This window comes from Streptomyces sp. NPDC005266, assembly GCF_040607655.1.
Taxonomy (GTDB): domain Bacteria; phylum Actinomycetota; class Actinomycetes; order Streptomycetales; family Streptomycetaceae; genus Streptomyces.
Genome location: NZ_JBEXHC010000002.1, coordinates 1 through 56,739, shown reverse-complemented (window position 1 = coordinate 56,739; position 56,739 = coordinate 1). Strand labels below are relative to the sequence as shown.

Below are 56,739 nucleotides of genomic sequence, written 5' to 3'. Positions count from 1 at the left end.
GAGTGCGTCGGCGCTCGCCCGCGCCAGGGCCAGCTGGATGCGCGCCGCCTCCTCCTGGCCGAGCTTCACATAGTCGGCGGCCACATTGAGGTGCAGGGCGGGGTAGAACGCGCGCACCTCCAAGGCGCCGGTGAGCCCGTCGGCCGCCGCGAGGGCCAGCAGGTCCCACATCAGCTCGTCGGCCGGATCGTCCTGGGTGTCGGCCATGTAGTGGGCGAGGGCGCAGCGGTGATAGGGGTCGCCACCGTGCTCGATCTCCTGCCAGAGCACGGCGAACCGATTGCGCGCCTCCTCCCGGTCGCCGCCCCGGTGCAGCATGACCGCCTGCCCGATCCGGATCAGCACGGCGTCGCCGCCGTCCGGCGTCTCCCGCCGCACTCGCGCCATCGCGACCTCCCGCCCGCTGCTGCGCTTCTTCGCTTGGACGACGCTAACCGCTGGACCCGCCTCCCTCGGCGTGTCGGGGTTCAGCCGGGCGTGGCCGGCGGCCCGTACCGGTGCGCCAGTTCGGTCACCGCGCGGGCGACGGCCGCCCGCAGCTCGGGCGGCCCGACCACCTCGGCGTCCGTGCCCAGCCGGAGCATGTCGTGGACGGCGATGGACAGCGACTCCACGGGGAGCACCACGCGCACCCGTCCCTCGGCGTCGGGTGGGTCCGCCCCGGCCGCCGCCACCGCGCCGGCCGTGCCGAACTGCATCGGCAGCAGCTTCAGCCCGCGCGCGGAGAGCAGCAGCTCGGCCTCGCCCCGGTAGCGCGAGGACTCCAGCCGCCGGGACGACTCCTGCCAGTAGGCGGCGAGGTCGAATCCGGCCGGCCGCTCGAAGACCTCCTCCAGCAGCTCGGCGGCGAGGATCCGGGAGACCCGGTAGCTGCGCACGGTGTCCTCCGCACGCGCCACCAGATACCAGATGCCGCCCTTGAGGACGAGGCCCAGTGCGTGCAGCTCCCGCCGCACCTCACCGCGCCAGCGTCGGTAGTGCACCCGCAGGACCCTCCGCTGCCAGACGGCCTCGGCGGCCTGCGCGAGATGCGGCACCGGCTCGGCGTCCCGGAACCAGCCGGGCGCGTCGAGGTGGAAGCGCTTCTGGATGCGGCGCGACCGCTCGCCCAGCTCCGCCGGAAGCGCGGCCCGCAGCTTGAGCTGGGCCGTGGTGAGATCGGCGCCCAGCCCCAGCTGGGCGGCGAGACCCGGCATTCCGGCGAGGAAGAGGGAGTCGGCCTCGTCGCCGGTGAGCCCGGTGAGCCGGGTGCGGTAGCCGTCGAGCAGCCGGTAGCCGCCGGCCGGACCGCGGTCGGCGTACACGGGCACGCCGGACGCGCTCAGCGCCTCGACGTCGCGGTAGACGGTACGGACCGAGACCTCCAGCTCCGCGGCGATCTCCGGCGCGGTCATCCGGCCCCGGTTCTGGAGCAGTAGGAGCAGCGAGAGAAGGCGGTCTGCGCGCATGCGGTCCATTCTGGCCGCCGTACCTGACAAAGGATGTCAGGTACGGCGGCCAGAGTGCTCTCATCAGCGCTTGGCCCCCTAGACAAGGACGCACCATGACCACGCACACCACGGGCACCTTCACCTACGCCAACTGGGAGGAGACAGTCGTCGGGCAGGCCGGGGAGGGCCCGAAGCTGGCCCGCGCCACCGTCACCAACACCTTCTCCGGGGGCATCGAGGCGGCGGAGACCAGCTGTGAGTACGCCATCAGCTACCTCACCGAGAAGACCGGCGTCTGCTGCGGCTACGAGCTGCTGACCGGCACCCTCGACGGCCGAACCGGAAGCTTCGCCGTCGAGCAGCGCTGCACCTGGGGCGAGGACGGCACGGTCCGCTGTTCCTTCGAGGTGGTGCCCGGATCCGGCACCGGCGGGCTGGCCGGGCTCACCGGATCGGGCACCTTCGTCGCGGTGCGGGGCGAACAGGCCGTCCCCTACAGCTTCGGCTACGACCTGTAGCGGGATCGCGGTCAGGAGCCGAGGTTGGGGATCCGCCAGTCGATCGGGGTGTGCCCCTGGGCCTTGACCGCCTCGTCGATCTGGGTGAAGGGGCGCGAGCCGAAGAACTTCTTCGCCGACAGCGGGGAGGGGTGCGCCCCCTTCACCACCGCATGCCGCCCCTCGTCGATCAGCGGCAGCTTCTTCTGGGCGTAGTTGCCCCACAGCACGAAGACGGCCGGGTCGGGGCGCGAGGCGACGGCGCGGATCACCGCGTCGGTGAACTTCTCCCATCCCTTGCTCTTATGGGAGTTGGCCTCGCCGCCCCGGACCGTCAGCACCGCGTTGAGCAGCAGCACACCCTGCCGGGCCCAGGGCATCAGATAGCCGTTGTCGGGCACCGGATGGCCGAGCTCGGCGTGCATCTCCTTGTAGATGTTCCGCAGCGACGGTGGAGTCTTGACGCCCGGCCGCACGGAGAAGCACAGGCCGTGCCCCTGCCCTTCGCCGTGGTACGGGTCCTGCCCGAGGATCAACACCTTCACCTGGTCGTACGGGGTGGCCTCCAGGGCGGCGAAGACCTCCTCGTGCGGCGGGTGGACGGGACCCTTGGCCCGCTCCTCCTCGACGAACTCGGTGAGCTCCTTGAAATAGGGCTTCTCCAGCTCCTCGCCGAGGACCCCGCGCCAGGACTCGGGCAGCACGTAGGGCACGTCAACAACCTCCGGTAGGTGATCCGTCTACAGGCACAGAACCTACCGGCGCCCACCGACAACGGCGTATTCGCTCGGGTGGCCCCGATCCGGATCGGATCGGGGCCGCCCGAGGATCCCGGCCGTCGGAGCGCGCACGACGGCACCCCCGGAGGGGACCGGCTCGCTCAGGCGACCCCGGCGTTGAGGAAGATCCCGCCGTCGACCACCAGCGTCTGGCCGGTGATCCACGCCGCTTGGTCGGAGGTGAGGAAGGCCGCCGCGCCCCCGATGTCCTCCGGCATCCCGAGCCGCTTCAGCGGATACGCCGCGGCGGCCTCGGCCTCGCGTCCCTCGTACAGGGCGGTCGCGAACTTGGTCTTCACCACGGCAGGGGCGATGGCGTTGACCCGCACACCCGGCGCGAACTCATGGGCGAGCTGCGCGGTGAGGTTGATCATGGCCGCCTTGCTCACCCCGTACGCCGCTATGAAGGGTGAGGTCGAGAGCCCGGCGACCGAGGCGATGTTGAGAATCGCGCCGCCGTTCTCCTTCTGCCAGGCCTTCCAGGTCTGCTGGGCGAAGCCGAGCGCCGAGACGACATTGGTCTCGAACACCTTGCGGATCACGCCGAGGTCGAGGTCGGCGATGGGCCCGAAGACCGGGTTCGTGCCGGCGTTGTTGACGAGGTAGTCGACCCGCCCGAACGTCTCCATCGCGCGCTCGACGGCGACCGCCTGGTGCGCCTCGTCATGGGCCTTGCCCGGGACGCCGATCACCCGGTCGGCGCCGAGCCGCTCGACGGCCTCCTTGAGCGCTTCCTCGTTGCGCCCGGTGATGCACACCCGGTCGCCGCGCGCCACCAGCGCCTCGGCGATGCCGTATCCGATGCCGCGGCTCGCCCCGGTGACAAGCGCGGCCTTGCCGCTGTCCTGAATCCCTGCGGTCATGTGGTGTGTCGCTCCTGATCAGTTGAGCGGGCCGCCGGCCACATACATGACCTGGCCGGAAATGAACCCGGCGCCCTCGCCGGTGAAGAAGGCGATGGCGCCCGCGACGTCCTCGGGCTGTCCCACGCGCCGCACCGGGATCTGGCCCGCGGCCGCCTGCTGGAAGTCCTCGAAGCCCACGCCGACGCGCTCGGCGGTCGAGGCGGTCATGTCGGTCGCGATGAAGCCGGGAGCCACGGCGTTGGCGGTGATGCCGAACTTGCCGAGCTCGATGGCGAGGGTCTTGGTGAAGCCCTGCATACCGGCCTTGGCGGCGGAGTAGTTGACCTGGCCGCGGTTGCCGAGCGCGGAGCTGCTGGAGAGGTTGACGATACGGCCGAACTCCGCGTCCACCATGTGCTTCTGGCAGGCACGCGACATCAGGAACGCGCCCCGCAGATGCACGTTCATCACGGTGTCCCAGTCGGCCTCGCTCATCTTGAAGAGCAGGTTGTCGCGGAGCACGCCCGCGTTGTTGACCAGGATCGTCGGCGCGCCGAGCTCTTCGGCGACCCGTGCGACCGCGGCCTCGACCTGCTTGGCGTCGGACACATCGCAGCCCACGGCGATGGCCTTGCCGCCCGCCGCGGTGATCTTCTCCACGGTGCCCGCACAGGACCCCTCGTCGAGGTCGAGCACGGCGACGGCGCGTCCCTCCTCGGCCAGACGCACGGCGGTCGCCGCGCCGATGCCGCGGGCCGCGCCCGTCACGATGGCAACGCGCTGCTCGGTGGTGGACATGCGGGTTCTCCTCGCCTCGATAGCGGCTCACCACCCCGGTCCCGGTGGTGAGCAACCGCTTAGTCGCTTCTGCGACGAGACGCTATGAGGCCCGCCACCGCCTGTCAACGACCTGCTGTGATGCGGTTGCTCACCCTGCCCGTCAGCGCACCAGCAGCTCGAGCAACCGCTCGAGCTCCGCCTCCGCGTCAGACGTCAGCCCCGTGTGCACCGGACCCGGCTGGATGATCGTGGAGCGCGGCGCGACCAGCCAGCGGAAGCGCCGTCCCGCGTCGTCTCCCGCCGCCTGCCCGGCCCGCTCGCCCCCGCGGCAGACGCCCTCCACCGCGCGCAGCGCGGCCCGGACGCCCGCCACGTCCACCGAGGGGTCGAGCGCCAGCAGCCGGTGCTCGTCCAGATGGATCCGGGCCGCCACGAACGACTTCGCACGGCAGTAGACGACGACGCCCGCGTTGATCTGCTCACCGCGCTCCACCCGGGGCACCACCCGTACGACGGCGTACTCGAAGACATCCCGGTCCATGGTCGCCCCGCTCATTTCGCCGCCTTTCCGTCGACCCACACCCGCAGCCACTCCGGCGCCCGCGACGGCCCGTCCTTGGTGCGCTCGCCGACCGTAATACGGTCACCGACCGTCGCCGCGCGCTCCAGCAGCACCTCGACATAGGCGCGGCGCAGCGCGTCCGGGCTCTCGAAACCGGGCTCGTCGATCAGCCACTCGTCGGGGACGTCGGCCACGACCTCGGTCAGCAGCTCCTCGGTGATCCGCGGCGCCAGCTCCTCGGACGCCGCGGCGATGTCCGGCGCGAAGGTCGCCAGGACGTGGTCGGAGGCGTCGTACGGCTTGGCGGCGGCGGTTCCCACCCCGCTCCAGTTGTGGTGCCAGATCATCGTGGCGCCGTGGTCGATGAGCCACAGCCGTCCGTGCCAGACCAGCAGATTGGGGTTGCGCCAGGAGCGGTCCACATTGCCGATGAGCGCGTCGAACCACACCACGCGCCCGGCCTCCGCCGAGCCCACCTCGAAGGCGAGCGGGTCGAAGCCGAGCGAGCCGGGCAGATAGTCCATGCCCAGGTTGAGCCCGCCGCTGGCCTTGAGCAGCTCCTGCACCTCGTGGTCCGGCTCGCTCCGGCCGATCACCGGGTCCAGCTGCATCCGTACGAGATCAGGGATCCGCAGCCCCAGCCGGCGGCCCAGCCGGCCGCAGATGACCTCGGCGACCAGGGTCTTGCGGCCCTGCCCGGCGCCGGTGAACTTCATGACGTACGTACCGAGATCGTCGGCCTCGACGATGCCGGGGAGCGATCCGCCTTCACGCAGGGGCGTGACGTAGCGGGTCGCGGTGACCTCATTCAGCATATTCCCAGGCCACCCATCTCTTCAGCCTTGCAATCCACGGTCAACCCTGGAGGGGCGTAACAGCGGGAATCACCCGTCAACGGGCCTGGGGAGAATCTGGGGAGTTTCGGCTGGCATCCCGATCTCCCCGCTCCCCCAGCAGTCCGTCGATGGCGATGCGCCCCTTGCTTCCGGCCTCCGGCATGAAATGAGCATAGTAACCGAGGGTGATCGCGGGCGAGGAGTGCCCGAGCCACCGCGCCAAGGTCACGACGGACTCTCCAGCCTCCAGCATGAGCGAGGCATAGGTGTGCCGCAGCACATGGAAGCCGTCCTTCGGGGCCGCCGCCCACTGCCAGGGTTTCGCTCTCTCGGCGCGCGGTGGGATGATGCCGGCCTCTGCCAGCGCGGGCTTCCAGGTGTAGGTGTTCCACGTGTTCACCGCGATAGCGTTGCCGAATCGTGTGGTGAGCAGCAGCGAGAACTTCCTCGCCTGACCCTCCGGCTTCCCCCACGGAAGCTCCACTTCCACCGGTGGGAACGCTTCGACATGACGCTTCAACTCCTCGGTTACTGAGGTGGGCATGTCGACGGTACGTGTCTTCTTCCCTTTCGGCAGTGCAAAGTACAACCTTCCACGGATCACCTGGATTTGGCGGCGGACGTGCAGAACGCCTCGCGCGTAGTCGATGTCCTCCGGGCTCAGCCCAAACACCTCGCCCTGACGGAGCCCGCATCCCAGGCCGACTACGACGGCTATCCGGTTTCGTGGACTGATGACGTCGCGAACTCGCAGCGCCGTCTCCAATCGCCACGCGTCGCGTCGCTCTTGCGGCGCCTTCGGCCACCGCACGGACTTCGCGTGCATGGGGTTCCTGGCCAGCCGCTTGTCGTCAACAGCCGCTTCCAGAATGGAGGAGAGCTCGGACAGAATGCCGCGCTGGTAGTCGACCGAGGAGACGGTTGACTGCAACTTGGCTATGTAAGCGCGCAGATCCGCCGCCGTGATGTTCCTGAGGGGGAGTTGACCCAGGTGCGGAATGATGTGAAGGCGCGCTCTCCGCTCCTGGTTGTCTTGGGTCTTCGGAACTCCGCCCCTGCCCGGCGCCCAGTGCATCGCAATGTAGTCGGCAAGTGTTATGGATCCGTCGCGCGGGTCCACAAACTCGCCCCGCTCTTCGTCCGTGGCTGCTCGACGAAGCCACGCCTTGGCGTCCTCCAACGTGTCGAAGGAGCGATCCCGGACTCCGGGGATACCGGCGACCTTGTACCGCTTCCCCTTGCCGTAGCGAGCGGTTCTTTCCCTCTGCCCGGTTATCGGGTCCTTCTTCTTCTTGATCCAACGATCTTCGATGTAGCCGGCCAGGGTGATACTCCTTGTCGAGGGGGAAACGGCGCTCTGAGGCGTGGGAGCGTCAGGCGTTGGGGATTCGAATGGGCCGTTGCTGAGGAGTGGCGCTCAGCGGGCTCAGGACGGCGTTGGAGCGGGAGTCGGCCTGCTCCTGTTCACGGATCCAGGCGTCGACGGCTTCTCGGCGGTACATGACGCGACCGCGAGGACCCATGCGGAAGCTCGGCGGCCCCTGCCGCCGGTGCCGCCAGACGTAGAGCGTGTGCGGTGAAAGGCCGAGATACTCGGCGGCATCCTTGACGTTGAGGAATGCGGCGCCGGCGGCGCCAGCAGGAGCGGGTGCGGCAGATGGAGGGAGCAGCGATCGTGCAGGCATGGAGTAATGGTCACCACGATCAACGGTTTGGCTAACCGGCGATCGTGGCCTATGTTGCGCTCGCGCTCCGCAAGAGAGGCTTGTCCCGCGCTGCCAGTCACGCCCCCGAGTTTCCGCACCACGAAACGCTCAGAAACCCCGATGGCACGGGGCCACACGCCGAGTTGCAGCTCCGGGTGCACCGCAGCATGTGCGAGGACGGCCCTATCGCGGCGGTAGCCGCATTGCAGCAAGTCCTCGCCAAAGAGGCCGGCAGTGCGTACGCGCCCGGTGGAGACGGCACCATAGTCGCCCGCCGCCTGGCCATACCAGGCGTTCAGTGCGCCGAGGACAAAGAGAGCGGGTGACGTGAAGCGAGCGGATCGAATAGCGGGGTCAGACAGGCGAACCTCCCAAGTAGGGGCCATGCCAGCAAGGCAGTCACACGCTGTGCAGGATTCCGAGATATTTCGCAACCCGGGCCGCAGTGGAGTATCTACGCATCCTGGCCTGGTGTTTTCGGGGACGTTGTACGTTGACATGGTCCCGGCGGAGGTATCCAGTCCTGTCGTCCTATTTCTCGTCTGCCGTGAGCGAATGCCCGTCGGCGGCCCGCATGAAGTCCTCCTGTCGTGGACTTATGGAGGCGCAGGGAATGCGCCGACGCCTGCATCATGCAGCCGCACCACCTCGTTGATGAGTGGACCTGCCACTGCAGTGCCGAAGCGACGCGCAACCCCGATTGACACGCTGCCGTCTGACTGATCCACGTCGTGGTCGAGCCCAACTCACCTTCACGGCCGGCGACCGGCTTTCGGTGTGCCCTGGACGGCTGGGTAGGGTCGCGGTACCCGAGCTGGAGAGGTAGTTGCATGGCCAACGAGATTGTGATCGCGCAGACGACCAGCGACAACGAGGATCAGGCGAAGGCACTGGCCCGAGGCGCGGTCGAGAGCAAGCTGGCAGCGGGCGTTCACATCGATGCGCCGATCACCGCCTTCTACTGGTGGAAGGGGAAGGTCGAGGCGGCGCAGGAGTGGCGGATCTCGTACATGACTACGACGGACCGTCTACCGGCGCTGGAAGCGTGGCTGCACGAGAGGCACCCGTATGACGTCCCCCAATGGATCACACTGCGCGTGACCGGCGGGTCGGAGGCGTACCTGTCCTGGGTTGTCGAGGAGACGGCACAGGGCTGAGGAGCGACGGGCCGGACGTACGACAGCATTCGCGTCCCGGGGTTTGCCGCGTACCGCCGGAGGGGGCTCAGGATGCGCACTGCCGCAGATAGACGGCGAGTTCTCGCTCTCTGTCGGGGAGCGAAGCTGCGATAGTCTCTGCGCGCTCCTTGCCCATCGTGTTGGGCTTGGCCTGTGCCGCCGTAGCGAATTGGCGTGACACGTAGACGCCTTGGTCGACGTCGCCTCCACGCAGTAAGGCCGAAGCGAGATCGCCGAGAACCACCACGCCCCCGTCCGGTAGTTCGTCCCCTAGCCTCGCTATTTCACTTGGTGCGAGGCCGGGTTCTGTGCGGTAATGCGAAAGTGCCTTCTGAGCTGGGACGATGAACCTTGTCGAGGGGTTCTGTCGGTCCAGGCGGAAGGCACTTTCTGCGTGCAGGGTATCGGTTCGCGTCCCAAGCTTCATGTCTCTGCTGACGGTGCCGGGGTGGTCAGCCATGCGGGGTCCCGCCTGCTGGCGGATCTTGCCGATGCCACTGGGCTGACCAGCGCGTACTCCGCCGCGTTGGGGCCCCTTCGGCCACGCGGTACCGGCCACGACCCTGGCCGGATCGCCGCCGATCTCGCGGTGATGCTCGCTGATGGCGGCGAGGCCATCACGGATCTGGCCGTGCTGCGGGACCAGGGTGAAGTGTTCGGCCCGGTCGCCTCGACACCGACGGCCTGGCGGCTGCTCGCCGACATCGACGAGACTGGCCTCGCTCGGCTGCGAACGGCCCGCGCCCAGGCACGAGAGGTCGCCTGGCTGCAGGCCGCCGAGACCCGTTCCGGCATACCGGCGGTGAAGGCCGGCGGACGGGAACTTCCCGGCCTGGTCCTGGACATCGACGCCACACTGGTGGCCTGCCACTCCGATAAGGACCAAGCCGCACCCACCTACAAAGGCGGCTTCGGCTTCCACCCTCTGGTCTGTTTCCTGGCCAACACCGGCGAGGGCATGTCCGGGCAGCTGCGGCCCGGCAACGCCGGAGCCAACACCGCCGCCGATCACATCGCGGTGCTGGACGACGCGCTCACGCAGATCCCCGACGCCCACCGGCACGGCACCGACATCCTCGTCCGCACCGACAGCGCCGGATCAGCGAAAGCCTTCCTCGCCCACGTCCGAGACCTGCGCATACGAGGAATGCGCACCTTCTTCTCGGTCGGATACGCGGTCACCGAGCCGGTCCGCCGCGCAATCCGGGCCCTGCCCGATCGGGTCTGGCACCCCGCCCTGGACCAGGACGGGACACTGCGTGCCGGCGCCGAGGTCGCCGAGCTGACCGGCATGGTCGACCTGGCTGGCTATCCGGACGGCACCCGCATCATCGTGCGCCGCGAGCGCCCGCACCCCGGCGCCCAACTGTCCCTGTTCGACCAGGACGAGGGCCTGCGGCACCAGGTCTTCCTCACCGACACGCCGTTCGCCGGCGGGGGCTCCGCCCAGTTCCTGGAGGCCCGTCACCGCGGGCATGCCACCGTCGAGGACCACATCCGGTGCGGCAAGACCACCGGGTTCGGCCGCTTCCCCTCCCGCCATTTCCTGGTCAACGCCGCTTGGCTCGAACTCAGCCTCGCGGCGATCGACCTCCTCGCCTGGACCCGCGTCCTCCTGCTGGACGGCGACCTGGCCACCGCCGAACCCAAGAAACTGCGCTACCGAATCCTGCACGTCGCCGCCCGGATCACCCGCGGCGGCCGCCGCCTGCGCATGCGGATATCGGCGACCTGGCCCTGGAGAGATGAACTCACGGCCGCATTCCACCGCCTGGCCGCCCTACCTCGCCCCGCCAACTGAACGACCGCCCTCTGACCACCGCGACCCGAAGGACCTTGGAGGACCCGGCCCACCGCGCCGGGCCCTCACCATGCCCACCGACCGACACCGCTCCAAACGACCCCGCTCTGCCGCCCAGCACCCCCCAACTGAAACGGCGAGGCTAGACGGTCGACTGCGGTATCTGCTGTGGACGTGAGTTCGGGACGCCCCAATTGGCCGTAGACGGAGAGGGCCAACGAGTCCATGCGGTACGGGGTCACGAACCGGACCCACGCCTGCTCGCTGGTGTGATCCGCGAAGTCGTAGGCGAAGCGCGCTCGCTCCAAGGCCCGGAGTGCCCCCGTCTCGTCGCCGGCCGCCGCAGCTTCCTCCGCGTGCCTGCCGAGGACCCAGGCGGCAGCAGTAGCGTTGCCGTGGCCTCGCACGTCGCTGGCCGCTTGAGAAAGGAACTCCAACTTCGCCTTCGGCGTCGAGGCGCCGTAGCTGCTGTAGGTCAGGGCCAGGGCTCGGAGTGGAGGGTGCCCGGCGGTCGCCGCGCACTGCGACGCGACCTTGTAGTAGGCGTCGGCTTTGTCGTGCTCGCCCAGGTCCCAGGCCACCCAACCAGCCAGAGCGGCAGTTTCTCCGGCGGCGATAGTGAGAGCCCGTTCGTGTTCGCCAGCACGGGGCAGGGCCGCGGTGATCGCGTCAAGATGTGACTCGACCGTGCTTTGTAGTCGCCGGGCACTGAGATTGAGTTCCTGGACGTGCAGTTCAGCGGCCCGGTCGATGAGCGCGACGGCGGAGGGCGAATCGATCTTGGACCCCTTACTGAGGGCGAAGGCCAGGCGCCCCCAGGGCTCGGCAGCCGAGCTCACGCCGATGGCGGCACCACCCAGCAGCGTGCGACGCTTCACGGCGTCCTGATCCTCCCCTGCATTGGTATGCCCCTCTCTCTTCCGAGCGCGGGCAGCCTTAGCCTCCCGCTGTAGTTCCTCGAAGGGGACACCGCAGGCCGCCGCGATATGGCCGATTGTGTGATTGGTAGGAATGTTCTCAAAGTTCTCATAGCGGCTGATCTCTCGGCGGGTCATGGTGTCCCGGCCGGAGACAGCGTTGATCGCGTCTGCCTGCTCCTCCTGCGTCCGGCCCGCATCCTGCCGAAGCCGGAGGAGCAGGTCGGCGAACGGATCTGGCATGAGTGTGACCTCTATTGGTGGGCGGAATCCAATCATGGCCTCAATTCCCCCTCTGGTTTCCCCCCTTGACAGATTTTTCCCCCTCTGGATTCCCCTGGTCGACGGCGTCGCCGCGCGGTGCGATAGCCCCCATGACGAGGCTCCAAGAGGCGACCCCGCCCGGCGGGGGCATCCGTAGTTCTGCGGCCACAGCAGGCACGTCGTGTGTGAGGCCGACCCAGGAGGACCGACGCAGCACATCGGCATGGGCCGACATACCGGCGGCACCCCATGCCTGTCAGGCGGCCTTTCTCCCGGATCCCATGAAAGCTGGGGAGATGCGGCAGACGACCAGGGCGTTCCTGCGACGGTGCCGTGTTTCGCAGCCGGTGGCGGGGTTCGTCGTGCTGGCCGTTTCGGAGCTGGTCACCAACGCCGTGGTTCACGGTGAGGGCGAAGTCGTGCTCCGGATCACGGTGACCGTCGACGTGGTGCGGGTCTCGGTAACCGACCGCAATCCGGCCCCCGCTGTACTCAAGGAAGCCGGACCTGACGGTGAATCCGGTCGCGGGATCCGGCTTGTCCATGCGATCTCAGACGCGTGGGAGAGCAGCGGCGAGGAGACGTGGTGTGAGTTCCGGTACGCGAGGGCTGCGGCTTGAGTCAGACCTCCAGCTGGTCCCCGACCAGCCAAACGACGAGCAGCACAGCTCAGTCACTCCCGTTACGCAGGGCGCTCCGAGGGCCGTTCGCTTGCCTTCGCCCAGTAATTCGGTTCGAGCATCTCGCCAGGCCATGCGGGCTGATGGATCGGGCCCCGAGGCCCCATCTGTTCGAAGTACGGTGCCAGGTCGATCACGGGCGTTCCGTCTACGGCGTCGAGATCGGTGACCAGGAGGTCCCGGCCTTCGACCTTGAGCAACCGCGGGTAGCTGATCGCCAGTTGGTTGGGGCGCCGATGGTTGCGGTGGACGAACGTACCTGTCGGCGGCCAGTTCTGGTTTCCCCGTGGGCTGCGTGCGTGGAGCTCGACGTCTTCGGGTCGCGCCAGGTGGAAGCGCCACGTCACCGTCAGGTGGGAGAACTCTCCGATTCCCTGCAGCGTTTCGAGGGGGTACGCGTCGTCGAGCCGAATGATCGATTCGACCCCGCCCTGGTAGTCGTCCTGAACGCGGGTGTGGCCCCCGACGACTGTTGCGATCGACTCGACCTCGTACGTCGCCATCGGCGCTCGTTCCTCTCCCTCGGCGTAGCATGCACGGCGGCCCCCGGCCAGCGCCGCGAACCCGCTCTGTGGTCAGCCTATGGTGCGCAGCATGCCCCGTGCCCGGTGGTCCAGTTCGGTGACATGTCGGCCTCCGCGTTGCCGGACGGGCGAGAGGTCGCTCTGGATGCGGACGATGACGCCGCGGGCACGGCCGGACTGGACGCCGGCCATGGCGTCGAGTGCTTGGTTCCAGGTGGCGCATGCCTCGTCGAGGCGGCCTTGCTGGACCTGGACGGCGCCGAGGTAGCCGAGGGTCACGCTGTGCGTGCGGGCGTACTGCTGGCGGCGGCGGGTGGCCACGCTGCGCTTGAAGTGGATCTCCGCGTCCTGCGGCTGGCCCATGTCGCGCAGGGCGCAGGCTGTCTCGTGGGCCAGGGAGGCTTCCTGGAAGAAGCTCACGCGGCTCGGAGCCTCGCTGTTGTCGGCGCGGGAGAGATCCCGCTCCGCGCGGCTGATGGCCGCGAGAGTGCCGGCGCGGTCGCCGTCGGCTGCGAGGGCGCGTGCGTGAACGATCGCGAGCAGGGCTTTCTCACGGTGGCTAGCTTGGCCGTAGCGGTCGCGGTTCATGGAGGCGTCGGCCAGGACGAGGGCGCGGCGGGGGTGCCCAAGGTCCACGGCTTGGTGCGCGAGGGCGCGCAGGATGTGGCCGCCGAGCGGCCCGTCGCCCGCTTCGGCCGCTATGCGGGCGGCGAGAGTGAGGTAGCGCTGGGCGGTGCGGTGCTCGGAGGCGTCGAAAGCCATCCACCCCGACAAATAGGCCATCTCCGCCACGGCCGAGTAGGTGTCGCGACGAAGCTGCTCCGTGCGGAACCTGCTGCCGAGCAGGGGCACCGCTTCGTCGCGAAGATGGCCGGCGAGGGCCGATCGGCCAGAGGCGCCGCCTCGCTGCTGGTCACGCGCGGAGTAGAAGGTCGTCAGATCGCGGACGTCGTCGATGTCGGCCTGCGTCACCAGCCGGGAGGAGACTGCTGGGCGCTTCGCCGCCGCGGCAGGAGCGGCTGCCCACCACGAGGCGGTGGGCAAGGCCAGGCCGGCGGCCGAGTACGCGGCGGTCGCCAGCAGCTTACGTCGGTGCATATCGAGGTCGTCGCTTCCCAGCTCGGCCAGCACGGTCAGAGGATCGACGCTCCAGTCGGAACCGCTGTCGGTTTGGCCTGTGCCTTCACCTTCCAGCCCGAGGTCGGCCAGGGTGAGGCGGCGGCCGAGCCTGCGGGACAGCGTCTCGCGAAGGATATGAGGTGCCCGACCGCTCGGCTGCGTGCCCTGCACCCACATGGCGATGTGCGAGCGGGAGATGGCCCCCAGCTCACGCACCCCGCTCTCCGCGGCTACCCGGGCGACCGCTGCGGCTGCTTGCGGCTGAGACCAGCCCGCTTCGCGCAGAAGTGCGGCGAGGGCGACGTTTCGCACACGGGCCATGGGCTGCCCCTCGGTTCCGAAATGATCTTTGACGCCTTTGACGGCCTCGGCGGTCGCGCAGGCATACCCCCCAGCGGGGATTCACGGTTCGCTCAACGTAGCGACCGGATCACTCACTTTGCACGACGACCGCCGCCCCCGCACGGCGAACCCCAATCAACTTGGCCTGATCCGAACAGGAGTTGTGTCATGCGCCTCTCGCTGGCGCCCCGCCAGGACGCCTGTCAACACGTCACGTCCAACAGGAAGGGCCGCATGGCTGTCGAGCCGGTTTCGCCGCGCAATCAAGCGGTGGCCGCGGCCGAGACAGTGGCGCTCGTGCTGGACGAGGACTCGCCGCTGCCGGAGACCACCGCCGACGTTGAAGACCTCGCGAGGCGTCTGCGCGGTCACATCAATCGACTCGGCGTCATGGTGCCCAAGGAGGAGCCAGCGCTGCGCCGCGCGCAGCAGCTCGGCTCGGCGGGGGTCCCCGACGGCTACATGCCCAGCAGGGCGCATCTGGTCCAACTGGCCGAGGCGGCCCAGGAGCTCGTGGCGACCGTGGAGACCCACGGCACCGGCCGTGCGATGCGGCAGCGGGGACGGCGTTGGCGGACACCGCCGATCAACCTGCTGCGCGGCACAGTCTTCGCGATCGCCTTCGCCTGTCTCGTCCTGGCCGCGTCGGCGCCCCGGACATGACCGCCACCGGGGCGGTTCTGATCGTCCTGACCCTTGGTCCCACGACATGGCTGGTTCTCCGCGGTGATCGCGCAACCAGTTCCCCGTCAGCGGACGAAGAACCCGCACCGGCGCGGAGCGAGTCGCCGCCTCACCGGTGACTACCGGAGTCTCGCCTCACCGACAGTTCGCCGGCCGTTTCGACGGCCCTAAAGCCCTCCCCGGACTCGCGGGGCCTAACGGAGATCTACACGATGAAACGCCTTCCGCGTATCGAGCACTACGGCCTGATCGGCGACTTGCAGACCAGTGCCCACGTCTGCCACGACGGCTCGATCGACTGGCTGTGCCTGCCCCGCTTCGACTCGCCGGCCCCCTTCGCTGCGCTGCTTGGCACGCAGAAGCACGGAGCGTGGCGCATAGCCCCGGCCGCTGCGCACGAAGAGGGAGCCGGTGCGACGGCCGAGCGGCGCTATGTCGGCGAGTCCCTCGTGCTGGAGGCAGTCTGGACGACGTCCTCCGGCAGCGCGAAGGTCACCGACTTCATGCCGCCGCGCGACGGGGCACCGCAGGTCATCCGGATCGTGGAGGGAACGGCTGGCCAGATCGCCATGGCTTCCACGCTGCGCGCCCGCCCCGGCTACGGCCGGGTCAGCCCGTGGATCCATGAGCTGGGCGGACGCATGATCGCTGAGGGCGGCGGGGACGCCCTGTGGCTGGACACGTCCACCGGGCAGGTTGAGAAGGACGGCGCGATCGTCAGCTCCTTCACGGTCACCGTCGGCGAGAGCGTTGCCTTCGTACTGAGCTGGGGGCCCTCTCACGGTGTCGCGCCGGAGGTCCCGGATCCCGACGCGGCGCTCGCGGCGACCCTCGCCTTCTGGGAAGACTGGACGAGCCAATGCACCTACGGCGGCCCGCACTGGGAAGCAGTCGTCCGGTCGCTGATCGCCCTGAAGGCGATGACGTACGCCCCCAGCGGCGGCATCGTCGCAGCGCCGACCACGTCGCTGCCGGAAGAGATCGGTGGTCGCCGGAACTGGGACTACCGCTACACCTGGCTGCGCGACGCCTCCACCACCCTGGGCGCCCTGCTCGGTTCGGGGTACTGGCAGGAGGCCGAGGCGTGGCGGCGGTGGCTGCTGCGGGCCGTGGCCGGCGATCCGGAGAACCTGCAGATCATGTACGGGATCACCGGAGAACGGGATCTCCAGGAGCGGGAGCTGCGGTGGCTGCCCGGCTACGAGAACTCCGGCCCGGTACGGATCGGCAACGGGGCTGTAGACCAGTTGCAGCTCGACGTGTACGGCTACGTGATCGAGACCCTGTACCTCGCCCACCAAAGCGGGGTGACCCGCTGCGGCGACACCGCGGTCCTGCACCAACGGCTGGTCGAGCACCTCGCCGAGCGGTGGCAGACGCCCGACGAGGGAATCTGGGAGATCCGAGGTGAGCGCCGCCACTTCGTGCACTCCAAGGTCATGGCCTGGGCCGCGATCGACCGGACCATCCGCCTGGTCGAGGCCGCCGTCCTGGACGCCGACCTGTTCGCCCTGATGGAACTGCGCGAGGCCATCCACCAGGAGGTGTGCACGCGCGGATTCGATCCGGTCCGCAACACCTTCACCCAGTCCTACGGATCACAGGAGGTCGACGCCGCCCTCCTGCTGATCCCCCGGGTTGGATTCCTGCCTCCCGACGATCCCCGCGTGCTCGGGACGGTGGAGGCCGTTCGTCAGCAACTGTCCACCCCGGAGGGCCTCGTACGGCGCTACGCGACCGCCGGCGACCGCATCGGGCTCGACGGCCTGAACGGTGACGAGGGGACCTTCCTGCTCTGCTCGTTCTGGATGGTCGATGCGCTCGCCCTGACTGGCCGCCCGGACGAAGCCCACGCTCTCTTCGACCGGCTCCTGGCCCTGCGCACTGACCTCGGTCTGCTCGCCGAGGAGTACGACCCCGCCACCGGGCGACAACTGGGCAACTTCCCGCAGGCGTACAGCCACATCGGGGTGATCGGGTCCGCACTTCTGCTGCAGCAGCTCGGCTCAGGGGCTCCCGCATCCGAGGCCGACGTGCTCTTGGCGGTGGGTGTCTGATGAACACGACCGCCACCACCATGGTCATCGTGCTCGCCGCCGCGGCCATCGTCGCGGTGGCAGCGGCCCGGGTTAGCCACCGCCGATGGCAGAAGACGCGGCGGCGGGCACACCTCCTGGCCCGCGAACAACAGGCCACCGAGGGTGCCCTGCAGAAGCTGGTCCACGAGACGCTGCCCCAGATCCACCAGTCGGGCGGTCGGATCACGGTGCCGGCCCCCGCACCGGAACTGGCCGGCACCGCAGTCGGTGAGCACCTGACCAACGTGGTCAAGGCCACCGCCGGCGTCGTCCAGGCCGTGATCCGCGACATCCAGTACGCGGCGCACCAGGAGATCGAGCAGGCGAAGACGCTCGGGGCGGAGGAGTTGCGGCGTTCGCACACCGCCGCCCAGGAAGAGATCGCTCGGGTAAGTTCCACTGCCGTGCGGTCGACCGAGGCCGCAGTGCGCAGTGTGTCGTCGGCGCTCGTGGGCATGGCCGCTAAGACCAGCCGCAAGGTCAGCGAGGGCGTGCGCGAGCACGAGGACGACGCCGCGTTCGAGACGCTGACCGATATCGACCACACCGTGCAGCAGATGCTGCTGGTCGCTCAGGGCTGGACCATCCTGGCCGGCGGCAAGCTGACCCGGCACTGGCCCACGACCACGCTGACCGACGTGGTGCGGGCCGCGATGGGCTACGTCGAGGACTACCAGCGCGTACAGCCCCAGGAACTCACCGTCGCGGTGAAGACCCGCGTGGTCGGGCCCGTGGTGCACGCCCTCGCGCTCCTGCTGGACAACGCGCTTCGCTTCTCGCCACCACAGTCGAGAGTGCACGTGTCCTTCGAACAGGGCCACCACGGAGTCACCGTCTTCGTGGACGACAGCGGCCTGCAGATGACGCCGGAGCAGCTCGACAGCGCCCGGGACATCCTCACCGGGCAGCGCACGGACGACATCACGCAGCTCGGCGCCCGCCCGCAGACCGGGTTCCGAGTCGCCGCCGCCCTCGCGCGCGCCTACGGATTCCGGGTCGATGTCCAGGCGCCCAACTCCCTTCTGGGCACCCGCGCGCTCCTCACACTTCCCCAGGACCTCCTCACCACGGCGCCCCAGGCGCCACCGGCATCCTCGCAGCCGGTGCAGAAGGATCCGCCAGCTGCTCTCGCCTCTGCCGCGTCCGGCCGGCTCCCTGCTCTCGCCCCGGTTCCGGTAGCCACACAACCCGCGCTCACCCCCGTCCCGCCGACGGCCGGGGAATCCGACCAGGAGCGTTCCACTGCCCGCACGACCGCCAGCGGACTGACGGTGCGCAGCCGCCGCGCCGCACCCGCCTCCGCCCCCGTTCCCCGCCCTGCCAACGCCGAGCCGGGGCGAGCGAGCGTGATCGCCGCCTGGGCCCGTGGCACTCAGCGCGCCCGCGCCGAGCAGGGCACCCACGTCCCCACTGCCGACAACGACCAAGGACACGACGCATGACCGACAAGAACATCGGCTGGCTCCTCGAAAGCCTGGAGGAGACCGCCGGCGTGGAATACGCCGTGCTGGTCGCCGCGGACGGCATGAGCCCGGCCTACACCGATCGGCTGCCGCGCGAGCGCGCCGAGAAGATCTCGGCCATCGCCTCCACGCTGTGGGGAGCATCGCGGGCCTACGACCGGGAGACGAACGGCGGGGGCGTCCGCCAGTTCGTCATGGAGTCGGTCGACCACATCTCCCTGCTCATCCCGGCTGGCGACAACACCATGCTCGCCGTCCGCACCGACAGCCCTCACGCGGACATCGGGGTGATCAGCGAGGCCGCCCTGCGCTTGGCCTCGAGCGTGGGCGAACAGCTGGGTGTCCAGACACGCATCGCCGGCGGCACGGAAGCACCGCTGGCATGAGCAGGCCGCGGCAGGACCCGGATCTGGTCAGGCCCTACGTCCGCACGGGCGGACGTACCCGCCCCAGCAAGGACGTGCGCCTGGAGAGCCTGGTCTTCGCCGCGACCGGCACCCGTCCCGGCCTCAACCCGGACGCACGGCGCGTGCTCGCCCTGTTCGCACCCGCGCAAGGCGGAGGGCTGGCCGTCGCCGAGATCGCCTCCGCACTCGCCCTCCCGCCATCGACCACCCGGATTCTCGTCGCCGACCTCATCGGACACGGACTGATGACCCTCGCCCAGGGCCAGGACGACGACCGGCCCCCGGCCTCACTCATCGAAAGGGTTCTTCATGGACTCCGCGCTCACGCCTGACCGGTTCGTCGCGCGCACGGTGACGGCTACCGCGAAGATCGTGGTCGCCGGAGCCTTCGGCGTGGGCAAGACCACCTTCGTCGGCAGCGTCTCCGAGGTGCCTCCGGTCCACATGGAGGAAACCATCACCCGGGCGAGCGCCCTGGTCGACGACCTGGCCCGCACGCCTGCCAAGTCAACCACCACCGTCGGCGTGGACTTCGGACGCAAGCACCTCAGCGACGACCTCGTGCTCTACCTGTTCGGTACCCCCGGCCAGGCCCGATTCAGCTTCCTGTGGCAGGAGTTGATCATCGGCGCCCTCGGCGCCCTGGTCCTCGTCGACCCCCGCGACCTGGACGCCTCCCACGAAATCCTCGGCCTCCTCGAAGAGAACGGCGTCCCCTACGCGGTCGCGGTCAATCAGTTCGACGGCGCACCCCGCCACCCGCTCGAAGAAGTCCACGAGGCCCTCGCCCTGGAGGGACACACGCCGCTGACCGTGTGCGATGCCCGCGAGCGAGCGTCCTGCATGCAGGCCCTGATCCAGCTCACCGAATACCTCGCCCGTCTCGCGCACCGTCTGGAGCCCCGACCGTGAGCACCGCGACCCACCACATCCCCCTGTACGAACCGGACTTCGCCCAGAATCCGCACGCCGCCTACCAGCGCATGCGCGAGCAGTTCGGCCCTCTGGTCCCCGTGGACCTGGCCCCTGGCGTGCCCGCCACGCTGGTCGTCGGCTATGAGGAGGCTCGCCGCATCCTCGGCGACCCGCAACGTTTCCCCGCCGACCCGCGCCAGTGGCAGACCTCCGTCCCCGACACCTGCCCCATCCGGCCGATGATGGAGTGGCGCCCCAACGCCCTGCGCTCGGCCGGTGCCGAGCACGCCCGCTACCGGGCCGCGAACACGGAAGCCCTCGCGGCTGTCGACCAGCACGCGCTGCGAGCCCACGTCGAACTGGTTGCCGAGCAGACCATCAACGCCTTCAAGGGCAGCGGCAAGGCGGACCTGCTGTCCCAGTACGCCTGGCCTCTCGCGTTCCAGACGCTCAGCCACCTTCTCGGCTGCCCCGACGAGGTCGGCCACCGGATCGCGGACGGAATGGCGAAGATCTTCGACGGGGTCAACGCCTCCATCGGCAACCAGATCATGGCCCAGGCCGTGGCGGACCTCGTCGCCCTGCGCCGCCGAGAGCCGGGCGACGACGTGACCAGCAGGCTCCTCGTCCATGTCGCCCGGCTGGACGACACCGAGATGGGCCAGCAGCTCATCACCCTGTACGGGGCGGGCATCGAGCCCCTGACCAACCTGATCACGAACACCCTCCTGGAGATGCTCACCAACAGTGAGTTCTCCGGTGACCTGCACGCTGGCGACGCCTCCGTCCGCGAGGCCCTGGACAGCGTCCTCTATCGCGACCCGCCGCTCGCGAACTTCGCGATGTCTTACCCGCCCCGGCCAGCCGACATCGGCGGGTACCTGCTGCCCGCCGACCAGCCGGTGGTCGTCAGCTATGCCGCCTGCAACAACGACCCTGCCCTGGGAGCCCACCGGCCACTGGGCAACCGGGCCCACCTCGCCTGGGGCGCCGGCCCGCACGGCTGCCCGGCCAGCACACACGCCTACCTCATCGCCGAAACCGCCATCCTCCACGTCCTCGACGCCCTGCCCGAGATGGACCTCGACGGCCACCGCGACGACCTCGTCTGGCGCCCCGGCCCCTTCCACCGCTCGCTGGTCGCCCTCCCCGTCACCTTCCCCTCAAGCTGAAAGAGGCCCCAACGTGTCCGAACGGCAGATACTCGTCCTCGACCCCACCGGATCCGACCCGGACGCCGAACACCAGGCCCTGCGCGAGCGCGGCTCCGCCACTCTCGTGGACATCCTCGGCGTGCGCGCCTGGTCCGTCTCCGACCCGGCCCTCCTTAAGGAGCTTCTGACCAGCAGGGACGTCTCCAAGGACGGCCGCGCCCACTGGCCGGCCTTCGCCGAGACGGTCCCCACCTGGCCGCTAGCGCTGTGGGTGGCGGTGGAGAACATGTTCACCGCCTACGGCGGCAACCACAGCCGCCTGCGGCGCATGGTCGCCCCCGCCCTCTCGGCCCGCCGTACCGCCGCCCTCCAGGCGGACATCGAGATCCTCGTGAACGGCATCCTCGACGACCTCGACGCCCTCCCGGCCGATGAGGTAGCCGACCTACGCGAGCACCTCGCCTACCCGCTCCCGATCGCCGTCATCGGCAAGCTCATGGGCGTCCCCGCCGACCGGCGCACCGAGTTCCGCACCGTGGTGGACAACGTATTCGCCACCCACCTCTCCGCCGAGGAACAAGCCTCGAACACCGCCACCCTGTACGGCCTGCTGGACGCCCTGATCGAAATCAAGCGCACCGAGCCCGGCGAGGACATGACCTCGCTGCTGATCGCCGCCCGCGACGAGGAGGGCGACGGCTCCGCCCTCAGCGACGCCGAGCTGCGCGACACGCTCCTGCTGATGATCAGCGCCGGGTACGAGACCACCGTCAACGTCATCGACCAGGCCATCACCACCCTGCTCTCCGAGCCAGAGCAGCTGGCCCACGTCCGGGACGGCCGCTGCACCTGGGAGGGCGTAGTCGAGGAGACCCTGCGCCACCAGCCCGCGGTCAAGCACCTTCCCCTGCGCTATGCCCGCACCGACATCGCCCTCCCGGACGGGCAGACGATCAAGACCGGCGAGGCGATCCTCGCCTCCTACGCCGCCGCCAACCGGCACCCCGACTGGCACGAGGACGCCGACCGCTTCGACGCCACCCGCCCCAGCAAGGAGCACCTCGCCTTCGGACACGGCGTCCACTTCTGCCTCGGCGCCCCACTTGCCCGACTCGAAGTCGCCACCGCCCTGCGCCTGCTCTTCGAACGCTTCCCCGACGCCCAACTCGCCACGGACAGGCCCGATCTGAAGAGGCTCCCGAGCCTGATCAGCAACGGACACACCTCCGTCCCTGTGCGCCTGCGCCCGACGTCGAGCCGCTAACCGATACCGACGAGGAAGACCACCATGACCGCCCCAGCCCCGACCACACCGCTCACCCCGGCCGAACGGCGCATCGCCCAGCATGTGGTGAACGGCCTACCAACAGGCCAGATCGCCGACACCGAGACCCTGTCGCACCACACGGTCCACGCGCACATGGTCTCCCTGCGCAGGAAGCTGCACTGCCCCGAACGCTGCTCCCTTGCCGTAGTCACCCACCGTCTACTCAGCGCAAACGAGGCCACGGCCCCGACACCGGACACGCCAGCCCCCGACTTGAGCACCGAGCAGACGAACCTGCTGAAGGCCGTCGCCGAGCACACCAAGCCGCTCGACATCGCGCGCGGCGCCAACATGGCACCGGCGGACCTCTGCGCGGCGCTTCTCCAGTTGCTCGCTGATACCGGGGCACCGGACACCACCCGGCTGGTCGCCCGGGCCCACGGCTGGAACCTGCTGACCGCCCAGCAGACCAGCACGGTGCGGAGCGGAGCGAGCAAGTGACCACGTCACCCGTTCCCACGGCCTCCGAGCAGTCCTCCGCGCCCCTGCACCATCGCCCGAAACCGTCGGCACTCCAGCCTCCCGATGCTGAACGGGCACTCCTTCTTGACCTGGACGGTGTCCTACTGGACACGCGGCCGGTGATGCGCGAGGCGTGGAGGAAGGTCCAGGAAGACCACCGCCTCGCTATCCCGTTCGCCGCGTACGAAGCCCACCTGGGGCGGGAGTTCAGCGACATCATGGAGCGGCTCGGTGTCGTCGATGCTGACGGCGTCCACCGGACCTACGGAGCCGGCTCGACAGCCGCAGCGCATTTGGCCGAGGAGTTCATCGGGATCACGGACGTCCTGCACGCCTTCGTGGCAGCTGGCTGGCGGCTTGGAGTTGTGACATCCAAGCACGTCGATCGGGCCGCGCCCCTCCTGGCGCAGCTTGGTTGCCCCTTCGGCACCGTGCGGACACCCGCGGGTTCCGGGCGGTCGAAGCCGGCGCCGGACCCTCTCCTCCTCGCGTTGGTGGACCTCGGAGTCGACCCTGCGTCGGCCGTGTACATCGGGGACATGCCGGTGGACCGGGAGGCAGCAACTCGTGCCGGCGTCCCCTACATTCATGCCGCCTGGGGGTACGGCGAGCCCGGCTCTCCTGCTGTGGCGGTCGCCCAGTCCCCAACCGACCTGCTCGACCTCCTCCACCATGCCACGGCATGCACTCCCATTGTCGAAGGGAGCCTGGCGTGACCACCTCGGCATTCGGAGACTTGGGCCTTGTCCGAAGAGAAGACGGCCACCGGCCCGCCTGGGTCCTCGTCGGCGCCGGCCGCTTTGACGTCGCCGACTCCCTCCGCATCAGAACGGGAGATCTGGAGGCGCTGCCGCTGAACCAGCAGGACCTCCGCTCGTTGACCGAACGCGTCATGGCCGCCCTGCACGAGTACGGCGGCGGCCGAGCCCACACGCCCGGCGGAGCTGACTGGCTCCATGTCCAGCACGTACCGGTCCGCCGACTGGTCACGCAGGTCCTGCAGAAACTGCTGGCATTGAACCTCTGGGAGCCATTCGTCACCGCACCCGGGCCCATCACCCCGGTGCCGTACGAAGGTCTCGTCGGTGTGCGGCCGAGCAGCTCTCAGGAGTACCGCACCTACACGGTCACCTGGTCGGGCATTGCCTATCTGCTCGGCGGCACAGCGACACACAATCAGCCGCACACTGCCGAGTTGAGCACGCTCTTACCCGCCGACGTGGCTATCACCGAGCCGCACCCGCTCCCCACGGGCCTGCACCGGGGCGGAGTCGTGGCCCTTTCTTGGTCGTCCCGCCACGCCGAGACCCTGATGCCAGTTCTTCGGGAGTTGGCGCGCAAGGGGCACGACAGCGTGCTCATCGACCTCGCCACTGATCCCGGTCAGCGCTGCATGGCCGAGGGCAGCGAGAGCGTGCGGGTGTGTCCTGCACCGGTTGGGCTCTTCCAGCTGTCAGGCGAGGCGGACGGACTGCGTCCCGCGGATGACGACCGGACCGTCGAGGTCGGTCCGCACGCGATCCGCCTGTCCCGCCTCGTCCGGTTGTTGTCCACGCTGCTGGCGATGAGCGGCGGCTGCACGCAGCCATCCTGGCCTGCTCTGGTCCAGGCGGAGAACTGGCTGGGCCGCGTTCTGAGAGCCGTTCGTCCGCACTCCGTCGTCCTCAGCAACGACACAAGTCCGCTCGGGGCGTTGGCGGTTCACCTTGCTGATCGGCACGACTCCAACACGGTGCACGTCCAGCACGGCGCCTGGACGGAAGAGTCCGTCGCGTGGCCCGCCCTCCACAGCCGGGACGTGGTCGTGATGGGCGAGCGCGACCATCCGCTCGCCCTCGCCTGGGCCAAGCACCCGAAGAGTGAGGTGCACGTCCTGGGGCAGCCCCGCTTCGATGCCCTGGCCGCTTTGGGCCGTGGGGCACAGCGCCCGTACCTGGAAAAGCTGTTGTCGGTCGGCACACGGCGTACCCCGTCGAAGATCGCCGTGTGGGCCTGCCAGCCCTTCCGGCCCGAGCATCTCGCCCGCCAGGCCGAACTCCTCCTCGGCGGGCTGCGGTCGGCCGGCCCGGACTGGGGACTGGTCATCGCTCCGCATCCGGCTCAGCGCGACAGCGTGTTCGCCCCGCTTCTTGAGCAGGCGACCGGTCTTCCGGTGGCCGTCGCCGACACTCGGGTTGGAGCACGCGGGTGCCTGGCCGGCGCGGATGTGGTCGCGAGCGCCTACTCGACATGCGGCATCGAAGCCGCGCTGCTGGGCGTGCCCGTCCTTGAACTTGCCGCCCCGGGCGAACGGACCCTCGGCCTGGCCGACCACGGCATCGCGCAACGGTGTGGCTCCGCGGACGAAGTCGGCATCGCCCTCGCGGAGCTGCCCCGCTCTCGCCCACCGGCCGGAGCCGCCGATTCGGTGTGCCGGTGGCGCGGCGACAGCGCCGCCCAGGTCGCCCGCCTCATCGATCACCGCGCCACGCACCCCGAGCTGCCCTTTGACCCCCTTCACGACGATGCCCGCAGCACGCCACCCGTGCCTGAGCAGGGCAAAGGAGTCCCAGCCTCATGACCCATCTGACCGCCGACAACATCGCCGAGTTGTTCTCCGGAGCCGTCACGCTGACGAAGTCCGGCGACAAGGTCAGCCCGCGCGGCATGCCCACGCGGGAAGTCCGCGACATCCACTTGCTGCTCACGCAGCCGCGGGCCCGCCTGCTGTACGCGCCGCCGGCCAGGATCCTGAACCCGGCGTTCGCCGTGGCCGAGAGCGTCTGGCACCTGTCCGGCTCGGACGATCCGTGGATCTTCGACTACAACGCGCGGCTCCGGCAGTACGCCGATGACGGGGTGTTGCTCGGCGCGTACGGCCCCAGGATGCGGAACTGGGCCGGCAAGGTCGATCAGCTCAGCCGTGTCGTGGAGATCCTCAAGGAGGACCCCGACTCCCGCCGCGCCCTGATCCAGCTCTACGACCCGGTTCAGGACGCCGCCGGGCACAAGGACGTGCCCTGCACCCTCGGCTTCCGCTTCCATCTGCGTGCCGGCCGACTGCACATGGCGACCATGATGCGGGGCCAGGACGTGTGGATCGGCATGCCGTACGACGTCTTCTTCTACACCGTCCTGCACGAGCTTGTCGCCGGATGGCTCGACGCGGAGCTGGGCGAGTTCCACCTGCACGTGGGGTCGCTGCACATCTACGAGGAGCACCTCGACCAGTCCGAGCAGCTGGCCTCGCTCACGGCGAGCCCCGTCATGCCCGACCTGCGGACACGGTGGAACGGCTTCGCCGGTCTGCTCGATCAGGTCGCGGCCCGGGACGTGACCGGCCACCCCGGCTGGGACGCGATGGCCGGGACGCTGCGCAGCTACCGGCTGTGGAAGGACGGACAGCACCAGCAGGCGTGGCGCGTGGCCGACGGCATCGACGGCCCCCTCGGCCAGGCCCTCACTGCCTGGTATGGCGAGCTGAAACGACGCTCCCGCCAGCCCGCGGCTGCGACGACGGCCGGGGCGAGGTGACGGCCGCCATGAAGCGCACTCTCTCGGTCATCCTCGGCCTGTGCTCCTACACCCACGACTCGTCGGCAGCTCTCCTGGTCGACGGCGAACTCATAGGCTTCGTCGAGGAGGAGCGCCTCTCCGAGCAGAAGCACACCAAGCTCTACCCCGCTCACGCTGTGGACTGGCTGCTCGGCCGGGCCAAGCTCACCTCAGCCGACGTGGACACCGTCGCCTACAACTTCCAGCCCGCCCGCTACCTCGCCGAGTCGCCCGCCGCCCTGCGCATGGCGCTCTACCCGACAACTCGTGACCGGGCGTTCGCCCGAGCGCACGGGTTCGCCAAGGTGGCCGTGCGCACCCAGCGGCGCCTGCGGCTGATCGGCCGGCAGTTCCCCGCCGCCCGTGTCACCCCCGTGCTGCATCACCGCGCCCACCAGCTCACGGCCTTCGCCACCTCGGGCTGGGACGAAGCCGCCGTGCTCGTGGTCGACAGCCTCGGCGAGCGGCAGACCACCACCATCGCCCGCTGCCACGACACGCTCCGTCCCCGCGCGCAAACCCTGGAGGCGATCAACGACCCAGCCTCCCTGGGGTACGTGTACGGCGCCGTCACCGAGCACCTTGGCTGGCGCCGGGGCGATGAGGAAGGCACCGTGATGGCGCTGGCCGCCCTCGGCGACCCCGCCCGCTTCCGCTCCCTCTTCACCCACGCCGTCCACACGACCGCAACCGGCTTCCGCATCAACCCCGCCTACTTCCCCACGCGCACCCTCACGTCGGGATACGAGCGGACGACCCGCCGCTTCGTCACCGAGACCTGCCCCGAACGGCACCCGGGCGAGCCCCTGGCCGACGTCCACCGGGACCTGGCGGCGGCTCTCCAGGAGCGGACCGAGCAGGTCATGGTGCACCTGGCCCGCCGCGCTCGCGTGCTCACCGGCTCCCGGCGCCTGTGCGTGGGAGGCGGTGTCGCCACGAACTGCGTGAGCATCGGCCGGATCATCGAGGCCGGCATCTTCGACGAGGTCTTCGTGCCTCCTGCGCCCGGTGACGCCGGTACCGCGATCGGCGCCGCCCTCGCCGTGCATATCGGCAGACGCAGCCCGCGACCGGTGGCCGGCGTCGCCCGCACCTGCTACCTCGGCCCGTCCTACGAGGACCAAGCCCTCGACCTCACACCCTGGCCCGCCCTTCACCAGAAGACCCTGGGCATCGAAACCGCAGAGTTCCTCGCCGACCAGCTGGCCCACGGCACGATCGTCGGCCTGTTCCAGGGGGCCGTCGAAGCCGGGCCGCGCGCCCTGGGCAACCGTTCGATCCTCGCCTCCCCGCTGGAGCCCGGCGTCGTCGAGCGACTGAACGCCACCGTGAAGTTCCGCGAGCCGTTCCGGCCCTTCGCCCCCATGGTCCTGGCCGAGCGCGCCCGCGAGTTCTTCACCCTCGGCCAGCAGGCGCCGTACATGTCCATGGCCTCCGGCGTGACCGACAAAACGCGCGAGCGCGTGCCGGCCATCGTGCACGCCAACGGCACCTCCCGCCTGCAGACCGTCACCAAGGCGCAGAACCCGTTCATGCACGCGGTACTGACCGCCTTCGGCCGCCGGACCGGGGTGCCCGTGCTGATCAACACGTCCCTCAACGTCAAGGGCAAGCCGATCTGCGGAACACCGGAAATGGCCCTGGACTGCCTGGCCAACTCCGGGCTCGACGCCATGCTCCTCGAAGGGCGGTGGATCACCAAGTGAAGATCGGATACAGCTTCTGGGGCTTCCTCGGCAACGGGGTCACCGACACCCCGGACGGGGGACGCAGCCACCGCCGCCCCTTCATCGACGCCCTCATCGCCCACGGTCACGACATCGTCTTCCTGCAGGCCGACCGCGACCGCCTCGAAGCGGGCGAGGACCTCGGCGGCGCGTACACCTTCGACGACGGCGTTCCGCACATCGACGCCCTGTTCCTGGAGTGGCGCTGGGCGATCCCCGGCCGCAACACCACCATGTGCGGGAGCGAGGGGCACACCTGCGACCTGCACCGCCAGGCCCAGCTCATCAACCACTACACCGTGCGGCACCAGACACCCACTGTGATCTGGGACAAGGACCGCACCCTGCGAGCCGACAGCGTGTGGCGCACCACGTCGCACACCCGCGTCTGCGAGGCCGCCCTTGCCCCGACCCACGGAGCGCACTCGCTGCTCTTCCCCGTCGCCGAGATCCTCCTCACCCAGGCGGACCCTGTGGCCCTCGCAGCACAGCGGCGGGACCTCGTGCTCGGCTACGTGGGCAACCAGTACGACCGCGACGAGCCCTTCGACCGCTTCTTCGCCCCAGCCGCCGCCCGCGTCGCGCACCTGGTCGCGGGGAAATGGACGGAGACCGACCGCTGGCCACACGTCCACTTCCTGGGCCGGATCCCGTTCGAGGCCGCCGCCGGCGTATACAGCAGATCCCTGGCCACGGTGCTCATGCTGCCCGAGCGGTACGCCGCGGTCGGGCAGATGACCCAGCGCATCTTCGAGGCCGTGCTCGCCGGGTGCCTGCCCCTGGCCCCGGCGGATATCCGCTACGTCAACCGGTTGGTCCCGGACGAGCTGATCGTGCGCTCCGGCCGGGACGTGATCGAACGCCTCTCCCACCTCCGCGAGGTCGCCGGCACCCAGCAGCACGCCGACCTGATCGCCGCTTGCGTGGACCGTCTGCGCCTGTTCGGCCTGAGCAAGCAGGTCGACACCCTGGAATCCCTTCTGCACGGTCTCGTGAGGCCGGGCACGACCGAGCGGGGAGCTGCCTGATGCCGACCGCTCTACAGGCCATGGCGCCTGGATCATCAAAACGCGTCCTGGAGGATGGCTCCGCCGGACACCCGAACCTCTCTACGCTGGAGCACCATGAAGAAGGTCGCCATCGTCGGCTGCGGAGGCAGCGGCAAATCCCACGTGGCCCGCGAACTGGGCAAGATCCTCGACGCCCCGGTGACGCACCTGGACGCCGCGTTCTACGACGACGAGTGGAACGCGCTCCCCATGGACAAGTTCACCGTCGTGCAGCGCGAGCTGGTCGCCCAGCCGCGGTGGGTGATCGACGGCAACTACAACTCGACGCTGCAGGTGCGGCTCGAAGCCTGCGACACGGTGGTCCTGATGGACGTGTCGACCGTGGCGGCGCTGTACGGGATCTTCGCCCGGCAGATCCGGCACGGCGCGGGACACAAGGGCAACGGGGTACACAACCGCATCCACTGGGGCGTGATCAAGTACGTCGCCACGTACCGCCGCAAGATGCGGCCCCGCGTGATGGCGAAGATCGAGGAGTTCGGCGCGAAAGCCGACGTGGTGCTGCTGGCCAACCGGCGCCAGACGCGCCGCTGGCTGCGGAAGGTGGCCGCCGAGCAGTCCTGAACGACCCGCGCCCCCAGGCAGGGGGTGCGGCATGAACGAGCCCAACGCCTTCCTGGACCCCGCCCGGCAACAGGAGCTGTACGGGAACGCCTCCCGGCTGTCCGGGCGGACCAGCGCCCTGATGCGCGCAAAGACCTCCGGCAACCCCGTGCCCGAGACGATCGTCAGCCTGGTGCAGACGCACCACGCGCAGCCGGACCGGCTCGGCGTGGTGCTCGACATCGGCTGCGGTCGCGGCACGAGCAGCCTGGGCATCGCCGAGCAGCTCCGGCCGCAGCGCGTCGTCGCCTTGGACGCCGCCCCCTCCCTGCTCGCCCAAGCCCGCGAGCGCGCCAAGGAGTTACCCGACATCACGGTGGACTTCGTCGAAGGCGACTTCCACGACCTCCCGTTGCCCGCCGGGTCGTGCGACGTCGCCGTCGCCGCGTTCTGCCTCTACCACTCGCCGCAGCCCAAGGACGTCATCGCGCAGATCGCCAGGGTCCTCTCCCCCGGGGGCCTGGCCGTGCTCGTCACCAAGGCACTCGACAGCTACCGGGAGATGGACCAGCTGGTCGCTTCGGCCGGCCTCGACGCGCGGGGCGATAAGCACGAGAGCCTCTACACCGCAGCGCACAGCGGCAACCTCGCCGACCTGACCGCCTCCTCGCTCGACGTGATCGCCGTCCTGGACGAGGAGCACGCCTTCACCTTCGACGGCCACGACCACACGGCGCAATACCTGGCCACGAACCCCAAGTACCACCTCGCGCCCGGCCTGTACGGCAACCCCGGGGCTATGGCGGCGGCGTTGCACGAATTCCTTCCGGACCAGCCGCTGACCACTCGGTCCCTCATCACCTTCGTCGTCGCCCATCCGAAGAAGGGCCAGGCATGACCCTTCCGCCGTTCACCAAGCACTACGAGACGCCGGAGCGCGCGGCGGCGGCCGTCCGCCACTACCGGTGGATCAACGAGCACGCGAAGCCGCTGCGGCAGCCGGCCCTCAAAGTCATCGGCCCTGCCAGCCTGACTTTCGAGCGGGTCGAGGGGCGCTCCGTACGCCCCGAGGATCTCCCGCGCACAGCGGAACTGCTGGGCCACGCTCACGGTGCCGCCTGGCGCAGTGACCTGCAGGCCGCGTCGTTGAACACTCCGCATCGTTTCCAAGACGGCACGACGTTCGATGAGTACCTCGGCCCGCGCAAGGTCGCGCTCCGACGGCGCCACGAACAGGGCTACCTGCCGAACAAGGTGTCCTTGCACTCGATGCTCGGCCTGCTGGAGGAGACGGCGCAGGGGCCCTGTGCCTTCTACAAGGACAGCAACCCGCGGAACTTCATCATCACTCCCGCCGGGGACATCGTCACGGTCGACACCGACGATCTCAGTCTCGCGCCCATGGGCTACGACCTCGCGAAGCTGGTCGCCACGCTTCTCCTCACCTACGGCCCCCTCGCGAGCGAAGCGATCGACGACGCCTGCGACATCTACAGCCAGGCGCTCCGCCAGCACGCCCCACAGCTGGACCCCATAGACCGAGAACGCCTGGACGACGGCTTGGCGCTGCACGCCGTACTCACCGCGCCCTACCTCGGCCGGAACGGCTATTGCCACATCTGGCCCGCCCACATCCGTCTCCGCCTTCAAGGAGCATCGTGATCACCACCGAACTCATCTTCGTGCGGCACGGTGAAGCCCAGTGCAATGCCGACGGACTCGTCGGAGGTCCTCGCACCTGCACGGGACTGACCAACCTGGGGTATGCCCAGGCCGAACAGGCCGCGCGCCGCCTGTCCACCGAGCACCTGAAGAAGCCCTTCGACAAGGTCTACGCGGCTCCGCGGATTCGCCTCGTCCAGACCGGCGAGATTATCGCCCAGACGCTCCAGCTCCCGCTGCACATCGACGACCGGCTCGACGGCCCCGTCCACGGCGATGCCGATGGCAAACCCTGGGATGCGGTGAAGACGGCCGCCAACGGCGGCCCGCATGCGCACCCCGACACTCCCTGGGCCGCTGGCTCAGACACCTGGAACGGGTACCTGAAGCGCGCCAGCAGGAACCTGAGTCAGCTCATCGAGGAGAACGAGGGGAAGCGCATCGTGTTCGCCGCCCACGGAGAGACGGTGATCACCGCGCACACCCTGCTCCTCGACATCCCGATCGGCTCGCCGGCGGGCTTCACGCACAACCACGCCTCCATCACCCGCTGGCAGCACCACCGCAACCGCCTGGGCCAGACCCGCTGGATGCTCGATCGGCACAACGACACCGAGCACCTCAATCTCCTCACGCCGGAGCCGACCCCGTGATCGCGACATCGGACGATCCCCGGATCCAACTGGCGCACTGCCTCCTCGGCGCAGTCAAGATCGCGCCGGACCCCTTGCTCCCTCCCCGGGTCGTGCGCGTGGTGGCCGACGACGGGCGTCACTTCGTCGCCAAGCAGCATGCCGAGCACGACCGGTACGCAGGCGAACTCCACGCCTACCGGACATGGGGCACCCAGCTGACCGGCCACGCGCCGAAGCTAGTCGGCCGTGACGACGCCACCCGCACCCTTCTGCTAACCGCGCTCGCAGGCGCTCGGGCGGACACCGCAGCCCCGGGCTCACCCGAGGAGGAACTGGCCCATCACGAGGCCGGCCACGTCCTCGGCAAGCTCCACCGGGCCACCTCCATGCCTCAGGGCGGCGCCGTCGGCGCAGCACTCGCCGAGCGCCTCCAGAGCTGGATCGACCGGGCCGTTCACGCCGACCTGATCGACACGGCCGAGCGAAACCTGCTGAAGCACCATGCGGCCATCCTGGGCAACAGCCTCATGGACGGCGCGGTCTGCCACCTCGACTACCAGCCGCGGAACTGGCTGGTCGGAGACGACTTCGGTGTCTGCGACTTCGAGCACATGCGACGCGACGCCCGCGTCCGCGACTTCGCGCGGCTCGAGTTCCGACGCTGGCAAGCCGCACCCCACCTCCGAACGGCATTCCTCGACGGCTACGGGCGTCCGCTGACCGACGCCGAACGGCGCCTCCTGGAGTCCTTCGGCGCCATCGAGGCGGCCACCGCCCTGGTCAAGGGCCACAAGGAAAACGACCTCACTCTGAGCGCGCACGGCCGAACCGTCCTGTCCCGCCTCACCTGACCTTCCCCCCTTCGACCACACCTCTCTGGAGATTCCCGTGCCGCAGCACGAGCAGCACCCGACCGCCGCTGCCCCCCGCCGAGCCGTGGTGACCGGCTCCGCCGGATTCATCGGTTCCCACCTCGCCCACGCCCTCGTCCAGGCCGGCACCACCGTGATCGGCGTCGACCGCCGCGACCCGTCCACCGACCACACGGCCGGCGCCAACCTCGCCGCCCTGTGGGGCCTCCCGGGTTACCACCACGTCACTGCCGACCTCCTCCACTGCGCGATCGACCCTCTCCTGATCGACGCGGACGCGGTCTTCCACCTCGCCGGAATTCCCGGCGTACGGCCTTCCTGGGGTCCGCAGTTCGGCGACTACCTCGCGTCCAACGTGCTGGCCACCCACCGGGTCCTGGAAGCCTGCACGCGCATCGGCGTTCCGCGGCTGATCGTCGCCTCCTCCTCCAGCGTCTACGGGCCGACCGACGGCGGCGCGAGCGTCGAAGCCGACCGCCCGCAACCGGCGTCCCCGTACGCGGTGACCAAACTGGCCGAGGAACAGCTCTGCCTCGCCTACGCCACGCGCCCCAACGGTCCCATCGTCGTCGCCCTGCGGTACTTCACCGTCTACGGCCCCCGCCAGCGCGCGGACATGTTCACCCACCGCGCCCTGCAGGCAGCTCTGACCGGACAGCCGCTGCGCCTGTACGGAGACGGCCACCAGCGACGCGACTTCACCTACATCGACGACGTAGTCGCCGCCACGATCGCCGCCGCCGTCGTGCCGACCGCGCAGGGCGCGATCAACGTGGGCGGCGGGTCGAACGCGTCGCTGCTGGAAGTGATCAACATCGCGACCAGCCTCATCGGCCGCGACATCCAGATCGAGCAGAACCACGCGCGCAGCGGTGACGTCCTCCTCACTCGCGCCGACCCCAGCCGTGCCCGAGAGATCCTCGGCTGGCAGCCGCGAGTCGACCTCCACAACGGGCTGCGCGCTCACATGCAGGCTCTGGCCGCACAGGTCCCCAACTACAGCCGAGCCGCATAGTTCCGCGACCCGGAGCCCGAGAGGAGACGCAATGGAAAGTCCCGAGCGAGCCCGGCTGGACTCCTTCTTCCGGCAGATCACCGCGCAATTCCCCGCGGGCGAGGCGATCACGACGCTGGTCATCACGCATCTGCTCCCCGAGCGGCCGGCGTTCCTGCGCGCCATGACCGAGGTGTCCACGGTCGGCGCCGTACTCCCCAAGCCCCGGTCGATCCACCAGCCGACCCTCGACGACGTCCGCCGCACCCTCCCAGTCCACGACCTCACCCGAGAACGGTTCACCGACGAGACCCAGGCTCTGGACTACCTGGAGGACACGGCCGGCGGCCGGGACGTCGTCCTGGTGGACATCGGCGGCTACTTCGCGGCAAGCCTCGACACCCTCGTGAGCAAGTTCTCCGGCCGCATCCTCGGCGTCGTCGAGGACACCGAGAACGGACACCAGCGATACGCGGCGCTCGACTCCCTGCCGTGCCCGGTCGTCTCCGTGGCCCGCTCCCCGCTCAAGGACTGCGAGGACCACCTCGTGGGTCGCTCGATCGTCTTCTCCACCGAGGCTCTTGTGCGCGGGCGCGGAGATATTCTGACCGGCCGCAACGCCTGCGTCATCGGCTTCGGGAAAGTCGGGCGCGCTATCGCTCAGACGCTGCGGGCGCTGGACCTGCGCGTCACCTTGTACGACAAGGACCCGGTCAGGCAGGTGCAGGCGCACTCGCTGGGCTTCCGTACCTGCGCGTCCGCCGCGGACGCGGTCCGCGAGGCGGAACTCGTCTTGTGTGCGACCGGCAACCTCGCCCTGCAGCAGAGCGACTTCGCTGCCTTGCGCAACGGTGCGTATCTCGGGTCGGTCACCTCCTCGGAGGACGAACTTGAGCTTGGAAGCCTCCACAGCTTCTACCAACGCACGTCTATCAGCGCGGAGTTGACTCGGTACGAAATCACCGGCCACTACTTCTTCGTGCTCGCCGACGGCGGCGCGGTCAACTTCGTGCACGGCGCCGCTGTCGGCTCGTACATCCATCTCGTCCAGGCCGAAATACTCGCCGCCACAGCAGCTCTTAGCCGCGACCACTTCGAGCCCGGCATGCACGAGATGGCGGCATCCGACCGTCACGCCATCGCCAGGACCTGGCTCGACCACTTCGAAAGGTGATTCCGTGCCCCCTTCCGCACAGCACATCCGCGCCGTCACCGAGACGTACCTCTCCCGTTACCCGCACGAACGCGACGGGCTGGCGCCGCTTTTCACCGCACTCGCCGGCGGCGACGACCCCACGAGCCGCAAGACGTTCCCGGCCCACGTGACCTGCAGCGCCATCCTCCTCGACCGCGACCAGAGGATCCTCCATATCCACCACAAGGCTTCCGGAAAGGTTCTCGCGCCCGGGGGCCACAACGAGGCAGAGGACCCCGACCTCCCCACTGCGGCACTGCGTGAACTCCACGAAGAAGCAGGCATACCGCCAAGCGCCGTTGTCGCTCTTCCCGGATTCGCAGACATCCCTTTCGACATCGACGTGCACGCGATCGACGCAAACCCCTCCAAAGGCGAGCCCGATCACCAGCACATCGATTTCCGCTGGATCTTCCGCCTCCGTTCGGAGCACGAAGTGACATTGCAGGCCGCGGAAGTGGGCGGCTACGAGTGGCGTCCCTTCACCGAGGCCGCCGCGCCCACGGTCCGCGCCAAACTCGCCCTTCTCTGACTTCCGACACCCAGCCGACCGCTAGGAGATCCCGTGGCCGCCACCACATCCTCACCACCGAAAACACCTGGACGCCGGCAGATAGCCGTCATCCCCTGCCGGTGGGGGGCTTCGCGTTTCCCCGGCAAAACCCTGGCCCGTCTGGGCGACAAGCCGCTGCTCTGGCACGTTCACCAGCGCTGTCTGGAAGCCACGTCTCTGGACAGCGCCGTAGTGGCGACGGACGACGAGCGCATCGAGGCAGCGTGCCACGAGCTGGGCATCGACTGCGTACGGACCGGCGAGCACGCCACCGGAACCGACCGCGTCGCAGAGTGCGCCGAGCGTCTCCGCGCGGACGCGTACATCAACGTCCAGGGCGACGAGCCCTTCATTGAGCCGTCAGCCATCGATGCTTTATCCGACGCGCTCGCCAACCTGGACGGCAAAGCCCTGGCCGTTAACGCGTACGCCGAGCTGAGCGACACCGCGGCCGTACTCGACCACAACGTCGTCAAGGTTGTCGTCGGAACCGACAGCCAGGCGCTGATGTTTTCGCGGCAGCCCATCCCTTACCCCCGCAGCAGCCGGCCTTCCTTCCTGCGACAGCTCGGCCTTTACGGCTTCACACGCGAGGCTCTCGAACGCTTCCGGCAGCTCCCGCAGGGCCCTCTCGAACAGGCCGAGGGCATCGAGATGCTGCGGTTCATCGAGCACGGCCACCGAGTGCAGATGCTGCCCGTGTCCGACAGCGGCATCGCGGTCGACACCCCGGAGGATCTTGCACGCGCCGCCGCGATGCTCGCCCGCCGCACCGCAGCACACCCACGATTTCGGTCACCTACGTCACCTCGGCTCGCCACGGCCGCAGCGCCCTCGCGACCCGCCTGACTGCCCATCACCTCAAACCGCCGCAACCTCCGACACGGCGGCGAAGCCGCGTCGCCCCCCACACGCGTGACGAACTTGAGGCCCGCCTCCCGGAGGACGCGGGAGGCACCTGCCCAAACCCCCAGAACAGCACATGCGTTCCAAGAAATACCCCTTCTGTGCCCCGAACGACTGGCCCAGCAGGCCGTTATTCCGAGCACCTGTCCGAGAGAACGCACACCGAGGAGGCCGTATGCCCCGCCAGATGATCGCCATTGGCGCGCACACCACGCTCGAATTCCATGTGCCCGTGCGCCTCGGACCTCCGCCTGGAGCCTGTCCCCCTCATCCCTGTGCGCCCGTCGGCGCTACGGAGCCCCTCGGAGCAGCATCCGAGGAGGCGTTCGCGTGAGGGACCGCTACACCAGCATCGTCGACGTTCTCATGCTCCCGTACCGCCAGGACGGACGGATGCCGCTTCTACGGCGTGCACAAGATCAGTACGCGCCCGGACAACTCACAGTGGTGGGAGGTCATTTGGAGGAGGGCGAGTCCCCCCTGAAAGGGGCGATCCGGGAGGCCGAGGAGGAGCTGGGGATCCGGATCAGCCCCCACGACGCCGAGTTCTGCGGGCTATTCCAGTTCGTCGCGGCAGACGGTTCTCGGCGGCTCGGGACGGCCTGGGTAACGCGCTCCTGGGAAGGAACCCCGACGAATTGCGAGCCCCACAAGCACTCGGAGCTCCTGTGGGCCGAACCCGGCGACCCGCCCCAGGACTGTCACCCCTACACCCAGGGCGTGCTCCGCCACTTCGTCGAAGGGACCCTGTATGCCGTTATCAAAGCCGCCCCCACCACTGCGGGTGACGCCGCATGAGGATTCTGCGCCGTCCCCGAGTGGAGGAGCCCAAGGTCTCCCGTTCCGAACAGGAGCTGTTCGGAGGACCGCTTCGCTATGACATGGGGTGGACCGAACACGAGCACGCTCGGCTCGAGTTGACGCTATGGAGCGCACTTCGTTCCATGCCCCGGCAGGTGTGGGGCACACTGCGGCGAGCCTGGCGGGCCGACCGGGGCGCTCTGCTGAGCGTCGGCGCCTGCGAGATCGGCCAGGGCATCGTCGCCGCGGTGAACCTCCTCGTCCTCAACGCAGTGATGCATGCACTGCTCGGCGCGGGCAGCCCGGCGGAACGCCTCAACGCGGCGCTGCCGGCGATGCTCGTCGGGGCAGGCGCGGCCGTGGTCAATTCAGGTCTGGCCAGTTGGTCAACATCGCGCGCCGGCCGTCTGGAACCACTCGTCGAGCGGATCGCCACGACGGAGTACCTGGACGCGGCGCAGGCCGTCGAACTGGAGGCGATCGAGGACCCGGCCTTTCGCCGGCTGCTCGACGTGGCCTACTACGGCCCCACGTACGCGCGCCGCATGATCTCCACCTGCGTCGCCGGCCTGAACAGCATGATCGGGCTCATCTCCACGGCCGGCATCCTCCTCGTGCTGCACTGGGCTCTCATCCCGATGCTGCTGCTGATCGTGGCCCCACGCGGCTGGGGCGCCATGAGGGTGGCGCAGCGGCGCTACGTGTCGGTGCTGAACTGGGTCGAGCACCTGCGGGCCAGTCGTCTCATCGGCAACCTGCTGACCGAGCGCAGCGCCGCCCAGGAAGTGCGTCTGCACGGTGTGGGCCCTTATCTGCTGGCGCGCTACCGGGACATGGCCGAGAACGCGGAGGAAGAACAGCAGCGGCTGGCCAACGGGAAGGCGGCGACCGAGCTGCTGGCGCAGGCGATGTCTGGCATCGCGACGGCGGCGACCTATGCGGTGATGTTTTGGCTGGTCACGGGCGGGCAGATGAGCCTGGCCGTCGCCGGCACGGCGGTGTTCGCCATCCGCTCCGGCTCGGCCAGCCTCGGCGCCCTCGTGATGAACGTCAACGACCTGCACGAGGAGTCGTTGTACGTGCAGGATCACGAGCGCTTCCTCGTCGAGGCAGCCCGGCGCACCATTCCGGACAGCGGGGATGACCTGCCGGAGCGGGTCGACGCGATCGTGCTGGAGCAGGTCGGCTACCGCTATCCCGACCGGGATGAACCGGCCCTGGAAAAGGTGTCGTTGACCCTTCCCATGGGCAGCGTGACTGCCGTGGTCGGCGACAACGGCGCGGGCAAGTCCACGCTAGTGAAGATCATTAGCGGCCTCCTGGTCCCGACCACCGGCTCGGTCTCCTGGGGCGGATCCCCGGTCACCCAGCTCAACCGCTTCAAGCTCTTCGAGCGGGTTGGGCAACTTACACAGGACTTCCAGCGGTGGCCGATGACCGCCTCGATGAACATTCGGATCGGCCGTCCCCACCGCCCCTCCACCGATGAGGAGTTGAATCCATCGGTGCGCTTCGCGGGTGCAGCGTCGGTGCTCGACAAACTCCCGGAGGGGCTCAACACGCTGCTGGCCCGCATGTTCCGAGGTGCGACCGAACTATCCGGCGGAGAGTGGCAGAAGGTCGGTCTGGCGCGGTCGCATTGGCGCACTGAGACCTCCACCGCGGACAGCCTCCTCATCGTCGATGAGCCCACCTCCGCCCTGGACCCCGAGGCCGAGATCCGTACCTTCGACCGCATCCGAGAGCTGGCCGCGCCCCACCGGGCCGTGGTGCTGGTGACACACCGCATGTCCGGCGTGCGGTGGGCCGATCAGATCTACGTCCTGAACAACGGGCACGTCGCCGAGCACGGCACCCATGACGAGCTGATCGAAGCGAACAAGCAATACGCATCCATGTTCCGCGCCCAGGCCGCCCAGTACGCCCCCGTCCTGCCCCGCCCCGCCCGGCCCACGGCCGCCTCCGAGTCCGCCTGACCAGCCCTCCGAAGGAGCATCGTGTCCTTTCAGTCCACCGACACCGTGCACAGCCCCGGCCACGCGGAACTACTCCGTGGAAGTGGCACCGCCGCGCTGCTCGTCAACGACAGCGGTGAGTACCTGCTGCACCTGCGCGCGGCTAACAAGCCAATCTGGCGCGCCGGCCACTGGTGTCTGCTCGGAGGCCGCCTCGACGCTGGAGAGAGCAACGACGATTGCATCAGGCGTGAACTACAGGAGGAGATCGGTCTTGTCGTAGAGGACCTCGTCCCGTTCCGGACCCGGGACACCGTCGATGCCAACGGTGTCCTGACCAACCGCGTGCATGTCTACCTCGGCACGCTCAACCGGGCCGTCCACGAGATCGAACTACGCGAAGGCATCCAGCTGCGGTGGACGCGCATCGACGAGACGGCCGCGATGACGATGGACCCCGCCACCATGGCGACCCTCGACGAACATCGACGCCTTCCACAGCCCCTCCTCGACGGCTCGGGCATGCCCGCGATCGTGAAGGTGACGGAGCCGGACGAGCACCGAGATCGCAGCATCGTCGGAGCGCATCTCGTCCTTGTACGCGACAACGCGGTGCTGCTCGGCCAACGCCACCCCGACAGCGCCTTCGCTCCCGGCGCCTGGCATCTGCCGGCCGGACACCGAGAGGCCGGCGAGTCTGCCCTGGCCTGCATGGTCCGCGAAACGGCCGAGGAGGCCGGGCTCACGATGGTCGCTGAAGATCTCCGCCTGGCCCACACCTGGATCTCCTCGATCCCGGCAGCTCCACGTCGCGTATCCAGCTGTTCTTCACCGCCTCCCGTTGGAGCGGCGAGCCGCGCGTGCTCAACCCCGAGCGGTGCACCCAGTGGCGGTGGTGGCCGCTCGACGCCCTGCCCGAGTCCCTCGTGGAGTACACCCGCGTCGCGCTACGAGCTATCGCCCGCGACGAGCCGTACACGGCGATGGGGTGGAGCTGACCCATCCCTCAACGGCCCCGCCGTTCCGACCCTGCTGGTTCTGGCCGACGCCTCTCCAGCCACCCCTCAAAGTAAGGATGTGCCACTCGTTGTTCACCTCGCAGGATGAATGGAACAGCGGTTATGCCGAGGGACGCCGCTACCGGCCTCTCGACAAGGACGAGCGCACGTTGCTCGCCCAGCACGTGCCCGCTTCCGATGGAGGCCGAGCACTCGACGTGGGGTGCGGGACCGGCGAACTCGCCCTGCACCTGGCCTCCATGGGCTACGCCGTCGACGCCGTGGACTGGGCCGACGCCGCCTTCCCCAGCACCGACGCGCACCCCGAAGACCCCTCGCACGGAGCCGTTCGCTGGCTGCACCTGGACATCGAGCGCGCCAACCTCTCGAAACTGCACGCAGACGGCTACGACCTGATCGTCCTGCGGATGGTGTTCGCGTTCCTGCGCGACCGCACGCGCCTGACCCGCACGCTGGGCCGGCGGCTACGCAAGCACGGTGCCCTCGTCGTCATCACACCGCTCGCCGCGACCACCCCCGCCGAGCGCCGGGGCATCGCCCTCGACGAGGACGAGGTCGCGCACCTGATGAGCATGTGGGAGCAGGCACAGCGCTTCGACGCGAGCGGGATGGCCGTCCTGGTCCTGCGCGGGCTGAAGAAGCCCGCCGTGCAGATCACGAACCCCACTCTCCCGAAGTCGAGTTCAGTGACCGAGGTGCACGTCGTGGGCACCGACGCCCTGGGGCGCGTTCTGCTGGGGCGCTCGCAACAACAGGAGTGGGAGCTGCCCAGCGCCATGGCCGAGCCCGGGGAGGGATTCGAGCAGACTGCGGTGCGCGCCCTGGCCGAGCAGACCGGCGTGATGGCCGATCCCGCCGACGCGCACGTCCTCGGACTGCAACTCGATGCCCCGGACGGCCTCTTGCGTACGAGCGTGGTGGTCCGCGTCACGTCTCACACCGGGCAGGCCCAGCCGCTGAAGCCGAACCGGTTCGGGCACGTGGACTGGCGACCGCTGCACACCCTGCACCGTCTGGACCGGCTGCCAGCCACCTCAGCGCGGGCGCTGGACCTGGTCTGGCCGGGAGTCCTTCCGTACGTGCCGTCCGCGCACGCCTATCCGGTCGACAACAGCTGCCCGCCGGTGCCCGGCGAGCCGCCAGAGGCGATCGAGCGACGCGAGCAGATGGCTGACCGCGTCATTGCCGGCGGCTGGGCCCCCTCCCCGCCGATCCAGCAAGCGCTCCGCTCGGTCCCGCGGCACCGCTTCACCCCCGAGAGCCCTCTGCGGACCGCGTACCACAGCAACCTGGCCGTGGCCACCGAGCACAACGACCTTGCTCAGGCGACCAGTTCCGTGTCTGCGGCCTGGCTCCAGGCCGACATGGCCGAGCACCTGCATCTGGCCGAGGGGATGACGGTATTCGAGGGAGGCTCGGGCGGCTACAACGCCGAACTGATCGCACACGTCGTCGGGCCGACCGGCCGCGTGATCACCGTCGACCTCGCGCCGTATGTCGTGCGCCGCACGCGGCGGCTGACCGCCGAGGCCGGCAGCGGTCGCGTCACGGCGGTGCTCGGCTCTGCCAGCGACGGCGCCGTCGAGCACATGCCCCGCGGGGGTTTCGATGCTGCGGTGATTACTTACAACTGCTGGGATATCGCTCCCGCTTGGCGTGACCAGCTCGCCGACGGCCGCTATCTCGTCCTCCCACTGGAAGTCCATGACTACACCCGCGCCATCGCCTTTCAAAAGCACGGCCCGGTGCTGCGTGCTACGGACTTCACGTTCTGTGGGTTCATCCGCGACCGCGGGCCCGCGGCCCGCGCCGTCCCTGCCGTCGACCTCGCCGACGGCGAACTGCAGCTCCGTTTCCCCGACGGCGTCCCCGCCGAGACCACCGGTCTGGACGATGCCCTCGCTGGCCCTCGCCACGAAGTGGCCACCGGCGTGACCGTGGCAGGCAACGAGTCGTTCGAGACCCTGCAGCTCTTCCTCCGCCACCACGCTGCCCGGCTTCTGCCGCCTCGCCCGCAACCGTGATCAGAGCAGTGGCATCACCGCGCTGCCGAAAGGCTCGGACGCCGCCGCGATCACAGCGGCCGGCTCCCTCGCCTACCTGACCCACGTCCTGGTCCAGGACGGCCCCACGGCCGAACAGCGCTGCTCGGAGTTTCTGGCTCACGGCTTCGGGCCATCCGGGCCTGCTCTGGCCGAACAGCTCACCTTCGCCGTGCGTCGCTGGGACGTCCACGAACGAGCCCACGGCTACCCCCAGTTGGAGGTTCATCCCGCCGGAACCCCTGACACCGAACTACCCGCAGGCCACGTGCTGGACAAGACCCACAACCGGCTCGTGTGGACGTGGCGCTCCGACACCGCCGACGCCCCGGCCGCGCAGCCAGAGAAGGTGAGCGCCCATGACTGAACCGGCACCCGACCAGGTCGAGCCACAGCACGGGCTGGGCCTGTACGAGCGCTACTACGCCCAGGTGGAATCCGGCCGCAAGACCATCGAAGTCCGGGTGCGCGCACACCCCGGTTGACGGACGTCGCGGTCGGCGACGTGCTCGTATTCCACGGCGAGGACTCCGGCCGCGAACTCGACGTAAGGGTCGCGCGGATCACGCCGCACGCCTCGTTCGCCGAGCTGCTCGCCGCGGAGGACACCTCCCGCATCGACCCTGACGCCACAGAGGCCGAGCAGCTCGCCAACCTGCGCCGCATCTACCCACCAGAGAAGGAGGCCCTTGGACCGCTCGCGATCGAGTTCGACCACCGGCCGGCACTCGCGGGGCAGCCGATGCCCGTGTCCCCCGAGGCATACGTACAGACCGTTCAAGCACCACACGGTGTACAGCTGCTTCTACGTACGCGACGACCGCGATCGGCCCGTCATGCTGCGTTCGGTGTACGGCGGTCGACCCTGGCAGTTTCCAGGCGGGAACAGTGACGCCGGCGAGGATCCCCTGCAGACCGCGCGCCGCGAAACGGCCGAGGAAACCGGACTCGAGCTCGGCCAGGGCCAACCCCGCCTGCTGCTCACGCACTACCTGCACCCCGGGCCCCGCTGGCCCATGGGCAAGATCGGCTTCATCTTCGACGGCGGCAGCCTCAGCCCTGAACAGCTGCGGCAGATTCGCGTCGACCCGGCAGAGCACGACATGTGGGCGATCCACGGCCTCGACGAGTGGCGACCTCTGCTGGCCGAGGGAGCGTTCGCCCGCCTGGAGGCCATCGAACGGGCCCGCACCGGCCGCGGCCCGCAGTACCTCGTCACCGATCACACCTAACCCCGGCCCTCCCCTTTGGAGTTCTCATGTCCGTCGAGGCGTCCCCCAACCCCGAGACCTGGACTGCCTATGGTCAGTTTCAGCTCGACCGGTCCTACATGCCGCCCGCACCTGAACAGCTGCGATGGGGCTTCTGGGACGGTGTCGGCCCCGGCGACGACGTCCTCGGCCCCCTGGCCGGAAAGCGGGTCCTGGACATCGGCTCCGGCGCAGGCCACTACGCCGTCCACCTCGCACAAGCCCACGGCGCACTCGTCGACGCGGTCGAACTCTCGCCCACCCAACACCGACGCGCCACTGGGCACTTCGGCGACGTACCCGGCGTCCGGTTCCTGCACGCGGACGTGATCGAGCACCTTCAGCAGGCTCAGCCGTACGACGCGGCGTACGGCATCTGCACACTCGCCGGAATCGACCCCCACATCTCACTGCCCGCGCTGCGCGACGGACTACTCCCCGGAGCCCCGCTCGTCTTCTCCGTTCTGCACACCAACTGGCACGGCCATGGCCCCTCCGACACCGTGGCTCCACGCGCGGAGACGGTCGCGCTCAAGGGCATGGACCCGCTGCCGCTGCAGACCTGGGTGCTCACCGCCCAGGTGTGGGAAGACCTCCTGACGGACTACGGATTCACGGTCGAGGCCATCACCCAGCTCCACGCACCCGCCCCGGACAACCCCGTCACCTGCCAGCTCATCCAGGCCCGGCGCAGGACCGTCCTACCTGCGCGGATCACCAGCCGCCCCCGCAGCCGACGCCCGCCCGTCCCGCACGCCGCGATCGGCGTGGGCGCCATCGTCCTCGGCGACCGCGGTCTACTCCTGGGCCGCCACCGCCGCGGCACTCTCGAACTCCCCGGCGGATCTCTTGAGATCGGCGAACCCCTGGAGAAGACGGTCGTGCGCGAGCTGGCCGAGGAGACCGGCCTGTCCGCGCGCCCCGAAGACGTCACCCTCCTGGGCACCCTCGTCGATCACGTCGGCGACGTCGTACGCGTCACCGTAGGCGCCCTCGTCACCATCTGGCAGGGCGAACCCACCACCCAGCCAGACGAGAGCGTCGGCGACTGGGCCTGGTGGCCGCTCGACGAGCTGCCCGACGGTCTCTTCGAGTGCAGCGCACAGATCCTCACCGCCTGGCGCCCCGACCTGCCCATCGACCACCCCCCGGCCCACTTCACTCCCTACGACAGCCGAACGGCACCGTCATCCGCTCCAGAAAGCGCAGGTGGATGAACTCGCCCCCGCGTACGACCCTGTGGCGGCACCGCGACTTCCGCCTCTATTGGACCGGGCAGGCCATCGACGTCCTGGGCTCCTCGCTCAGCTCCGTCGCCATCCCCCTGGTAGCGGTCGTCGCCCTGCACGCGAGCGCCTGGCAGGCCGCGGTCCTCGCCGCCGCGCAGAAGACCCCGCCGCTGCTGTTCTCGCTCCCCGCCGGCGCCTGGGCCGACCGGCTCCGGAAACGGCCGCTGATGATCGCCACGAACCTCGGCTGCGCCATCGCGATGGCCACCATCCCGCTCGCAGCGTCCCTCGGCCGACTCACACTCCCGCAGTTGTGGCTGGTGGCCTTCACCATCGGCTCCTGCCAGGTCGTCGGCATGGCGGCGAGCCTGTCGTACATCCCGCATCTGGTGCCTTCCGACCAGCTGCTCCAGGCCAACTCGAAGCTGGCCAGCGCCAACACCCTGGCGGACATCGGCGGCCCGGCCCTCGGCGGCGTGCTGATCGGCCTCGTCGGCGCAGCCCGCGCGGTCACCCTCGACGCCGTCTCCTACCTCGTCAGCGCCTGGTGCGCCCTCCGTATCCGCACCCCCGAACCACCACCACAGCCGAGAACGGCCGAACGCTCCCTGCTTCGAGAGATCCGCGAAGGGCTCGCCTACACCTGGAAACACCCGGTGATCGGTCCACTCGTCACCACGAACGCGATCACCTCTACCGTCCTCGCCGGCACCAACGCGATCTGGATCGTCTACCTCGTCCGCGAACTCCACTGGCCCCCGCAGACATTCGGCTACGTGATTGAGCGCGACTGAACTTGGTTGGGTGATGTCGGCCGATTACCTGACAGTTGAGGAGTGGGTCCGGTAAGTCTGTGCAGGTGAATGACTCCACTCCGCCCGAGGACGGCGAGCCCACCTCCTTCGCCGAGAAGACGAAGACCTGGTACGAGAAGCACAAGCCGAAGATCCGCGTCGCCCTGGGCGTGACTCTAGCCGTGGGCCTGGGCCTGATTGTGGTCGCCCATCGCCACGAGAGGCAGGCCGGCGAGAGGTACGACGCCGAGGGCATCGGGGATTGGGAGCCGGTCTCCGGCCGTCACGCCACGGACGAGCCTCGTCGGTCCTTCCTTGACCCTGACCGTGACCCCTTCCTGCGGAGGCTCCCCGCTGGTCAGCAAGCCAGCGAGGAGGCCAACGCGAGGTATAGGGAACTGAGGGGCTGCGACCTTCCTCCTGGTTACACCTGCGTTCGCCCGTGGTCCTTTGAGACCGCAGCCTGAGCACCTGAGCGAGGGTCACCGTGGCCTCTCATTCCTGTGCAGTGCCGACGGAGTCGCTGCAGGACGCTCCTACCGCCCCTGACCTGCGCATTCGTCCGCCACTGGCGAGCGCCGTCGAGGGCCTCGTCGACCCTGGAACCGTGGCAGAATCCGAGCTACAAAATAGGACCATGCCTGTGATGTTGACCGATATGCCGCCCGACCGGCTGGACGCGCTGGTGAAGCATCCGTTTCACCGGGAGACTGGTGAGCGGCTGGTCAGCCTTATCAGCGACTTGCGTCAGTGCCATGGCCCGGAGGACTTCGTGGCCTTCCAGGAGCGACTGCTCGTTGCCACTCTCGCAGCCAGTGAGGCACGGGGGGAGCGGTCCCGGGTGATCAAGCGGCTGAGGAGAGGCGCCCGGCTTCCGGCCGATGCTCCCGAGCTCGCCGTCGGTGATCCGTACGACATCGAGGATTGGCGCCTGGAGTCAGATGTCCTTGAGCGCGTCGGCCGGCAGCTGCGGTCAATCGGCGACGCCATGGCCTGGCGCGCGTTTGGCTACGACCGCCGCTACATTCTCGCGCTGCGCCGCAACGAGTCGCCGGGCCCGATGACCCTCAGCAAGGAGGGAACGGTCCACGAGATTCAGTTCGCGCAGGAGCAGTGGAGCGAGCACCGCCGTTTCGCGATGCTCCACGATCTCACCAACTGCCTGCGCATCGGCGACGTGACCGTGTTCGACAACCCCCGGGAAGACGGCGAGCAGGAGATCTTGCTGCACGAACTCAAGACGAACCCGCGTCGGCGGGAGAGCGCGCAGCTCATCCGCACGCGGATGGCGGCTGATGCCCTCCACACGAATGGGCCTCTGTCCGGGCACGAGAAGGCCCACCTCTTTGCCACCGGCATTCCCTACAAGGCTCACTTGGACACCCTCCGCGATGCCTTCGCATTCGCCCACCAGGACGGCCTGAAGACGATGCGGGTGCCCGGGCAGCGCGGCCTGGTCGCAATGGACATTTCCGCCGTGGGCAACAGGTGGGGGATGCCCGAAGCAACCCGGCAGTTCGAATCGGCCTACGCGGCGTTGATCCGCCGTACCAGGCTGACTGGGCAGCGTGTCTGCTTCGGCAGCGGGGACCAAGCTGCCCGCAACACGTTGCTGCCGCCATGGGGCATCTATCCGCTCCAACCAGCAGAGTGCGCCGGCCTCATCGCCGATGTCCTGGTCTTTACCGTCACGACATCCTCCGACGGCTTCGTCGAAGAGGTACGCAAGGCTGGAATCGACGCGCGCTGGGTCCTGCCGGAAGGCACTGAGATGGGCCCGAACGAAGTTATCGTGGAGGTCGAGGGTTACGGGCACCGCATCACAATGACGAGAAGGGAGATCGAACGGTTGCTACTGGAGCTGACCGACCTGCCGACCTGGGCAGAAGGGATCAAACGGCTTCTCCGCCGAGGCCCGGCTGGCTGGCAGCCGTGGCCACACTTCCTCAACGAGCATCTGATATGGGACTGACCTGGATTGCTGCGCCACGCGACCGCTCGTGAGGAAAACTGCCAGGCCAGCGCGAGTGCGCTGTGGCTACGCTCCCGGTCATGAGGACTTCCGCCGCCGATTACGGCTGGCTACCGGACCACCAACTGCATGTGGTGCCCACCCTGGCCCATGTGGACCAGCTGATCGACCACGTCACGCGGATCGTCCATGACTACTCCGACCAGGACCCGCTGACCCTCGCGGAGGTCGTGGACGGCGATCGAGTCCACATCAAGGTGGCCGCTATCGCACCGATACCCGAGTTGATGTCCCGCCTTGTAGCGGACGCCCTCACCCAGCTCCGCGCCGCCCTGGAACACACCTTGTACGCCGAGGTCGAGCACCTCCTGCAGCGCCGGCTGACTGACCAGGAGGCGCGAAGCATTGAGATGCCCGCCTGCACCGAGCCAGCCCGCTTCGATACCTGGCTCGCCCACGGACGCCGGAGCCGACTGGCCCCACTTGCCGTCGGCGCTGTGCTCGCGGAGCGCATCCGAGCGTTGCAGCCCTTTCAGCGCCGCGACTTCGACGACCACCCACTCCGGCTCCTGGCCGAGCACACCAACCTGGCCAAGCACCGCACCCCGGCCGTCGCCGCTACCCGCCTCGGCGCCGTCTATCCCGACCACCAACACCCCGATCTCACCGTCGCTCTCCCCTTGAAGCGCAACCCCCAGCCCGGCCATAGCCTTCGTCTCCAGCCCGGAGACATTCTGGCCAGCAGTCCCCGCAACACCAGAACCGAGCTCTCGATCGTCCCGCCCGTCTGCCTGCAGCGCCCGCATACCGGGGTGTGGAACATCGCGGTAAAGGAACTCGGCTACCTCGAAGACTGGATCCGGACCACAGCCATCCCGATCCTCATCACCGGGTCCCGCCAGAGCACCCCGATCCCGCCCCAGCTCGACATCACGACCGGACACAGCGATCTCCGGCGCGCGCTGCTGTCGGCAGGCGCCATGCCCGCAGCAGAACGGGGCGCCCTGAGCATTCAGGCCACACAAGCTCGCCGTGATCTTCCCGGAATTCTCTCCATGCCGCCAGTGAGCGCTAACCGAGAAACGATCAAGGCATGGGTGTCGTCCCTGGATGACGCGACGGTCGTGGGTACGGTCGCCCGTATCGCACTGGTGAACCCCGACCCGAGGGCCCTGCTGCACTATCTAGACGAACTGTGCGCTGAAGCTCACGCCTACCAGAGCCGGGTGTGGGACGAGCCAGGAGAACAAACAGGGTCCGCATAGCCTGAGTCCGGGCCCCGGGAGCGGATCCTGCGGCCTCGGGCCGGGCCGCGCACCTTGGCCAGCACCCAGCTTGAAGGCCGGCGCTCTCCGAGCACCTCGCGGACCACCAACGATACGAACCCCTGGTCAATCACCCAACAGGTGAAAGGCCATATGTCTCATGAGACATGCTGAACGTGAAGACGCACCTTCGGCGAACACCTCGGCCACGACCTGACCGTCGAAGAGGCCACCGCCGCCACCCGCCAGACCACCAAGGGCGTCAAGAGCGCCGAGGCATTCCTCGCCCTTGCCCACGCCCACGACGTCGAGATGCCGATCACCGAAGTCATCTCCGGCCTACTGCACGAGAACCTCGACCAGGCTGCGGCCACGCTGATGCAGCGGCCCCCCAAGCCCGAGCGCTGACTCCCGTGGAGACCCGCGTTGCGGGGCAGCGCCAACCACCCTCACCCTCCCGACACGGAGGTCCTCACCCCTGCGCGGATCCGTGCTATCCGCTGTCCAGTGCCCAGAGTGCCCTCGCCCTCGCACTCGCACTCGTGGCGTGGATGCTCAGCAGGCAACGGCGGCTCAGCGGCCGAGGCCCTTAAGCGGCTGGTGGCGGCGATCACCCGGCGGCGTCAGGCGGCCAGCAGCTCATGCAGCGAACGCGCCCTTGGCTTGCCCGGCGGCTCCTCCCAGTGACCGCCATCACCAACGACTACGGCACGGACGAGGTCTTTGCCCGGCAGGTCCGCGTGCACGGCCGGCTCGGCGACGTCCTGCTGCTGATCTCCGCCTCCGGCGCCAGCCCCAACGTGCTCGTCGCCTCGAAGGCGCGTCAGAAGCTCGGGCTCACCGTGTGCCCTGACCGGCCCCGCCCCGAACCCGCTCGCTGAGGCCGCGGACCAAGCCGTGTGCGTGGACGCCTTTCGGGGGCAGCTCACCTCCGTAAAAGCTCACAACGGTGCGCACATGAATGCCCATCAGAGATCGACATGAGCAAATGGCCAATTGACCGGCGGTCAAGTCCTTGGCGGCAAGCTGCATGACAGTGGCAGCAGAACCCGCAGAAACCCCGATACACCGCGCGGGCTCGCTGACCCGCGCACACATCGCGAACCATTACACACCGAGACCGCGCAGCTTCGCCATCAGAGACCCGACTCTTATTTCACGGGCGTGATGGCCATCAGACGACAGGAGGGCAACTCCATAGGGGTAAACGGTAGAAGCCGTATGGCGAACTCCTTGCCGCCCTGCCGAGGCAAGTAGAGTCGCCGCGGCTGGTGCGATGCCGGGTGCGTAATGGCTGGCAGGTTGGGCGCGTTCCACAGCTTGCCCGCGATTGGGTCAGCCATGACGGTGCCGACAACTGCCTGGAGTCGCGCATCGTGGGGCCATTGTTCGGCGTGCAGACGGAGTTGGGCGACCATCGGCAGCGCCCATTCATCCTGCCAGTCGATGAGCTGGGCACGGGCTTCGGGCCAGGTGAGGGCCCACTCCATCACATTGAGGCCATGCCGAATCCAGGGGAAGTATTCGCGGGTCTTGGCGTTGTAGGCGAGCACGTCCCAGCGGAAGTCGTTGACGTAGAGCGCCCATGTGGGGCTCTGCTCGACGACATCGCGGATCGCATCCGGCAGCAGGCCACTGAGGGAGCTGACGGGCGCCGAGTTGGGGACTCGACCGCGGGTGATGCGGTACACGATGTCCCACTCCTCAGTACTCAGGTCAAGGATCCGCCGGACAGCCTGCAGAAAATTGTCGCTGTAGTTCTCCGGCCGGCCGGATTCCAGGGCGTTGTACCAACGACGGCTGACGCCGGCCAGCTGCGCCGTCTGGGCTTGGGTGATTCCGACAGAAGACCGGTCACCGAACGACGCCACAAAACCCGGTATGCCCGAAGTGTTACGCCGCGCGCGGGCTTGCCTCAGAATGCGGGTGACAATCAACTGCGTCTCACTCTTATTCATAACGTTCACATAACGACGGGAGGGTGGGGCTCAGGTCACACTGCCGTCGCATTCACGGTCACCCCACTCAGGCGGCCACCGGTATCTCGGCGCGCCTTTAGGGGAGTTGACCCCGAACACCTCGTCCACTACTTGAAGCATGAAGGTTCTTGCAGGGCAGGGTGAACTGGGAGTTCTCATCAAAAGGATAAGCGCAGGCTATGTGTTGCTGTGACGCGCGGGCTGTCGCCTAATCTCGCTGAGGCCGCCGAGGCACTCAGTTCCCCAGGCAGTAAGACCGTCGAACCGTAAAAAGGATCTTCATGACGCGCTCCAATCCGATCACCAGGGCAGCAGCGGAATTGGCTACACCCGCCCCGATGGCCGGCCCGGCTTGAGCAGATCAGGCAGCGCCATGTTGTGGGCAAGCCTGCGCGGTGGCTGGCGCCGACCTTTGAGCGAACGTGTCCGGCGGAACCCGCCCAAGGCCGCGGAGCGGCGTCGTGCCGTGCGCGAGGAGTGTCGGGTGCTGCTGGAGCAGATGCCGATCCCGCGACCGTTCACGCTGGACGGGCTGATCACCGGCATCGAGGCGGCGCGCGCCCGAAAGATCAAACTAGTGGCGATCCCCGACTACCTGCTGGCCAACACCGACGTGTGCGGCCTATGGCTGCACCTCGATGACGCACCCGTCGACATGATCTTGTATGTGGAGGGCACCACCGCCTTCCACCGCATGCGGATCATCCTCCACGAGCTGGCCCACATGTGGTGCGACGACGAGACCGAAGTCAGCTACGAGGAACTGGCCCGACTCCTGCCGGACTTTCCACCCAACGTCCTGCACCGCCTGACCCGGCGCGGCCGGATCATGGCCCGGCATCGGTACGACTCCCACACCGAGATGCGCGCCGAGATGCTGGCCGACCTCCTCCACAACGAGGCGTACGCCATCGACTACATCGAGGACACGACGCTCCGGCACCTCGATGAAGACCTGTCCCGTCCTCTCCTAGTTCCCCGTCCCCGCAACGACCGGAAGACCCGTGTCCGCACCTGACGCGACCATCACTCTCATCGTCGTCCTGCTCCTGCTCCAGGTCATCGTGCGTATCCCCGCAGCTATACGCGGCCGGCGTCGCGAGCGCTCCTTGTGGGGTGCCTTCGCCGCCTTCGCCACTGCATGGTGGCTGCGCACCGACCTCGGCCGCGCGGTGATCGATCCGCTCGGCATCAACGACCTGCCCACCCTCCTGAAGCACATCCTGGCGATCGTCGGGATCTGCGGACTGCTGACCTACGTCACGGACGTCTACGCCGACGAGGACGCCACCGCCCGCCACATCAAGATCACGTCGCTGGCGCATCGCGTCGCCGCCCGGGCTTCCCTGGCGACCGTTCTGTGCTTGGCCGGCGTGTTCTTCCTCGCCCTGGACCGGACGAAGACCGGGGCAGACAGCCCGTACTTCGTCGGCCGGCACATCGGCGAGCCCGGCCTGGTCCTCTACATGGGTCTGCTCTACCTGTACACCGCGGCGGCAGCAGCTGTGTGCGGTTACCAGTGGGGCAGGGCCGCACGGCATGCCCGCCGGTGGCCGCTGCGAGCCGGGCTGGCAATGATGGCCGCCGGCATGGTCGTGATCATCTTGTACGCCGTCCTGCGTACCGCGTTCCTCATCCCCACCGCGGTGGCGCTCCCGTCGACCGCAGCCGTGGTTCAGCAGGAGCAGATCACCGATGCCGTGCTGTACGCCGGCTTCCTCTTGTGGTTGGTCGGGGCCGTCACCCCTGCTGCCCGGGCGCTCATCGGGCGAATCCAGTGCATGCGGACCGTGGTCCGCCTGCACCCGCTGTGGCGTGACCTCGTACTCGCAGTGGACGGCATCGCCCTATACCAGCCCAGCCTGCTGCTGGATGGTCATAGGGCCGCTGCCGTGGTGAACCTGGCCCGCGACGTCCTGTCGCACGATGCCACCCAGCAGATCCGGCTCGGCCGCTACGTCACCGAGATCCGGGATGTCACCCACGAATTGCGGCGCCGGGTGCCGGCCGACCTACTCTCACGGGCCCTCGAGCTCGCCGACGCCGAAGGGCACCGGGGCACAGACGCGGCGGCCGTGGCCGAAGCGTACTGGCTCAAGTCGGCGCTGGGCGCCGTCCGCCACCCCGCCGGAGCGCCTGTCAGGTTCGAAACCGCCGGCGGCGACTTCGCCTCGGAGGTCGCCTGGCTGGTGCGTGTCGCCGACGTCTACCGCTCGGCGCGCCCTGCCGCCGTCCCGCTCATCGGCAGCACCGTCACCGAGCAACCCGTCCCCCACACCTCCAGGATGTAACCATGAGTGCCACCTCCTCCCACCTGAGCGCCTCCGCCGCTGCCCTGTTCTTCGACACAGAGGGCGCCGTCCTCATCGTCAATCCGACATACAAGGACCACTGGAACCTGCCCGGCGGGGCGGTCGACATTGACCACGACGAGACGCCGTACGCGGCCGCCGTACGAGAGGTGCGCGAGGAACTCGGCATCACGCCCCCTATCGGCCGCCTGCTTGTGCACGCCTGGGTCACCGTCCCCGGCCGAGGCGCCCAGGTGCTCTACGTCTACGCCGGAGGGATCCTCGGCGAGAAGGAGCGGGCCGCGATCGTGCTGCAGGAGACTGAGCTGAGCGAGTACCGGTTCTGCCACCCCGATGACATGGAGCCGGGCCTGATCCCCCCTCACCTGACCAAGGTCTGGCAGGCCGCCCTCACCGCCCATGCCAGCCAGACCCTGATGGAGGTCTCCATCCGCCTCTAAGACCGCGTTCCCGGCACGAGGATCATGCTTTTTCGTGCCGGGAACGCCGTTTCAGGGCTGGTCAGTCAGACGGTCTCAGAGGAGCCGCTCCCCTGGACGTCCGCTTTGGCCTTCTCGACCTCTTTGAGGATGAACTGCAGCAGCTCTGCCGAGAGCCCTTCCTGTCCGCCGCCGCGTGCTGCGAGTGCGGCGACCTGCCCCCTGAGCAGCATCGTTTCCGCAATGATCCGCTGCACGTCGGCGTCGGCGGACCAGATGAGCGGAGTGGTATCCAGCGCTTCGGCCAACGCATGCAGCACCTCGTCCGAGGCGCCCGTCACCACTCCGGTACGCAGATCGCGCACCAGGCCCTCGTCGAGGATCTCCGCCCCCGTACGGCTGTTGCCCAGGACCGCGACCTCCGCGTCCGACGGCGGTGACGGCAGTTGCTCCAGCAGATAGGTGATCTTCTCCGCGAGAGTCTCGGGCAGCCCGTCGCTAGCGACTCGCGGCGTTTCCGGCTGCTCGCCGGGCTCGGGCACGTCAATACCGAAGGAGCGCTCCTGGGCGCGGAGCAGCGCTTCCACGCCCACGCCGTACGCCTTGGCCAACGGTGCGTGATACTCGTCGGCAAGACGCCGCTGGCCCTTCTCTGCGGCGGCCACCGGGCCGGCCGTCCTGGTCTTCGTCAGATGCTTGGTATCCGCCTGCGAGTAGCCAGCATCGGCACGGAGGTCGGCAAGGTCGGGACGCCCCTCACGCGGAAACAAGTCGTCCAGGCCGCGCCCAAGGAGCTCGGCCAAGCGAGGCAACTTCTCCGGGTCGGGAACCGAGCGTTCCGTCTCCCAGGCGCTGACCCGAGCAGCACTGACTCGCATGCCGAGCGCCACGTCGCTCTGTTTGAGGCGGGCATCCCGGCGGGTGATCAGCACGCGCGCGGCGTCGAACCGGCGTGCCGGCATCCAACCCATCCTTCCTGGTCCGATGAGGTCTGCGTTGTAGCCACTTGATCGATCGACTAAACGAGGATACTTTCGTTTCATCGATCGGGGTGAGCTTCTCAGCTTACCTCTGCGACATCATCCTGCGCGCGCATCGAGCAGAACGCTCCTGCGCCACTTGTAGCCCCGGAGTCCGCCATGCCTCTACAGAACCGCTGCCTGTCCTCACTGAAGACACGGGGCGCGACATGGCCGGCTCAATCGTGAGCACGGTCCGCGGCCGGGCGCCGGGCACGCTGCGAGTAGTGGAGCGTTCTTGAACCAAGTCTGGATCTTGACGCAGGGGCGTGCGTATGTTCGTCGTCCGCCGGGCGGCCTGCCCGGCACCGCGAAGCTGAGGAGCGACATGCGTACCGGCCCGACCGTATAGGTCCCGATACAGCGGCGGCGCCCGAGAGATGCGAACTCCCGGACGCCGAACGCTCAACGGCACAACCCGCCCCGGCAAGGGCGGAGATTGCCCACCATCACCACGCTGATCCCTTTCCACGGGCGCGTCAGCCTGGCAACACTGCAAAGGAGATTCTTGCATGCCTCCTGCCCTGCGCGAAAGGCCAAACCGCCTGGCCTGCGCGGCAGCCACCTCCGCCTCGGCGCCTTCCCGCCCTGGGCCGGAGCACACCACAACGGCCTCGTCGAGCCGCCGGTCCCGTCTGGTGAGCGGGAGCGGCCGATGAGCAGCGATGCCCGCGAGTGGGTGTGGGAGCGCAGCTCCAGCCGGGGGACCGCGCGCCTGGTCCTGCTGTCGATCGCCGACCGGGTGGCCGACGAGCAGTGCATCGCCTGGGCCTCCCTGGCCAGCCTGGCGGAGCGCGCGAACGCCTCACGGTCCACGGTGCGCGACGCCCTCGACCGGCTGCTCGACAGTGGCGAGCTGGAGCAGGTCGACGACCTCACAGGCCCGCAGCGCAGCACGGTCTACCGCCTGCCCCTCGCCGCAAAGGCCGTAGCCAAGGCTGCGGGGGAGCAGGAGGCCGGCGACGAAGCCGCTCCGACGGACGAGCCCGAGGTCGGCCTGACGCTCCGGATCTCGGCCCTGCGGCGGTACGGAATCCGCCCCCGTGAGGTACCGGAATCCCCCGCGACGGGCCGGAAACCGGCAGGTCCGGAAACCGGCACCTCACGGCGGAAACCGGCACCCCGACGTACCGGAAACCGGCACAGCGCTGTACCGGAAACGGGACCCCAGAACCGTAGTGAACCGAAGGTGAACCGTAGGTACAGCAGTAGTGGTACCGCCGTCACCCCGGCCAGCGAGTGGCAGGTCGACCCAGCCACCCATGCCTGGGCCCGCCAGCAGGGCCACCTCGACCGCCTCGGCGAGGAGGGCCTCGCTGCCGCAGACGCGAAGTGGCGTTTGCACCGCGCCGACTTCAAGCCCCGCTCGGCGGGTGCGTGGGCTGCCGACTGGCGGTCCTGGGTCGCCCGAGAGCACGCTCCGGGCCGCCCGAACCTCTACGCCCTGCCACGCAGTGGAGGCGCCGCGCCCGCAGGCGGCATGACCCGCGCTGAAGCCCACACCGCAGCCCTTCTCGCCGCCCTCGACGAGCCGACCGGAACGGAGTAGCCATGGATCGCCGCGAAACCGCCGCCCTGCTGGCCTACATCGGCCGACTCGACCCTCGCACCATCCGCACCGACCAAGGCGAGGCCCGCGACCAGCTCGCCCAGTGGCACGAGCTGCTCGGCGACGTGCCGATGGCCACGCCGCACGGCTGGGACGCCCGCGTCGCCGCCCGGCAGCACATCCGCGTCTCGCCCTACCAGATCCTGCCCGCGGACGTCGCCCGTCCGTGGCAGAGCTATCGGCGCGACCGCCTGGGCCGGCACACCGACCCGACCCCGTCCGTGGACCCGGACGACCAGGCGGCCTGGACCGCCGAACTGGTCGGCACTCGGCGCGCCGTGGCCTCGGGTGCTGCTCAGCCCGCGCAGTACCGGGCCATCACCAGCGGCCGGATCGATCCGCGGCTGGAGGCACGGCTGCGGGAGGTCGGTTCCTGCATACCGGCGGCGGCTCGAGCCGCCCTCGCGCCCTACCGGCCCGCCCGGGCTGCACGAGAGGTAGCCATCGCCCAGGGCCAGCCGGACGCCCTTGCGGTCCGCTGCGATTGGTGCCACGCCCAGATCGGCGAGCCGTGCCGTCGTCGGCGAATCGGCCCCGACGGCGGCGGGGGGGGGGGCCCCGCCCCCGCCCCCCCCCCCCCCCCCCCCCCCCCCCCCCCCCCCCCCCCCCCCCCCCCCCCCCCCCCCCCACCAC

At 68.9% G+C, this 56,739-nt stretch carries 57 protein-coding genes and 4 pseudogenes (1 of these 61 only partly in view); 46 read left to right on the top strand and 15 right to left on the bottom strand.

Annotation, left to right across the window (positions count from 1 at the left end):
* Positions 1–387 carry the 5' portion of a hypothetical protein gene (locus tag ABZU99_RS03790; protein WP_355951768.1) on the bottom strand. Its footprint begins 81 nt before the window's first position, so only the first 387 of its 468 coding nucleotides appear in the window; it begins with the start codon at positions 385–387; the stop codon falls past the left edge of the window.
* Between the two features lie 80 nt (positions 388–467).
* Positions 468–1,457 (bottom strand): WYL domain-containing protein, encoded by a 990-nt coding sequence (locus ABZU99_RS03785; protein ID WP_356050153.1) that lies wholly within the window; start codon positions 1,455–1,457, stop codon positions 468–470.
* A gap of 86 nt (positions 1,458–1,543) precedes the next feature.
* On the opposite strand from ABZU99_RS03785, the gene ABZU99_RS03780 reads away from it, so the two are divergent.
* Positions 1,544–1,948, top strand: a complete 405-nt coding sequence (locus tag ABZU99_RS03780; RefSeq protein WP_355951762.1) for a DUF3224 domain-containing protein — start codon at positions 1,544–1,546, stop codon at positions 1,946–1,948.
* An 11-nt stretch (positions 1,949–1,959) separates the two neighbouring features.
* On the opposite strand, the gene ABZU99_RS03775 is transcribed toward ABZU99_RS03780, so the two are convergent.
* From ABZU99_RS03775 to ABZU99_RS03745, 7 genes are all read right to left on the bottom strand, one after another.
* Entirely contained in the window at positions 1,960–2,640 is a 681-nt protein-coding gene (locus ABZU99_RS03775; RefSeq protein ID WP_355951759.1) for a uracil-DNA glycosylase, read from the bottom strand.
* Between the two features lie 167 nt (positions 2,641–2,807).
* Positions 2,808–3,569: an SDR family oxidoreductase gene (locus tag ABZU99_RS03770; protein ID WP_355951756.1), complete on the bottom strand. Its 762-nt coding sequence runs from the start codon at positions 3,567–3,569 to the stop codon at positions 2,808–2,810.
* Positions 3,570–3,587: 18 nt separating this feature from the next.
* Entirely contained in the window at positions 3,588–4,349 is a 762-nt protein-coding gene (gene fabG, locus ABZU99_RS03765) for a 3-oxoacyl-ACP reductase FabG (protein ID WP_355951754.1), read from the bottom strand.
* Between the two features lie 142 nt (positions 4,350–4,491).
* Positions 4,492–4,887, bottom strand: coding sequence for a DUF3037 domain-containing protein (locus tag ABZU99_RS03760; protein WP_355951751.1), 396 nt, complete (start codon positions 4,885–4,887; stop codon positions 4,492–4,494).
* Positions 4,884–5,708: a HipA family kinase gene (locus tag ABZU99_RS03755; protein WP_356050152.1), complete on the bottom strand. Its 825-nt coding sequence runs from the start codon at positions 5,706–5,708 to the stop codon at positions 4,884–4,886. The genes ABZU99_RS03760 and ABZU99_RS03755 overlap by 4 nt, the downstream gene beginning before the upstream one ends.
* Positions 5,709–5,784: 76 nt before the next feature.
* The gene (locus ABZU99_RS03750; protein ID WP_356050167.1) at positions 5,785–7,053 is read right to left on the bottom strand and encodes a site-specific integrase; all 1,269 of its coding nucleotides are present in this window, start codon (positions 7,051–7,053) and stop codon (positions 5,785–5,787) included.
* A 49-nt stretch (positions 7,054–7,102) separates the two neighbouring features.
* A complete protein-coding gene (locus tag ABZU99_RS03745) occupies positions 7,103–7,414 on the bottom strand; it encodes a helix-turn-helix domain-containing protein (protein WP_356050151.1) in 312 nt (103 codons plus the stop codon).
* Between the two features lie 851 nt (positions 7,415–8,265).
* Between ABZU99_RS03745 and cutA the strand changes: the two genes are divergently transcribed.
* Positions 8,266–8,592 (top strand): divalent-cation tolerance protein CutA, encoded by a 327-nt coding sequence (cutA, locus tag ABZU99_RS03740; protein WP_356050150.1) that lies wholly within the window; start codon positions 8,266–8,268, stop codon positions 8,590–8,592.
* A 67-nt stretch (positions 8,593–8,659) separates the two neighbouring features.
* Here the strand turns inward: cutA and ABZU99_RS03735 are convergent.
* Positions 8,660–8,890, bottom strand: a pseudogene (locus tag ABZU99_RS03735) (transcriptional regulator); the annotation flags it as partial.
* A gap of 87 nt (positions 8,891–8,977) precedes the next feature.
* Here ABZU99_RS03735 and ABZU99_RS03730 point away from each other — a divergent pair.
* Positions 8,978–10,414, top strand: a complete 1,437-nt coding sequence (locus ABZU99_RS03730) for an IS1380 family transposase (protein ID WP_356050341.1) — start codon at positions 8,978–8,980, stop codon at positions 10,412–10,414.
* A 65-nt stretch (positions 10,415–10,479) separates the two neighbouring features.
* Here ABZU99_RS03730 and ABZU99_RS03725 read toward each other — a convergent pair whose 3' ends face one another.
* A complete protein-coding gene (locus ABZU99_RS03725; RefSeq protein WP_356050340.1) occupies positions 10,480–11,574 on the bottom strand; it encodes a helix-turn-helix transcriptional regulator in 1,095 nt (364 codons plus the stop codon).
* Between the two features lie 302 nt (positions 11,575–11,876).
* Between ABZU99_RS03725 and ABZU99_RS03720 the strand changes: the two genes are divergently transcribed.
* The gene (locus ABZU99_RS03720; protein ID WP_356050339.1) at positions 11,877–12,215 is read left to right on the top strand and encodes an ATP-binding protein; all 339 of its coding nucleotides are present in this window, start codon (positions 11,877–11,879) and stop codon (positions 12,213–12,215) included.
* Between the two features lie 62 nt (positions 12,216–12,277).
* Here ABZU99_RS03720 and ABZU99_RS03715 read toward each other — a convergent pair whose 3' ends face one another.
* Together ABZU99_RS03715 and ABZU99_RS03710 are read right to left on the bottom strand one after the other, a co-directional pair.
* The gene (locus tag ABZU99_RS03715; RefSeq protein WP_329159780.1) at positions 12,278–12,778 is read right to left on the bottom strand and encodes an SAM-dependent methyltransferase; all 501 of its coding nucleotides are present in this window, start codon (positions 12,776–12,778) and stop codon (positions 12,278–12,280) included.
* Between the two features lie 72 nt (positions 12,779–12,850).
* Positions 12,851–14,239 carry a Tat pathway signal protein gene (locus ABZU99_RS03710; protein WP_356050338.1) on the bottom strand — a complete coding sequence of 463 codons (1,389 nt, stop codon included), beginning with the start codon at positions 14,237–14,239 and terminating at the stop codon, positions 12,851–12,853.
* Positions 14,240–14,494: 255 nt separating this feature from the next.
* Here ABZU99_RS03710 and ABZU99_RS03705 point away from each other — a divergent pair, with 255 nt between their 5' ends.
* From ABZU99_RS03705 to ABZU99_RS03525, 37 genes and pseudogenes are all read left to right on the top strand, one after another.
* Positions 14,495–14,923: a DUF6415 family natural product biosynthesis protein gene (locus tag ABZU99_RS03705; protein WP_356050337.1), complete on the top strand. Its 429-nt coding sequence runs from the start codon at positions 14,495–14,497 to the stop codon at positions 14,921–14,923.
* Between the two features lie 233 nt (positions 14,924–15,156).
* Positions 15,157–17,001 (top strand): glycoside hydrolase family 15 protein, encoded by a 1,845-nt coding sequence (locus tag ABZU99_RS03700; RefSeq protein WP_356050336.1) that lies wholly within the window; start codon positions 15,157–15,159, stop codon positions 16,999–17,001.
* Positions 17,001–18,464: an ATP-binding protein gene (locus tag ABZU99_RS03695; protein WP_356050335.1), complete on the top strand. Its 1,464-nt coding sequence runs from the start codon at positions 17,001–17,003 to the stop codon at positions 18,462–18,464. The genes ABZU99_RS03700 and ABZU99_RS03695 overlap by 1 nt, the downstream gene beginning before the upstream one ends.
* Positions 18,461–18,871, top strand: coding sequence for a roadblock/LC7 domain-containing protein (locus ABZU99_RS03690; protein ID WP_356050334.1), 411 nt, complete (start codon positions 18,461–18,463; stop codon positions 18,869–18,871). The genes ABZU99_RS03695 and ABZU99_RS03690 overlap by 4 nt, the downstream gene beginning before the upstream one ends.
* Entirely contained in the window at positions 18,868–19,224 is a 357-nt protein-coding gene (locus tag ABZU99_RS03685; RefSeq protein WP_329159791.1) for a DUF742 domain-containing protein, read from the top strand. The genes ABZU99_RS03690 and ABZU99_RS03685 overlap by 4 nt, the downstream gene beginning before the upstream one ends.
* Entirely contained in the window at positions 19,202–19,804 is a 603-nt protein-coding gene (locus ABZU99_RS03680; RefSeq protein ID WP_175309475.1) for an ATP/GTP-binding protein, read from the top strand. The genes ABZU99_RS03685 and ABZU99_RS03680 overlap by 23 nt, the downstream gene beginning before the upstream one ends.
* Entirely contained in the window at positions 19,801–20,979 is a 1,179-nt protein-coding gene (locus ABZU99_RS03675) for a cytochrome P450 (protein WP_356050333.1), read from the top strand. The genes ABZU99_RS03680 and ABZU99_RS03675 overlap by 4 nt, the downstream gene beginning before the upstream one ends.
* Positions 20,980–20,992: 13 nt before the next feature.
* Positions 20,993–22,225 carry a cytochrome P450 gene (locus tag ABZU99_RS03670; protein ID WP_356050332.1) on the top strand — a complete coding sequence of 411 codons (1,233 nt, stop codon included), beginning with the start codon at positions 20,993–20,995 and terminating at the stop codon, positions 22,223–22,225.
* Between the two features lie 24 nt (positions 22,226–22,249).
* Positions 22,250–22,729, top strand: coding sequence for a LuxR C-terminal-related transcriptional regulator (locus tag ABZU99_RS03665; RefSeq protein ID WP_356050331.1), 480 nt, complete (start codon positions 22,250–22,252; stop codon positions 22,727–22,729).
* Positions 22,726–23,466 carry an HAD-IA family hydrolase gene (locus ABZU99_RS03660; protein WP_356050330.1) on the top strand — a complete coding sequence of 247 codons (741 nt, stop codon included), beginning with the start codon at positions 22,726–22,728 and terminating at the stop codon, positions 23,464–23,466. Before ABZU99_RS03665 ends, ABZU99_RS03660 begins: the two co-directional genes overlap by 4 nt.
* Positions 23,463–25,310: a hypothetical protein gene (locus ABZU99_RS03655; protein WP_356050329.1), complete on the top strand. Its 1,848-nt coding sequence runs from the start codon at positions 23,463–23,465 to the stop codon at positions 25,308–25,310. Before ABZU99_RS03660 ends, ABZU99_RS03655 begins: the two co-directional genes overlap by 4 nt.
* Positions 25,307–26,263 (top strand): thymidylate synthase, encoded by a 957-nt coding sequence (locus ABZU99_RS03650; protein ID WP_356050328.1) that lies wholly within the window; start codon positions 25,307–25,309, stop codon positions 26,261–26,263. Before ABZU99_RS03655 ends, ABZU99_RS03650 begins: the two co-directional genes overlap by 4 nt.
* A gap of 8 nt (positions 26,264–26,271) precedes the next feature.
* Positions 26,272–27,990, top strand: coding sequence for a carbamoyltransferase C-terminal domain-containing protein (locus tag ABZU99_RS03645; RefSeq protein WP_356050327.1), 1,719 nt, complete (start codon positions 26,272–26,274; stop codon positions 27,988–27,990).
* Positions 27,987–29,039, top strand: a complete 1,053-nt coding sequence (locus tag ABZU99_RS03640) for a hypothetical protein (protein WP_356050326.1) — start codon at positions 27,987–27,989, stop codon at positions 29,037–29,039. The genes ABZU99_RS03645 and ABZU99_RS03640 overlap by 4 nt, the downstream gene beginning before the upstream one ends.
* Before the next feature lie 96 nt (positions 29,040–29,135).
* Positions 29,136–29,645, top strand: a complete 510-nt coding sequence (locus tag ABZU99_RS03635) for a topology modulation protein (protein ID WP_356050325.1) — start codon at positions 29,136–29,138, stop codon at positions 29,643–29,645.
* A 31-nt stretch (positions 29,646–29,676) separates the two neighbouring features.
* On the top strand, positions 29,677–30,522 hold the full coding sequence (locus ABZU99_RS03630) for a methyltransferase domain-containing protein (RefSeq protein ID WP_356050324.1): 846 nt from the start codon (positions 29,677–29,679) through the stop codon (positions 30,520–30,522).
* Positions 30,519–31,286: a phosphotransferase gene (locus ABZU99_RS03625; protein ID WP_356050323.1), complete on the top strand. Its 768-nt coding sequence runs from the start codon at positions 30,519–30,521 to the stop codon at positions 31,284–31,286. The genes ABZU99_RS03630 and ABZU99_RS03625 overlap by 4 nt, the downstream gene beginning before the upstream one ends.
* Entirely contained in the window at positions 31,283–31,939 is a 657-nt protein-coding gene (locus tag ABZU99_RS03620; RefSeq protein WP_356050322.1) for a histidine phosphatase family protein, read from the top strand. The genes ABZU99_RS03625 and ABZU99_RS03620 overlap by 4 nt, the downstream gene beginning before the upstream one ends.
* Entirely contained in the window at positions 31,936–32,772 is an 837-nt protein-coding gene (locus ABZU99_RS03615; protein ID WP_356050321.1) for an aminoglycoside phosphotransferase, read from the top strand. Before ABZU99_RS03620 ends, ABZU99_RS03615 begins: the two co-directional genes overlap by 4 nt.
* Before the next feature lie 37 nt (positions 32,773–32,809).
* On the top strand, positions 32,810–33,808 hold the full coding sequence (locus tag ABZU99_RS03610; RefSeq protein ID WP_356050320.1) for an NAD-dependent epimerase/dehydratase family protein: 999 nt from the start codon (positions 32,810–32,812) through the stop codon (positions 33,806–33,808).
* 31 nt (positions 33,809–33,839) lie between these two features.
* A complete protein-coding gene (locus ABZU99_RS03605) occupies positions 33,840–34,961 on the top strand; it encodes an adenosylhomocysteinase (RefSeq protein ID WP_356227704.1) in 1,122 nt (373 codons plus the stop codon).
* Between the two features lie 4 nt (positions 34,962–34,965).
* Positions 34,966–35,514 carry an NUDIX domain-containing protein gene (locus tag ABZU99_RS03600; RefSeq protein WP_356050378.1) on the top strand — a complete coding sequence of 183 codons (549 nt, stop codon included), beginning with the start codon at positions 34,966–34,968 and terminating at the stop codon, positions 35,512–35,514.
* A 33-nt stretch (positions 35,515–35,547) separates the two neighbouring features.
* A complete protein-coding gene (locus tag ABZU99_RS03595) occupies positions 35,548–36,384 on the top strand; it encodes a 3-deoxy-manno-octulosonate cytidylyltransferase (protein ID WP_356050379.1) in 837 nt (278 codons plus the stop codon).
* A gap of 387 nt (positions 36,385–36,771) precedes the next feature.
* Positions 36,772–37,239: an NUDIX domain-containing protein gene (locus tag ABZU99_RS03590; protein ID WP_356050380.1), complete on the top strand. Its 468-nt coding sequence runs from the start codon at positions 36,772–36,774 to the stop codon at positions 37,237–37,239.
* Positions 37,236–39,218, top strand: coding sequence for an ABC transporter ATP-binding protein (locus ABZU99_RS03585; RefSeq protein WP_356050381.1), 1,983 nt, complete (start codon positions 37,236–37,238; stop codon positions 39,216–39,218). Before ABZU99_RS03590 ends, ABZU99_RS03585 begins: the two co-directional genes overlap by 4 nt.
* 21 nt (positions 39,219–39,239) lie before the next feature.
* Complete coding sequence (locus ABZU99_RS03580) at positions 39,240–40,304, top strand: NUDIX domain-containing protein (protein WP_356050382.1); 1,065 nt, start codon at positions 39,240–39,242, stop codon at positions 40,302–40,304.
* Entirely contained in the window at positions 40,285–42,240 is a 1,956-nt protein-coding gene (locus ABZU99_RS03575; protein ID WP_356050383.1) for a methyltransferase domain-containing protein, read from the top strand. The genes ABZU99_RS03580 and ABZU99_RS03575 overlap by 20 nt, the downstream gene beginning before the upstream one ends.
* A 377-nt stretch (positions 42,241–42,617) precedes the next feature.
* On the top strand, positions 42,618–42,743 hold the full coding sequence (locus ABZU99_RS03570) for a hypothetical protein (protein WP_356050384.1): 126 nt from the start codon (positions 42,618–42,620) through the stop codon (positions 42,741–42,743).
* Positions 42,744–42,763: 20 nt separating this feature from the next.
* The gene (locus tag ABZU99_RS03565; protein WP_356227701.1) at positions 42,764–43,150 is read left to right on the top strand and encodes a hypothetical protein; all 387 of its coding nucleotides are present in this window, start codon (positions 42,764–42,766) and stop codon (positions 43,148–43,150) included.
* Complete coding sequence (locus ABZU99_RS03560) at positions 43,095–43,490, top strand: NUDIX hydrolase (RefSeq protein ID WP_356227699.1); 396 nt, start codon at positions 43,095–43,097, stop codon at positions 43,488–43,490. Before ABZU99_RS03565 ends, ABZU99_RS03560 begins: the two co-directional genes overlap by 56 nt.
* A 26-nt stretch (positions 43,491–43,516) precedes the next feature.
* Positions 43,517–44,725 carry an NUDIX domain-containing protein gene (locus ABZU99_RS03555; protein WP_356050386.1) on the top strand — a complete coding sequence of 403 codons (1,209 nt, stop codon included), beginning with the start codon at positions 43,517–43,519 and terminating at the stop codon, positions 44,723–44,725.
* A complete protein-coding gene (locus ABZU99_RS03550; protein ID WP_356050387.1) occupies positions 44,722–45,531 on the top strand; it encodes an MFS transporter in 810 nt (269 codons plus the stop codon). The genes ABZU99_RS03555 and ABZU99_RS03550 overlap by 4 nt, the downstream gene beginning before the upstream one ends.
* Positions 45,532–45,590: 59 nt before the next feature.
* On the top strand, positions 45,591–45,998 hold the full coding sequence (locus ABZU99_RS03545) for a hypothetical protein (protein ID WP_356227697.1): 408 nt from the start codon (positions 45,591–45,593) through the stop codon (positions 45,996–45,998).
* 170 nt (positions 45,999–46,168) lie between these two features.
* Entirely contained in the window at positions 46,169–47,503 is a 1,335-nt protein-coding gene (locus ABZU99_RS03540; RefSeq protein ID WP_356050389.1) for a hypothetical protein, read from the top strand.
* 80 nt (positions 47,504–47,583) lie between these two features.
* Positions 47,584–48,768 (top strand): hypothetical protein, encoded by a 1,185-nt coding sequence (locus ABZU99_RS03535; protein ID WP_356050390.1) that lies wholly within the window; start codon positions 47,584–47,586, stop codon positions 48,766–48,768.
* A 183-nt stretch (positions 48,769–48,951) separates the two neighbouring features.
* Positions 48,952–49,176 (top strand): annotated as a pseudogene (locus ABZU99_RS03530) (NAD(P)H-dependent glycerol-3-phosphate dehydrogenase); the annotation flags it as partial.
* Between the two features lie 275 nt (positions 49,177–49,451).
* Positions 49,452–49,680, top strand: a pseudogene (locus ABZU99_RS03525) (SIS domain-containing protein); the annotation flags it as partial.
* Between the two features lie 239 nt (positions 49,681–49,919).
* Here ABZU99_RS03525 and ABZU99_RS03520 read toward each other — a convergent pair.
* Positions 49,920–50,726 carry a helix-turn-helix domain-containing protein gene (locus tag ABZU99_RS03520; protein ID WP_356050391.1) on the bottom strand — a complete coding sequence of 269 codons (807 nt, stop codon included), beginning with the start codon at positions 50,724–50,726 and terminating at the stop codon, positions 49,920–49,922.
* A 433-nt stretch (positions 50,727–51,159) separates the two neighbouring features.
* On the opposite strand from ABZU99_RS03520, the gene ABZU99_RS03515 reads away from it, so the two are divergent.
* The 3 genes from ABZU99_RS03515 to ABZU99_RS03505 are packed head-to-tail and all read left to right on the top strand — an operon-like array spanning position 51,160 to position 53,499.
* The gene (locus ABZU99_RS03515) at positions 51,160–51,765 is read left to right on the top strand and encodes a hypothetical protein (RefSeq protein ID WP_356050392.1); all 606 of its coding nucleotides are present in this window, start codon (positions 51,160–51,162) and stop codon (positions 51,763–51,765) included.
* Complete coding sequence (locus ABZU99_RS03510; protein ID WP_356050393.1) at positions 51,752–53,038, top strand: MAB_1171c family putative transporter; 1,287 nt, start codon at positions 51,752–51,754, stop codon at positions 53,036–53,038. Before ABZU99_RS03515 ends, ABZU99_RS03510 begins: the two co-directional genes overlap by 14 nt.
* Before the next feature lie 2 nt (positions 53,039–53,040).
* Complete coding sequence (locus tag ABZU99_RS03505) at positions 53,041–53,499, top strand: NUDIX hydrolase (protein ID WP_356050394.1); 459 nt, start codon at positions 53,041–53,043, stop codon at positions 53,497–53,499.
* Positions 53,500–53,564: 65 nt separating this feature from the next.
* On the opposite strand, the gene ABZU99_RS03500 is transcribed toward ABZU99_RS03505, so the two are convergent.
* Positions 53,565–54,440 (bottom strand): helix-turn-helix transcriptional regulator, encoded by an 876-nt coding sequence (locus tag ABZU99_RS03500; protein WP_356050395.1) that lies wholly within the window; start codon positions 54,438–54,440, stop codon positions 53,565–53,567.
* Between the two features lie 712 nt (positions 54,441–55,152).
* Between ABZU99_RS03500 and ABZU99_RS03495 the strand changes: the two genes are divergently transcribed.
* Both ABZU99_RS03495 and ABZU99_RS03490 read left to right on the top strand, forming a co-directional pair.
* Positions 55,153–56,046, top strand: coding sequence for a helix-turn-helix domain-containing protein (locus ABZU99_RS03495; RefSeq protein WP_356050396.1), 894 nt, complete (start codon positions 55,153–55,155; stop codon positions 56,044–56,046).
* A gap of 2 nt (positions 56,047–56,048) precedes the next feature.
* Positions 56,049–56,645, top strand: a pseudogene (locus ABZU99_RS03490) (hypothetical protein); the annotation flags it as partial.
* Between the last annotated feature and the right edge of the window lie 94 nt (positions 56,646–56,739).

Coding starts and splice junctions, on each gene's coding strand:
- ABZU99_RS03785 (WP_356050153.1), bottom strand. CDS start 1,457: ATGGACCGCATGCGCGCAGACCGCCTTCTCTCGCTGCTCCTACTGCTC.
- ABZU99_RS03780 (WP_355951762.1), top strand. CDS start 1,544: ATGACCACGCACACCACGGGCACCTTCACCTACGCCAACTGGGAGGAG.
- ABZU99_RS03770 (WP_355951756.1), bottom strand. CDS start 3,569: ATGACCGCAGGGATTCAGGACAGCGGCAAGGCCGCGCTTGTCACCGGG.
- fabG (WP_355951754.1), bottom strand. CDS start 4,349: ATGTCCACCACCGAGCAGCGCGTTGCCATCGTGACGGGCGCGGCCCGC.
- ABZU99_RS03760 (WP_355951751.1), bottom strand. CDS start 4,887: ATGAGCGGGGCGACCATGGACCGGGATGTCTTCGAGTACGCCGTCGTA.
- ABZU99_RS03755 (WP_356050152.1), bottom strand. CDS start 5,708: ATGCTGAATGAGGTCACCGCGACCCGCTACGTCACGCCCCTGCGTGAA.
- ABZU99_RS03745 (WP_356050151.1), bottom strand. CDS start 7,414: ATGCCTGCACGATCGCTGCTCCCTCCATCTGCCGCACCCGCTCCTGCT.
- cutA (WP_356050150.1), top strand. CDS start 8,266: ATGGCCAACGAGATTGTGATCGCGCAGACGACCAGCGACAACGAGGAT.
- ABZU99_RS03725 (WP_356050340.1), bottom strand. CDS start 11,574: ATGCCAGATCCGTTCGCCGACCTGCTCCTCCGGCTTCGGCAGGATGCG.
- ABZU99_RS03720 (WP_356050339.1), top strand. CDS start 11,877: ATGAAAGCTGGGGAGATGCGGCAGACGACCAGGGCGTTCCTGCGACGG.
- ABZU99_RS03715 (WP_329159780.1), bottom strand. CDS start 12,778: ATGGCGACGTACGAGGTCGAGTCGATCGCAACAGTCGTCGGGGGCCAC.
- ABZU99_RS03710 (WP_356050338.1), bottom strand. CDS start 14,239: ATGGCCCGTGTGCGAAACGTCGCCCTCGCCGCACTTCTGCGCGAAGCG.
- ABZU99_RS03705 (WP_356050337.1), top strand. CDS start 14,495: ATGGCTGTCGAGCCGGTTTCGCCGCGCAATCAAGCGGTGGCCGCGGCC.
- ABZU99_RS03700 (WP_356050336.1), top strand. CDS start 15,157: ATGAAACGCCTTCCGCGTATCGAGCACTACGGCCTGATCGGCGACTTG.
- ABZU99_RS03695 (WP_356050335.1), top strand. CDS start 17,001: ATGAACACGACCGCCACCACCATGGTCATCGTGCTCGCCGCCGCGGCC.
- ABZU99_RS03690 (WP_356050334.1), top strand. CDS start 18,461: ATGACCGACAAGAACATCGGCTGGCTCCTCGAAAGCCTGGAGGAGACC.
- ABZU99_RS03685 (WP_329159791.1), top strand. CDS start 18,868: ATGAGCAGGCCGCGGCAGGACCCGGATCTGGTCAGGCCCTACGTCCGC.
- ABZU99_RS03680 (WP_175309475.1), top strand. CDS start 19,202: ATGGACTCCGCGCTCACGCCTGACCGGTTCGTCGCGCGCACGGTGACG.
- ABZU99_RS03665 (WP_356050331.1), top strand. CDS start 22,250: ATGACCGCCCCAGCCCCGACCACACCGCTCACCCCGGCCGAACGGCGC.
- ABZU99_RS03650 (WP_356050328.1), top strand. CDS start 25,307: ATGACCCATCTGACCGCCGACAACATCGCCGAGTTGTTCTCCGGAGCC.
- ABZU99_RS03645 (WP_356050327.1), top strand. CDS start 26,272: ATGAAGCGCACTCTCTCGGTCATCCTCGGCCTGTGCTCCTACACCCAC.
- ABZU99_RS03635 (WP_356050325.1), top strand. CDS start 29,136: ATGAAGAAGGTCGCCATCGTCGGCTGCGGAGGCAGCGGCAAATCCCAC.
- ABZU99_RS03630 (WP_356050324.1), top strand. CDS start 29,677: ATGAACGAGCCCAACGCCTTCCTGGACCCCGCCCGGCAACAGGAGCTG.
- ABZU99_RS03625 (WP_356050323.1), top strand. CDS start 30,519: ATGACCCTTCCGCCGTTCACCAAGCACTACGAGACGCCGGAGCGCGCG.
- ABZU99_RS03605 (WP_356227704.1), top strand. CDS start 33,840: ATGGAAAGTCCCGAGCGAGCCCGGCTGGACTCCTTCTTCCGGCAGATC.
- ABZU99_RS03585 (WP_356050381.1), top strand. CDS start 37,236: ATGAGGATTCTGCGCCGTCCCCGAGTGGAGGAGCCCAAGGTCTCCCGT.
- ABZU99_RS03570 (WP_356050384.1), top strand. CDS start 42,618: ATGACTGAACCGGCACCCGACCAGGTCGAGCCACAGCACGGGCTGGGC.
- ABZU99_RS03560 (WP_356227699.1), top strand. CDS start 43,095: ATGCTGCGTTCGGTGTACGGCGGTCGACCCTGGCAGTTTCCAGGCGGG.
- ABZU99_RS03555 (WP_356050386.1), top strand. CDS start 43,517: ATGTCCGTCGAGGCGTCCCCCAACCCCGAGACCTGGACTGCCTATGGT.
- ABZU99_RS03550 (WP_356050387.1), top strand. CDS start 44,722: ATGAACTCGCCCCCGCGTACGACCCTGTGGCGGCACCGCGACTTCCGC.
- ABZU99_RS03540 (WP_356050389.1), top strand. CDS start 46,169: ATGCCTGTGATGTTGACCGATATGCCGCCCGACCGGCTGGACGCGCTG.
- ABZU99_RS03535 (WP_356050390.1), top strand. CDS start 47,584: ATGAGGACTTCCGCCGCCGATTACGGCTGGCTACCGGACCACCAACTG.
- ABZU99_RS03520 (WP_356050391.1), bottom strand. CDS start 50,726: ATGAATAAGAGTGAGACGCAGTTGATTGTCACCCGCATTCTGAGGCAA.
- ABZU99_RS03505 (WP_356050394.1), top strand. CDS start 53,041: ATGAGTGCCACCTCCTCCCACCTGAGCGCCTCCGCCGCTGCCCTGTTC.
- ABZU99_RS03500 (WP_356050395.1), bottom strand. CDS start 54,440: ATGCCGGCACGCCGGTTCGACGCCGCGCGCGTGCTGATCACCCGCCGG.
- ABZU99_RS03495 (WP_356050396.1), top strand. CDS start 55,153: ATGAGCAGCGATGCCCGCGAGTGGGTGTGGGAGCGCAGCTCCAGCCGG.